Annotated in this window: 49 protein-coding genes and 1 pseudogene; 22 read left to right on the top strand and 28 right to left on the bottom strand. The window is 65.1% G+C overall.

Translation table 11 applies throughout. From position 1 onward, the window contains the following. The first annotated feature begins 254 nt into the window (after positions 1 to 254). From FG93_RS05280 to FG93_RS05260, 5 genes are all read left to right on the top strand, one after another. Positions 255 to 1,136 carry an S-methyl-5'-thioadenosine phosphorylase gene (locus FG93_RS05280; protein ID WP_043232674.1) on the top strand — a complete coding sequence of 294 codons (882 nt, stop codon included), beginning with the start codon at positions 255 to 257 and terminating at the stop codon, positions 1,134 to 1,136. A 44-nt stretch (positions 1,137 to 1,180) separates the two neighbouring features. Then, positions 1,181 to 1,441: a hypothetical protein gene (locus tag FG93_RS05275; protein WP_043232672.1), complete on the top strand. Its 261-nt coding sequence runs from the start codon at positions 1,181 to 1,183 to the stop codon at positions 1,439 to 1,441. A gap of 65 nt (positions 1,442 to 1,506) precedes the next feature. Then, positions 1,507 to 2,052, top strand: coding sequence for an adenine phosphoribosyltransferase (locus tag FG93_RS05270; protein WP_043232670.1), 546 nt, complete (start codon positions 1,507 to 1,509; stop codon positions 2,050 to 2,052). A gap of 4 nt (positions 2,053 to 2,056) precedes the next feature. Further along, positions 2,057 to 3,166 (top strand): S-methyl-5-thioribose-1-phosphate isomerase, encoded by a 1,110-nt coding sequence (mtnA, locus tag FG93_RS05265; protein ID WP_043232668.1) that lies wholly within the window; start codon positions 2,057 to 2,059, stop codon positions 3,164 to 3,166. Continuing rightward, a complete protein-coding gene (locus FG93_RS05260) occupies positions 3,163 to 3,807 on the top strand; it encodes a class II aldolase/adducin family protein (protein ID WP_043232666.1) in 645 nt (214 codons plus the stop codon). The genes mtnA and FG93_RS05260 overlap by 4 nt, the downstream gene beginning before the upstream one ends. A gap of 86 nt (positions 3,808 to 3,893) precedes the next feature. Here the strand turns inward: FG93_RS05260 and FG93_RS05255 are convergent, their stop codons facing one another. After that, a complete protein-coding gene (locus FG93_RS05255; protein ID WP_043232664.1) occupies positions 3,894 to 4,904 on the bottom strand; it encodes a MaoC family dehydratase in 1,011 nt (336 codons plus the stop codon). A 19-nt stretch (positions 4,905 to 4,923) separates the two neighbouring features. Next, positions 4,924 to 6,021, bottom strand: coding sequence for a redox-regulated ATPase YchF (gene ychF / locus FG93_RS05250; RefSeq protein ID WP_043232661.1), 1,098 nt, complete (start codon positions 6,019 to 6,021; stop codon positions 4,924 to 4,926). Positions 6,022 to 6,235: 214 nt separating this feature from the next. Here ychF and FG93_RS05245 point away from each other — a divergent pair, with 214 nt between their 5' ends. Then, positions 6,236 to 6,841, top strand: coding sequence for a hypothetical protein (locus tag FG93_RS05245; RefSeq protein ID WP_043232659.1), 606 nt, complete (start codon positions 6,236 to 6,238; stop codon positions 6,839 to 6,841). Between the two features lie 83 nt (positions 6,842 to 6,924). Here the strand turns inward: FG93_RS05245 and FG93_RS05240 are convergent, their stop codons facing one another. The 8 genes from FG93_RS05240 to FG93_RS05205 form a co-directional block, all read right to left on the bottom strand. Further along, a complete protein-coding gene (locus FG93_RS05240; protein WP_043232696.1) occupies positions 6,925 to 8,685 on the bottom strand; it encodes an adenylate/guanylate cyclase domain-containing protein in 1,761 nt (586 codons plus the stop codon). A gap of 92 nt (positions 8,686 to 8,777) precedes the next feature. Next, the gene (gene pth / locus FG93_RS05235) at positions 8,778 to 9,392 is read right to left on the bottom strand and encodes an aminoacyl-tRNA hydrolase (protein WP_043232657.1); all 615 of its coding nucleotides are present in this window, start codon (positions 9,390 to 9,392) and stop codon (positions 8,778 to 8,780) included. 119 nt (positions 9,393 to 9,511) lie between these two features. Further along, positions 9,512 to 10,132 carry a 50S ribosomal protein L25/general stress protein Ctc gene (locus FG93_RS05230; protein WP_043232654.1) on the bottom strand — a complete coding sequence of 207 codons (621 nt, stop codon included), beginning with the start codon at positions 10,130 to 10,132 and terminating at the stop codon, positions 9,512 to 9,514. Positions 10,133 to 10,285: 153 nt separating this feature from the next. Next, a complete protein-coding gene (locus FG93_RS05225) occupies positions 10,286 to 10,849 on the bottom strand; it encodes a VUT family protein (protein ID WP_043232652.1) in 564 nt (187 codons plus the stop codon). After that, positions 10,839 to 11,582 carry a 7-cyano-7-deazaguanine synthase QueC gene (gene queC / locus FG93_RS05220; protein WP_043232651.1) on the bottom strand — a complete coding sequence of 248 codons (744 nt, stop codon included), beginning with the start codon at positions 11,580 to 11,582 and terminating at the stop codon, positions 10,839 to 10,841. The genes FG93_RS05225 and queC overlap by 11 nt, the downstream gene beginning before the upstream one ends. A gap of 13 nt (positions 11,583 to 11,595) precedes the next feature. Then, complete coding sequence (locus FG93_RS05215) at positions 11,596 to 12,540, bottom strand: ribose-phosphate pyrophosphokinase (RefSeq protein ID WP_043232695.1); 945 nt, start codon at positions 12,538 to 12,540, stop codon at positions 11,596 to 11,598. A gap of 156 nt (positions 12,541 to 12,696) precedes the next feature. Further along, positions 12,697 to 13,257, bottom strand: a complete 561-nt coding sequence (locus FG93_RS05210; protein WP_043232649.1) for a hypothetical protein — start codon at positions 13,255 to 13,257, stop codon at positions 12,697 to 12,699. Between the two features lie 60 nt (positions 13,258 to 13,317). Further along, on the bottom strand, positions 13,318 to 14,469 hold the full coding sequence (locus tag FG93_RS05205) for a Xaa-Pro peptidase family protein (RefSeq protein WP_043232646.1): 1,152 nt from the start codon (positions 14,467 to 14,469) through the stop codon (positions 13,318 to 13,320). Positions 14,470 to 14,629: 160 nt separating this feature from the next. On the opposite strand from FG93_RS05205, the gene FG93_RS05200 reads away from it, so the two are divergent. The 6 genes from FG93_RS05200 to FG93_RS05175 all read left to right on the top strand — a co-directional run bounded on the left by FG93_RS05200 (position 14,630) and on the right by FG93_RS05175 (position 19,866). After that, positions 14,630 to 14,884: an accessory factor UbiK family protein gene (locus FG93_RS05200; protein WP_043232693.1), complete on the top strand. Its 255-nt coding sequence runs from the start codon at positions 14,630 to 14,632 to the stop codon at positions 14,882 to 14,884. Positions 14,885 to 15,167: 283 nt separating this feature from the next. After that, entirely contained in the window at positions 15,168 to 15,674 is a 507-nt protein-coding gene (locus FG93_RS05195) for a YbjN domain-containing protein (protein WP_043232643.1), read from the top strand. A 115-nt stretch (positions 15,675 to 15,789) separates the two neighbouring features. Beyond that, entirely contained in the window at positions 15,790 to 16,611 is an 822-nt protein-coding gene (proC, locus tag FG93_RS05190) for a pyrroline-5-carboxylate reductase (protein WP_043232641.1), read from the top strand. Between the two features lie 144 nt (positions 16,612 to 16,755). Further along, positions 16,756 to 17,427, top strand: a complete 672-nt coding sequence (locus FG93_RS05185; protein WP_244448500.1) for a TetR/AcrR family transcriptional regulator — start codon at positions 16,756 to 16,758, stop codon at positions 17,425 to 17,427. Between the two features lie 103 nt (positions 17,428 to 17,530). Next, the gene (locus FG93_RS05180; RefSeq protein ID WP_043232637.1) at positions 17,531 to 19,510 is read left to right on the top strand and encodes a methyl-accepting chemotaxis protein; all 1,980 of its coding nucleotides are present in this window, start codon (positions 17,531 to 17,533) and stop codon (positions 19,508 to 19,510) included. Continuing rightward, positions 19,507 to 19,866: a tRNA-binding protein gene (locus tag FG93_RS05175; RefSeq protein WP_043232634.1), complete on the top strand. Its 360-nt coding sequence runs from the start codon at positions 19,507 to 19,509 to the stop codon at positions 19,864 to 19,866. The genes FG93_RS05180 and FG93_RS05175 overlap by 4 nt, the downstream gene beginning before the upstream one ends. Positions 19,867 to 19,873: 7 nt before the next feature. On the opposite strand, the gene FG93_RS05170 is transcribed toward FG93_RS05175, so the two are convergent. Continuing rightward, positions 19,874 to 20,821, bottom strand: coding sequence for a pyridoxamine 5'-phosphate oxidase family protein (locus FG93_RS05170; protein WP_043232632.1), 948 nt, complete (start codon positions 20,819 to 20,821; stop codon positions 19,874 to 19,876). Positions 20,822 to 20,827: 6 nt separating this feature from the next. Continuing rightward, positions 20,828 to 21,451 (bottom strand): glutathione S-transferase, encoded by a 624-nt coding sequence (locus tag FG93_RS05165; RefSeq protein WP_043232630.1) that lies wholly within the window; start codon positions 21,449 to 21,451, stop codon positions 20,828 to 20,830. Between the two features lie 99 nt (positions 21,452 to 21,550). Here FG93_RS05165 and FG93_RS05160 point away from each other — a divergent pair, with 99 nt between their 5' ends. Then, positions 21,551 to 22,450, top strand: a complete 900-nt coding sequence (locus FG93_RS05160) for a LysR family transcriptional regulator (RefSeq protein ID WP_043232628.1) — start codon at positions 21,551 to 21,553, stop codon at positions 22,448 to 22,450. A gap of 31 nt (positions 22,451 to 22,481) precedes the next feature. On the opposite strand, the gene FG93_RS05155 is transcribed toward FG93_RS05160, so the two are convergent. The 3 genes from FG93_RS05155 to FG93_RS05145 all read right to left on the bottom strand — a co-directional run bounded on the left by FG93_RS05155 (position 22,482) and on the right by FG93_RS05145 (position 25,271). Next, the gene (locus FG93_RS05155; RefSeq protein ID WP_081881320.1) at positions 22,482 to 23,828 is read right to left on the bottom strand and encodes an ATP-binding protein; all 1,347 of its coding nucleotides are present in this window, start codon (positions 23,826 to 23,828) and stop codon (positions 22,482 to 22,484) included. 106 nt (positions 23,829 to 23,934) lie between these two features. Continuing rightward, positions 23,935 to 24,663: a response regulator gene (locus FG93_RS05150; protein ID WP_043232625.1), complete on the bottom strand. Its 729-nt coding sequence runs from the start codon at positions 24,661 to 24,663 to the stop codon at positions 23,935 to 23,937. 110 nt (positions 24,664 to 24,773) lie between these two features. Then, the gene (locus tag FG93_RS05145; RefSeq protein ID WP_043232688.1) at positions 24,774 to 25,271 is read right to left on the bottom strand and encodes a MarR family winged helix-turn-helix transcriptional regulator; all 498 of its coding nucleotides are present in this window, start codon (positions 25,269 to 25,271) and stop codon (positions 24,774 to 24,776) included. A 193-nt stretch (positions 25,272 to 25,464) separates the two neighbouring features. On the opposite strand from FG93_RS05145, the gene FG93_RS05140 reads away from it, so the two are divergent. Continuing rightward, complete coding sequence (locus FG93_RS05140) at positions 25,465 to 26,352, top strand: branched-chain amino acid aminotransferase (RefSeq protein WP_043232623.1); 888 nt, start codon at positions 25,465 to 25,467, stop codon at positions 26,350 to 26,352. A 40-nt stretch (positions 26,353 to 26,392) separates the two neighbouring features. Here FG93_RS05140 and FG93_RS05135 read toward each other — a convergent pair whose 3' ends face one another. The 5 genes from FG93_RS05135 to uvrC all read right to left on the bottom strand — a co-directional run bounded on the left by FG93_RS05135 (position 26,393) and on the right by uvrC (position 30,953). After that, a complete protein-coding gene (locus FG93_RS05135) occupies positions 26,393 to 27,481 on the bottom strand; it encodes a DUF1176 domain-containing protein (RefSeq protein WP_052513402.1) in 1,089 nt (362 codons plus the stop codon). Between the two features lie 4 nt (positions 27,482 to 27,485). Then, positions 27,486 to 27,941 (bottom strand): molybdenum cofactor biosynthesis protein MoaE, encoded by a 456-nt coding sequence (locus FG93_RS05130; RefSeq protein ID WP_043232621.1) that lies wholly within the window; start codon positions 27,939 to 27,941, stop codon positions 27,486 to 27,488. Positions 27,942 to 27,960: 19 nt separating this feature from the next. Then, a complete protein-coding gene (moaD, locus tag FG93_RS05125) occupies positions 27,961 to 28,212 on the bottom strand; it encodes a molybdopterin converting factor subunit 1 (RefSeq protein WP_043232686.1) in 252 nt (83 codons plus the stop codon). Positions 28,213 to 28,238: 26 nt separating this feature from the next. After that, positions 28,239 to 28,850 (bottom strand): CDP-diacylglycerol--glycerol-3-phosphate 3-phosphatidyltransferase, encoded by a 612-nt coding sequence (gene pgsA / locus FG93_RS05120; protein ID WP_043232683.1) that lies wholly within the window; start codon positions 28,848 to 28,850, stop codon positions 28,239 to 28,241. A gap of 66 nt (positions 28,851 to 28,916) precedes the next feature. Then, complete coding sequence (uvrC, locus tag FG93_RS05115) at positions 28,917 to 30,953, bottom strand: excinuclease ABC subunit UvrC (protein ID WP_043232620.1); 2,037 nt, start codon at positions 30,951 to 30,953, stop codon at positions 28,917 to 28,919. A 154-nt stretch (positions 30,954 to 31,107) separates the two neighbouring features. Here uvrC and FG93_RS05110 point away from each other — a divergent pair, with 154 nt between their 5' ends. The 5 genes from FG93_RS05110 (at position 31,108) to FG93_RS05090 (ending at position 35,414) form a co-directional block, all read left to right on the top strand. Further along, a complete protein-coding gene (locus FG93_RS05110) occupies positions 31,108 to 32,124 on the top strand; it encodes an NADP-dependent oxidoreductase (protein ID WP_043232618.1) in 1,017 nt (338 codons plus the stop codon). A 182-nt stretch (positions 32,125 to 32,306) separates the two neighbouring features. Further along, positions 32,307 to 33,152 carry a prolipoprotein diacylglyceryl transferase gene (gene lgt, locus FG93_RS05105; RefSeq protein ID WP_052513401.1) on the top strand — a complete coding sequence of 282 codons (846 nt, stop codon included), beginning with the start codon at positions 32,307 to 32,309 and terminating at the stop codon, positions 33,150 to 33,152. After that, positions 33,149 to 34,243, top strand: coding sequence for a class I SAM-dependent methyltransferase (locus FG93_RS05100; protein ID WP_043232615.1), 1,095 nt, complete (start codon positions 33,149 to 33,151; stop codon positions 34,241 to 34,243). The genes lgt and FG93_RS05100 overlap by 4 nt, the downstream gene beginning before the upstream one ends. 20 nt (positions 34,244 to 34,263) lie before the next feature. Then, positions 34,264 to 35,037 carry a peptidoglycan editing factor PgeF gene (gene pgeF, locus FG93_RS05095; RefSeq protein WP_043232613.1) on the top strand — a complete coding sequence of 258 codons (774 nt, stop codon included), beginning with the start codon at positions 34,264 to 34,266 and terminating at the stop codon, positions 35,035 to 35,037. A gap of 89 nt (positions 35,038 to 35,126) precedes the next feature. Then, a complete protein-coding gene (locus FG93_RS05090) occupies positions 35,127 to 35,414 on the top strand; it encodes a hypothetical protein (RefSeq protein ID WP_043232680.1) in 288 nt (95 codons plus the stop codon). Positions 35,415 to 35,524: 110 nt separating this feature from the next. Here the strand turns inward: FG93_RS05090 and FG93_RS05085 are convergent, their stop codons facing one another. After that, positions 35,525 to 36,271, bottom strand: coding sequence for an SDR family oxidoreductase (locus FG93_RS05085; RefSeq protein WP_081881316.1), 747 nt, complete (start codon positions 36,269 to 36,271; stop codon positions 35,525 to 35,527). Continuing rightward, complete coding sequence (locus FG93_RS05080; RefSeq protein WP_043232612.1) at positions 36,264 to 37,052, bottom strand: glycosyltransferase family 2 protein; 789 nt, start codon at positions 37,050 to 37,052, stop codon at positions 36,264 to 36,266. The genes FG93_RS05085 and FG93_RS05080 overlap by 8 nt, the downstream gene beginning before the upstream one ends. Before the next feature lie 375 nt (positions 37,053 to 37,427). On the opposite strand from FG93_RS05080, the gene FG93_RS05075 reads away from it, so the two are divergent. Beyond that, entirely contained in the window at positions 37,428 to 38,123 is a 696-nt protein-coding gene (locus tag FG93_RS05075) for an outer membrane protein (RefSeq protein ID WP_043232676.1), read from the top strand. Positions 38,124 to 38,205: 82 nt separating this feature from the next. Here FG93_RS05075 and FG93_RS05070 read toward each other — a convergent pair. From FG93_RS05070 to FG93_RS05045, 6 genes and pseudogenes are all read right to left on the bottom strand, one after another. Beyond that, positions 38,206 to 38,807 (bottom strand): annotated as a pseudogene (locus FG93_RS05070) (glutathione S-transferase). Positions 38,808 to 38,837: 30 nt separating this feature from the next. Continuing rightward, positions 38,838 to 39,689, bottom strand: coding sequence for a 23S rRNA (adenine(2030)-N(6))-methyltransferase RlmJ (locus tag FG93_RS05065; protein WP_043232610.1), 852 nt, complete (start codon positions 39,687 to 39,689; stop codon positions 38,838 to 38,840). Between the two features lie 31 nt (positions 39,690 to 39,720). Then, positions 39,721 to 40,344, bottom strand: coding sequence for a ribonuclease T2 (locus tag FG93_RS05060; RefSeq protein WP_244448501.1), 624 nt, complete (start codon positions 40,342 to 40,344; stop codon positions 39,721 to 39,723). Between the two features lie 57 nt (positions 40,345 to 40,401). After that, positions 40,402 to 40,875, bottom strand: coding sequence for a hypothetical protein (locus FG93_RS05055; protein ID WP_043232606.1), 474 nt, complete (start codon positions 40,873 to 40,875; stop codon positions 40,402 to 40,404). A gap of 146 nt (positions 40,876 to 41,021) precedes the next feature. After that, entirely contained in the window at positions 41,022 to 42,152 is a 1,131-nt protein-coding gene (locus tag FG93_RS05050; protein WP_043232603.1) for an iron-containing alcohol dehydrogenase, read from the bottom strand. A gap of 172 nt (positions 42,153 to 42,324) precedes the next feature. Further along, entirely contained in the window at positions 42,325 to 43,212 is an 888-nt protein-coding gene (locus tag FG93_RS05045) for a DMT family transporter (protein ID WP_052513399.1), read from the bottom strand. A 154-nt stretch (positions 43,213 to 43,366) separates the two neighbouring features. Here FG93_RS05045 and FG93_RS05040 point away from each other — a divergent pair, with 154 nt between their 5' ends. Both FG93_RS05040 and FG93_RS05035 read left to right on the top strand, forming a co-directional pair. Beyond that, the gene (locus FG93_RS05040) at positions 43,367 to 43,693 is read left to right on the top strand and encodes a helix-turn-helix transcriptional regulator (protein ID WP_043232599.1); all 327 of its coding nucleotides are present in this window, start codon (positions 43,367 to 43,369) and stop codon (positions 43,691 to 43,693) included. After that, positions 43,686 to 44,228, top strand: a complete 543-nt coding sequence (locus tag FG93_RS05035; RefSeq protein WP_043232596.1) for an SRPBCC family protein — start codon at positions 43,686 to 43,688, stop codon at positions 44,226 to 44,228. Before FG93_RS05040 ends, FG93_RS05035 begins: the two co-directional genes overlap by 8 nt. The last annotated feature ends 181 nt before the right edge of the window (positions 44,229 to 44,409 follow it).

The following is a 44,409-nucleotide window of genomic DNA, read 5'->3' as shown; positions in this document are numbered from 1 at the left end:
TCACGCAGACGCTGGTGGTGCGAACAGACACATCAAGACCGACGAACAGCTCCATGGCAGGCCTCCTCCCGACCGATTCAACCGATGGAGCCTGCCCGGAAAGCCTCCCTCCCGTCACTCTCCGACCGGGAGGAGGCCGGAGCCCCACAACCCGATCTTTTTCGTTTGGCCTTGCGCTGCTTCGGCTGCACTGCGCCTTTGTACGGACGTCACAGAAGGCTGCTCCTGTCCGGCCAATCTGAAAGGAAACGATCATGAGCGAAGCTGTGCTCGGAATCATCGGGGGGTCGGGCATCTACGACCTGCCGGGCCTGACCGATCTGCGCGAAGAGCGTGTCACGAGCCCCTGGGGCGAACCCTCGGACATCCTGCGCATCGGCCGGATCGGCCAGACCAAGATCGTCTTCCTACCGCGCCATGGTCGTGGTCACGTGTTGCCGCCCTCCGAGATCAACTACCGCGCCAATATCGACGTGATGAAGCGCGCCGGTGTGACCGATCTGGTCTCGCTCTCGGCCTGCGGCTCCTACAAATCCGAGCTCTATCCCGGCCTGTTCGTGCTGGTCGACCAGTTCATCGACCGCACCGTTCGCCGCGCCAGCTCCTTCTTCGGCAAGGGCTGCGTCGCGCATGTCCCGATGGCGCGCCCGGTCGGCCCGGTGCTGCAGGCACGGCTTGCCGATGCCGCAACGGCCGAGGACCTGCCTTTCGTGCGCGGCGGCACCCTGGTCACGATGGAAGGCCCGCAATTCTCGACCTATGCGGAGTCGCTGACCTATAAGTCGCTCGGCTACGACCTGATCGGCATGACCGCAATGCCTGAGGCCAAGCTCGCCCGCGAGGCCGAGATCACCTATGCGACCGTCGCGATGGTGACGGATTTCGACTGCTGGCACCCTGAGCAGTCCTCGGTGGATGTCGCCTCGGTCGTCGCCGTGCTGAAGGACAATGCCGAAAAGGCGCGCCGGCTGGTTGCGCGCCTGGCCGCGGACTTCCCTGCCGAGCGCGAGCCTTGCCCTGCCGGTTCCCATCACGCGCTGGACAGCGCCATCATCACGGCGCGCGAGTTCCGCGCCCCGAGCCTGGTGGCAAAGCTCGACGCGGTTGCGGGCAGGGTGCTCAAGGCGACCGCCTGACAAGCGGAACAGCTTCGCTCATCGTTCAGAAGGGGAGGACTCCATTGCAAGAGCTCCAACCGATCCGAAGGGGTCATTCCATCAAGATCGCAACCGCTTCCTTGCTGCTCGCTGTGCTCGCCGCGACGCCCGTCCTTGCAGGAAACACGTCGTCGAACTCGAGTTCCAATTCGTCGAACGGCGTGCATACCCGGGTCGACACGATCGTAACCGATGATGATCGCGGGCGGCGCGGCGTGTTCGAGCGACGCGTCTATCGCGACGAGCGGGGCTATCGCGAGTACCGTCGCTACCGCCGCTGGTAGCGACGGTTCCCTTCGCGTGGCGGCGGCGCTAAGGAGAGCGCGTCGCCACAGCGAGCTGTTTCCGCATGGACCGTGATACCCTCCTCGACCTGAAGAACGCGATCCGCTCGATTCCGGATCACCCGAAACCGGGCATTATCTTCCGGGACATCACCACACTGCTCGGCGACGCCCGGGCCTTCCGACGCGCGGTCGACGAACTCGTCCAGCCCTTCGCCGGGCTGAAGATTGCCAAGATCGCCGGCATCGAGGCGCGTGGCTTCATCCTCGGCGGGGCGGTGGCCCATCAGCTCTCGGCCGGCTTCGTCCCGGTGCGCAAGAAGGGCAAGCTGCCGCACGAGACGGTCAGCATCAGCTATTCCTTGGAATACGGTACGGACGAGATCGAGATCCACAGGGACGCGGTCTCGCGGGGCGAACGCGTCCTGCTGGTCGACGACCTGATCGCGACCGGCGGCACCGCGGAAGGGGCGGTGAACTTGCTGTCCTCGCTTGGCGCAGAGGTGGTCGCGGCCTGCTTCATCGTCGATCTGCCGGATCTCGGTGGTGCGGATCGGGTGCGCCGCCTCGGCGTTCCCGTGCGCACGCTCGTCTCTTTCAGCGGACACTGAGCCCATGAAGATCGGCGGCAAGGCCTACCGGACGATCTGGCTTGCACAGGATGGCTGGCGCGTCAGCGTCATCGACCAGACCAAGCTGCCTTTCCGTTTCGAGACCGTCGCGCTTGGCAGCGCCGAGCAGGCCGCCGAAGCGATCCGCAGCATGCTGGTACGCGGGGCACCGCTGATCGGCGCGACGGCCGCCTATGGTGTGGCCCTGGCCATGCGCGCAGACCCGTCCGACCAGGCGTTGGAGGCCGCTGTCGCCTTGCTTGGCCCGACTCGTCCAACAGCGGTGAACCTGCACTGGGCGCTGGAGCGGATGAAGGCGAGGCTGGCAGGCCTGGATCCGGCGTCGCGCATGGCCGCGGCCTATGACGAGGCCGCCACCATCTGCGACGAGGATGTCGCGCTCTGCCGCGCGATCGGCGAGCACGGACTTGGCGTGATCCGTGACCTTTCGGCGGGCAAGGCTCCGGGCGAGCGCCTCAATATCCTGACCCATTGCAATGCCGGCTGGCTTGCCACGGTTGACTGGGGCACGGCGCTGGCGCCGATCTATCTGGCGCATGATGCCGGCTTGCCCGTCCATGTCTGGGTCGACGAGACGCGGCCGCGCAACCAGGGCGCAGCGCTGACGGCCTATGAACTCGGCGCCCATGGCGTGCCGCATACCGTGGTCAGCGACAATGCCGGCGGGCATCTGATGCAGCGCGGGCAGGTCGACATGGTCATCGTCGGCACCGACCGGACCACTGCGACCGGCGATGTCGCCAACAAGATCGGCACCTATCTTAAGGCGCTGGCGGCGCATGACAACGGCGTGCCCTTCTATGTCGCCTTGCCTTCGCCGACGATCGACTGGCGACTGTCGGACGGGCTCGGCGAGATCCCGATCGAGGAGCGTTCGGCACGCGAGGTCACCCATCTCGCAGGCCTGGGGGAGGATGGCGAGGTCGGCCAGTTCCGGGTGGTGGCGCCCGGCAGCCCTGCCGCCAATCCCGCCTTCGACGTCACCCCGGCGCGCCTTGTCACTGGCCTCATCACGGAGCGTGGCGTGGCCCCGGCGAGCTCCGAGGGGCTTGCTCGTCTCTTTCCTGATTTGGCGCGAGGAGCTGCGACATGAGTGAAATGGCGCTTCGCGCAGAGATCGTCGCGGTTGCCCAGGCGATCGACAAGGCCGGGTTTTGCCCGTCGAAGTCCGGCAACGTCTCTGCCCGCTTCGAGGGCGGATTGCTGATCACCCCGTCCGGGTTGCCCTATGCTCAGACGAAGCCGGAGGATCTGATCCATCTCTCGCAGGACGGCACCATCCTGAGTGGCGCGCGCAAACCCTCGTCCGAATGGCCGTTCCATGTCGAGATCTACAAGGCGCGGCCGGACGCCCAGGCGATCGTGCACACGCATTCGCCGCGCGCCACCGCTCTGTCGTCGGCAAGACGCGGCATTCCGGCCTTCCATTACATGATTGCGCTGTGCGGTGGGGCCGATGTGCGTTGCGCGGAATATGCGACCTTCGGCACGCCTGAGCTCGCCTTGAACGCTGTTAAGGCGCTTGAAGGTCGCAAGGCGGTGCTGCTCGCCAATCACGGTGTCATCGCACTCGGACAGACTCTCGCGGGCGCGCACACGATCGTCGCCGAGGTCGAGAATCTTGCGGGGCAATATCTAGATCTGCTCGCCTCTGGGCTGGAGCCGGCGATTCTCGACGAGGCCGAAATGGCGCGCGTTTCCGCGAAGTTCGCGGGCTACGGCAAGGTCGGCTGAGCGTCGGATGCGCCTTGAAGCGCACCATGTCATGGTCGGGCTTGTCCCGGCCACGGCTCCTGAGACTTTTCAGACTGCGTGGCGGATCAGGCCGGTTTGCGCTCGACGAAGACGCAGCCCTCGAAGCTGAAGACCTCCTCGCCATGCTGGTTCACACCGGCATTGCGATGGAAGAACAGGCCCCATTGCGGGCGGCTGGCGCTGGTGCGGGTTTGAATGACGGTCGAGCTATAGGTGATCCTGTCGCCGACAAAGACCGGTCTGGACCAGCGCAGATTCTTGAAGCCGGGGGAGGGGCCAAGGCGTGGCGCCTTTCCGGGCGCGGCGGCAATCTGGCGTTTGCGGTGAGCAACCATCGTCGCCATCCAGACCGATGCCGTATGCCAGCCTGAAGCGGCGAGACGTCCGAAGGAGCTGCTGCGCGCCGCAGCATCGTCCATGTGGAAGGGCTGCGGATCGAAGGCGCGGGCGAAGGCGATGATTTCCTCGGTGGTGAAGACGAAGCTGCCGAGCTCATGGCTTTCGCCGATCTCGATCTCCTCGAAGAAGCGCGCCGGCTGCGTCTCGCCAGGCGGGATACCGAGCGGGCTCAGCGCGACGGGCTGCACATAGCGGGGCGGATGTGCCAGCCAATCGCCCTTGGGCAGGGCGAAGCCGGATCCCTTGCGGCCGAACATGATCCAATTGGTCTGCTCGAGAACCGGCTCGTCATGCTGGTTCAGGAGTTCGAAACGGAATTTCACCAGGCCCATTTCGGGGCGTGAGCGCGATTCCCTGGTTTCAAGCACGCTGCGGCGTGCACTGAGGACATCACCCGGCAGCACCGGCCGGAGCCATTTGACCTCCTCGATGCCGGGAGCGCCCATCGAGGCGGCATCCAGGATGAAGTCCTCGGCGAGCAGCCGCATCAGCAGCGAGCAGCTATGCCAGCCGGATGCGATGAGCTGGCCGACAAAGCTCTGCCTCGCGGCCTCCGGATCGGTGTGGAAATCCTGCGCGTCGTAGCGCGAGGCATAGGCGATGATGTCGTCCTGCGAGACGGCGACCCGGCCGCTCTGCTTGACCTCTCCGACGACGAAGTCCTCGAAATAGCGCATGGGTCGCTCGTAGCCCGGCTCAGTTGGCGAAGCGGAAATGCAGCACGTCGCCATCGGCGACGACATATTCCTTGCCTTCGAGCCGGAACTTGCCGGCCTCGCGGGCGCCGCTCTCGCCCTTGTTGGCGACGTAGTCGTCATAGGCGATGGTTTCGGCGCGGATATAGCCCTTTTCGAAATCGGTATGGATCACGCCGGCGGCGGCGGGGCCCTTGGTGCCGTTCTCGATCGTCCAGGCGCGGGCCTCCTTCGGGCCGACGGTGAAATAGGTGACGAGGTTCAGGAGCGCATAACCGGCGCGAATGACGCGGTTGAGGCCAGGTTCGGCGAGGCCGACGGCGTCGAGATAGTCCTTCTGGTCTTCGGCCGGCAGGACGGCGATCTCGCTCTCGATCTTGGCCGAGACGACAACCGCGACTGCGCCTTCCTCGGCGGCGCGGGCCTTCACCTTCTCGGAGAAGCCATTGCCCTTGTCGGCGCTGGCTTCCTCGACATTGCAGACGTAGAGCACCGGCTTGGACGAGAGCAGGCCGAGCATCTCGAAGGCCTTGCGTTCCTCGGTCGCGACCTGGACGAGGCGCGCCGGCTTGCCGTCGCGAAGCAGGACGAGACAGCGGTTCATCAGGTCGGCCAACTCCTTGGCTTCCTTGTCGCCCGACTTCGCCTTCTTCTCCAGCGGCTGCACGCGCTTCTCGAGGCTCTCGAGATCGGCGAGCATCAGCTCGGTCTCGATGATCTCGATATCGTCGATCGGCGAGATCTTGCCCTCGACATGGGTGATGTCGCCATCCTCGAAGCAGCGCACGACATGGGCGATGGCGTCGCATTCGCGAATATTGGCGAGGAACTGGTTGCCGAGGCCTTCGCCCTTGGAGGCGCCGCGCACGAGCCCGGCGATGTCGACGAAGGTCAGGCGCGTCGGGATGATCTCTTTCGAACCGGCAATGGCGGCAAGCTTCTCCAGCCGGTCATCGGGCACCGCGACGTCGCCGACATTCGGCTCGATCGTGCAGAAGGGATAGTTCGCCGCCTGTGCCGCAGCGGTCTGCGTCAGTGCGTTGAACAGGGTCGACTTGCCGACATTCGGCAGGCCGACGATACCGCATTTGAAACCCATGATGGCTGGTCCGTTGCGTCGCCGCCGCAAAGGGGCGGTCGCGAGATGATGATTGGAATGTCCAGGGCCTTATTGGGGTCCGGGCGGCAAAAGACAAGATGGCAGGGGCCAGGGACGGCTCACGCGAACGTGCATGGCGAGGCGCTACGCTGGAGCGCAAGGACTTCGCGAGACGGCCATCCATCTGCGTCGGTCCATTCGATGGAGCTCTTCCATGCGCGTTCTCTCTGCCAGTGTCTTCGCGGCAGCTCTCGTCCTGACCAGCAGTATCGTTCAGGCCCAGGCGCCGGCGACACGGGTGCGTGGCACGGTCGAGAAGCTCGAAGGTGCGGCGCTGACCGTGAGGACGCCGAGCGGAGAGGCCGTGGCGGTCGCCCTGGCTCCCGGCTACTCGGTTGGCGGGGTGGTCAGGGCCAGCGTAGGCGAAATCAAGAAGGGCAGCTTCGTCGGCGTCGGTGCGCGACCGCAAGCGGACGGCACGCTGCTCGCCGTCCAGGTCCTGATCTTTCCCGAGGCGATGCGCGGCACGGGAGAGGGACATAGGGCCTGGGGGGTCTTGCCCGACAGCACCATGACCAATGCCACGGTGGCCGATACGGTCTCGCGCGTCGATGGCGCCAATCTCGTCCTGACCTATCCCGGCGGCGAGCAGAAGGTGATGATCACGCCTGATGCCAACATTATCATGGCCGCACCCGCTGAAGTGTCCGAGCTATCGCCGGGGGCACAGGTCGCGTTCACGGCGACCCGCCAGTCTGGCGGCGGACTTCTTGCCAACCGCGTCACGATCGCGAAACAGGGCGCCCAGCTGCCGCTCTAGGTGGGGAGGGCTTTCGTGTGGTTAGATCGGCTTTCCCGAAAACCGCAATCCACCTTTCGGGCCGATGCTCTAGCATCCACGCGTCACTCCGGCACGCCGGCCTTTTTCAACCCCTCCACGAAGACGTCGCAATGAGCGAATTTTCCGAGATTTTCTCGGAGAACGGACAGGTGTAGCGGCGGGCCAACCCGGGCCCGTGCGGCAATGAATTCCTGCGCCTCGTCAACGAGACCGAGGTGACCGCAGCAACTGATCAGCGTGTTGTAGTGGCCTGAATACTCGGCAAAGGCGGCGACCGATCGCCTGAGATGGGGAAGCGCCTCCTCGAATCGCCTGGCTCCCAGCAGAGCCAATCCATGGATCGCCGTGTAGATCCCGGCAAAGCTGTCCAGCGGACTCATACGGATGGCCTTGCCCGTCTCCGCGACGGCGTCATCGTACAAACCTGCCCGCAGCAAGGCCCAGCCATAGGCGGTCCGGCCCAAGGCAAAGCTGGGATTGAGGTCGAGGGCTGCCCGCAACTCCGTCAGAGCGCGCTGGTGCTGGCCCGCCGTGCTCAGACACAGGCCAAATGTCATCCGCGCCCAGGGATCGCCCGGGTCGCAGGTGAGACCCTCCTCGGCATGCCGAGCAGCCTGCCGGTAGCCCTCCTTGGTCTCCGGCACCCAGTAGCAGAGCGAGGCCCACCAGATCGCCCAGCTCAGCAGGGCATGCGCCCGCGCGTAGCCGGGGTCCACGGAGATGGCCTGTCGCAGGAGCGCCTGCGCCTCATCATTCTGCCGTCGCCCGACCTTGTTGATCAGGCCCATCGCGCGAACGACCAGCCCCCACGCGTCAATGCTGCCTGGAGGCTTGCCCGCCGCCCGCGCGCCCTCCTCGGCGTAGAGATGAGGCTCGATCGTGGCGACGACCACATTGGTAATCTCGTCCTGAACCTCGAAGACATCGGTCAGGTCCCGGTCGTACTTTTCTGCCCAGAGGTGTTTGCCTGTCAGGGCATCGATCAACTGGCCGACAATCCGAATGCGCGGCCCGGCGGCCCGCACGCTGCCCTCCAGGATATAGCGGACCCCGAGTTCATGGGCGACCTGGCGAACGTCCACTCCTCGCCCCTTGTAAGAGAAGCTGGAGTTGCGCGCGATCACGAACAGCCACCGCAGACGGGAGAGAGCGGTGATGATGTCCTCGGTAATCCCGTCGGCGAAATAGTCCTGCTCGGGGGCGCCGCTCAAATTCGCAAAAGGCAGGACCGCAATGGAGGGCGTGTCCGGCAGCGCCGGCGGACCTGCCACTGCCCGGGCCGCCGGCCCCTCCGCTGTCTCGCGGGCGCGATAGCACCGGATCGGCCGATCAAGGTTCTTGACGGTCTGGTCGCCGAGATCGTCGAACGTGATGTCGAGCGTGTTGCCAAGATGCTCATGGACGTTGCCGGAGATGCAGATGCCGCCGGGCGCGGCCAGGGTTTGCATGCGTGCCGCGATGTTGACGCCGTTTCCGTAGAGGTCGTCACCTTCGACGATGACGTCGCCGAGGCTGATCCCGATGCGCAGCGCGAGCCGCTGTCCCTCGGCGATACCCGCATTATGCGCGGGAAGGGCACGCTGGATCTCGAGAGCGCTCCTCACCGCATCGATCGCACTGGTGAACTCGACCAGGACGCCGTCCCCAATCGTCTTGAAGATGCGGCCGCCATGCTGCCTGGCCTTGGGCTCGAGCACGTCACGACGCAAAGACTTGAGCCGTGCCAGTGTCCCTTGCTCGTCGGCCTCCATCAGGCGCGTGTAGCCGACAACGTCGGCAGCGAGGATCGCGGCGAGACGGCGTGGCACACGTTCTTCGCCCATCGGCCAGGTCATTTCTAGGATGGTAGCGCGAGGCCCGATCATACGCTTCGGCGGTTCGGGCGTCTATTGAGGGGGCTCCATGCCGTCGTGATCTAGTCTTCGGCCTTCTCGCCGAGGCGCTTCACGGCGCTGTGGCCACGCGCATCCATGTAGAGATGGACCTTGTTCTGGAAGCCGGCGTCATCGCCCGCGGCGAGAAGTGTGGCGTAATCGGCGCAAGCCGTGCAGAGGTCCGCGACCCAGGGCTGCTCGGCCTTGCCGAAATCGTTCAGCACATAGGCATGGACCAGCGCTTTGTCGCCGGGATGACCGATGCCCATGCGGACGCGGCGGTAGTCGTTGCCGATCGCGGCGGTCATCGAGCGCAGCCCGTTATGGCCGGCATTGCCGCCTCCAAGCTTCACGCGCAGCTTGGCCGGGGCGAGGTCGAGTTCGTCATGAAAGGCGATCACGTCGGCGGGCGCGATCTTGAAGAAGTGAGCCGCCTCGCCGACCGCGCGCCCGGATACGTTCATGTAAGTCTGCGGCTTGAGCAGGATGACCTTCTCGGCGCCGATCATCGCCTCGCAGACCTCACCCTGGAAGCGGGAGCGCCAGGGGGAGGCGCGGTGCGCGCGGGCAATGGCCTCGACCGCCATGAAGCCGATATTGTGGCGGTTGCGGGCGTAGCGCGCGCCGGGATTGCCGAGACCGGCGAAGATCAGCATGGCAAGTCACTCCGGCAGTCAGGAGGGCTGGCGGTCCTCCGCCTTCCTCCAAAGCAAGACGGCCGGGAAACCCGGCCGTCCAAGTGGTCTCGCGGAGGCAGCGCCGAAGCGCGGCATCCTCAGGCCTTGGCGGCCTCGGTGTCTTCGGCGGCACCCTCGGCAGCGGGCTCCTCGATCACCGACGGCGCCACGATTGTGACCAGCGTCAGGTTCTCGCGGGTGGTCAGGCTGACGCCTGCCGGCAGCTTGATGTCGTTGACATGGACGGACGTGCCAACGCCCAAGCCAGCGACGGAGACGTCGAGGGCCTCGGGGATGTTCTCAGGCGCGACGTCGATTTCGACGTTGTGCTCGACGATCTGCAGGGTGCCTCCGGACTTCAGGCCGGGGCAGGCATCCTGATCGACGACGTGGACCGGAACCATGACCTTGATGGTCTGGCCGGCGGCGACGCGCAGGAAGTCGACGTGAATCGGGAAATCCTTGACCGGGTCGAGCTGGTAGTCGCGCGGAATGACGCGCGTCTTCTTGCCGCCGACATTGATCTCGAAGATCGTGGTCAGGAAGTGGCCGCCATAGATCATCAGGCGGGTCTGGTTGGCGTTGAGCGCGATCGCCTGCGGGGCTTCGCCCGCACCATAGATCACGGCAGGAGTCTGGCCTTGACGACGAACTGCCCGGGCGGCCCCCTTGCCGACCTGGGTGCGCGCCGAAGCCTCGATTTGCTTCACGGCGGTCATGATGATGGTCCTCGTTTTCTTGATAAAGACACGGCCGCCCGATGGCGGCCGTCTTGGTCTCGCGCCCGTGCCTCCAAGGGTGTCAGTCGAGCGCGAGGAGGCTCATAGGCGAAAATGCGGAAAAGCTCAACCCGGGGAAGGGGCAGGTTCCGCTCAGGCGGCGACCAGTCCCAGCCGCTCGTCACGCCGGCGCAGCAGGTGCATCAGCGGCAGAGCCAGCAGCACCATCCAGGCCTTGCCGATGATCTGGCCCGACAGGAAGTCGAGGCTGCCGAAGGCGAGCCAGAGGAAGACGATGCTGTCGATGACGAGGCCGACAAGGCTGGATGCGATCACGGCCGTGACGAAGCGGCGGCGCTGCAGCGGCGTGTAGACGGTGAAGTCTGCGAGCTCCGAGAGAAGGAAGGCCGCGACGGAGGCGACGACGATCGCCGGCGGTGCAAGGAAGCCGGAGATCGCGGCGCCGACGAAGATCGCGCCCAGCCCGACCTTGGCACCGAGGCGACGCTGGACGATGTCGCGCAGGACGAGCGCGAGGCCGATCATCAGCACGCCGCTCGGCGCCTTGATGCCCGGCGCGACCGGCACGAGGCAGGGACCGTTCGGCACGCAGACCGTGCCGACATTGCCGAGCATCCAGTTCGCGGCGGGGATGGTGAGCGTGAAAAGGGCGAGGGCGATCAGCCCTTCGGTCCGGCGCTGCTGGTCAGGAGTCATAGGATGGTCCAGTGTCGTCCGGTGAACAGAGAAAGCCAGCATGGCCTTTCGCCCGCAGCTCGCAGGCGGGGCAGGTTCCGCAGCCATAGCCCCACGCATGGCGCGTCGTCCGGTTGCCGAGATAGCAGCTATGGCTGTCCTCGACCACCAGATCGAGCAGCGCCTCGCCGCCAAGCTCGCGGGCCAGTGCGAAGGTCTGCGCCTTGTCGCGCCACATCAGCGGCGTGTGCAGCACCAGTCGGCGATCGAGCCCGAGATTGAGGGCGACCTGCATCGCCTTGATGGTGTCGTCGCGGCAATCGGGATAGCCGGAATAATCGGTCTCGCAGACACCGAGCACGACGTGCTTGCAGTTCCGGCGGTAAGCCAGCGCCGCGGCGAAGGTCAGGAATATCAGGTTCCGCCCAGGCACGAAGGTCGTCGGCAGGCCGGTATCGGCGAAGGCGATCTCGCTCTCGCGCGTCAGTGCGGTCTCGGAAATCGTGCCGAGCGCGGCGAGATCGATGATGTGGTCGGGGCCCAGCCGTTCGGCACGGGCTGATGACAGGGCGGGCAGCTTCTGGCGGATGGCGAGCCGGCATTCCAGCTCGACGCGGTGGCGCTGGCCATAATCGAAGCCGACGGTCTCGACCGAGCCGAAGCGGGCAAGCGCCCAGGCGAGCGCGACGGTCGAGTCCTGCCCACCCGAGAACAGGACGAGGGCGCGGCTTCCGCCGGTCGTGGCAGCCGTCATCGTGCCATCCCGTTCAGTCGAACAGGCTGGAGACGCTCGATTCGCTCGCGGTGCGCTCGATCGCCTCGCCCATCAGGTTGGCAATGGAAATGACGCGGATATTGCGCGCCACCTTCACGGCCTCGGTCGGCATGATCGAATCGGTGATCACCAGCTCCTTGAGCTTGGAGTTGGCGATGCGCGCGACCGCGCCGCCCGACAGCACGCCATGGGTGATGTAGGCGTAGACTTCCCTGGCACCTTCCGCGAGTAGTGCTTCGGCGGCGTTGCAGAGGGTTCCGCCGGAATCGACGATATCGTCGAGCAGGATGCAGGAACGGCCCTCGACCGAGCCGATGATGTTCATCACCTCGGATTCGCCGGGCCGGTCGCGGCGCTTGTCGACGATGGCGAGCGGAGCGTCGATGCGCTTGGCCAGCGCACGGGCACGGACCACGCCGCCGACATCCGGCGAAACGACCATGGCGTTCTTGTAGTCGAGCCGTTCCTTGATATCGCGGGCCATCAATGGCGCACCGAACAGGTTGTCGGTCGGGATGTCGAAGAAGCCCTGGATCTGCCCGGCATGGAGATCGAGCGTCAGAACGCGGTCGACGCCGGCATGGGTGATGAGATTGGCGACGAGCTTCGCCGAGATTGGCGTACGGCCCGAGGCACGGCGATCCTGCCGGGCATAGCCGAAATAGGGGATCACCGCGGTAATGCGCCGTGCCGAGGAACGGCGCAGCGCATCCGTGATGATCAACAGTTCCATCAGGTGGTCATTGGTGGGGAAGGAGGTCGACTGGATGACGAAGACGTCCTGCCCGCGAACATTCTCCTGGATCTCGACGAAGACCTCCATGTCGGCGAAACGCCGGACCTGCGCCTTGGCAAGGGGGATGTCGAGGGAGGCACAGATCGCTTCGGCGAGCGGCCGGTTGGAGTTTCCGGCGACGACTTTGAACGAAGAGGGCATGCCGTGGCGCACCGTGAGGACTGGCTGGGCGGGAGCCGTGAGACCGGCTGAATTCGCAGCGCTCATAACAGCGCCATGACAATGAGTCGACCGCTGCACTGCAAAAACAGTGCGCGAATCACGCCTCGCCCCACTGCGTTCAGCGGGATGCTTCGCTCAGGAGCGCTTGCCGTTGGGCGCTGCCGCCGTCTTGGTTTTGGCCTTGTCCTTATCCTTGGCGCCGTCGGCGGCAGGCTTGTCCGGCACCGGAGCAGTAATGAGGAAACCTGCGATGGCGTCCATCGAATCCGATGCTGCCTTGGCGACGATGGTCTGGTCGATGCTCGACCAGGGGTCGCCGCCGCCGCCGCGCCTGCCGAGGCTCTCGCCCTGCACCCGCTGGGCGCGCTTCTTGCTCTCGTCATAGACGTCCCAGACGAAGGCAAGCGCGGTCTGGCCGTCCTCTGTCGGCTGGGCGGTCAGATAGCCGCGAACCCGGAATCGCGCAGGCGCATTGCCGGCGACGATCTCCATCTTGCGTTCCGCCGCCGCCTCACCGAGCAGGCTTGCAAAATTCGTGGTGACCTGGTCGGGCGCACCGGAGATGCTCTGAACCGAGACCGGGACGCCGGGCGCATCGACGCGTGGACGCGCGGCGGTGCTGGTGGTTTCCTGGCAGCCTGCGAGAGCAAGCGCGAAAGCTGGCCCCAGAACGAGGCCACTTGAACGACTAAACATGACGCCTCCCGCTTTTTGCGTACGGGTTTGCTGAGGATTCCCTGCATGACCCTTGTAGGGTCAACGGATCGCGAGGTCCAGATCGGGCAAGTTCAGGGTTTCTGCGCCTGTTTCGCCGACGAGATAAGTGCGGCCGAGGCACATCGCGGTCTCGCTCGCCGAATCCATCAGGATCATGTGAGCGAACATCACCATGCCCGGAACGATCGGCCAGTCGTTGCTCTCGTAGAACATCGGCCAGTCCATCCAGCTCGGCGTGAACTTTGCGCCAAGCGAGTAGCCGCAGGCATTGAGTCGGTGGCGGGAAAGACCGTGCTCGTCGAAGACGCGGGCATGGGCGGCGAAGACATCGCCTGCGGTCCGCCCCGGCTTCAGTTCAGCCTCGCAGGCGAGGAGCGCCGCCTTGGCGGCTTCATGATAACTCAGATGCAGCGGGCGGGGCTCTCCGACCACGACGGTTCGCATGATCGCAGCATGGTAGTGCCTGTCGACGCCCGCGAATTCGAGCGTGATCTGATCCTGCGTGTCGAGTTTCCGGCGCCCCGCCTTGTAGCGGCAAAGCAGCGCGTCGCGGCCGGAGCCGATGATGAACTCGTTGGCCGGATAGTCGCCGCCGCCCGCGAAGATCGCATTGTGCTGCGCGGCCAGGATCTCACCCTCGTCGGCGCCGGCCCGGATCAGGTCGAGCGCCGCCCTGTCGGCGATGTCGGAGAGAGCGGCGGCGCGCCGGACATAGGTAATCTCCTCGGCCGATTTCACGGCGCGCAGCCGTGTCACGATCGTCGAGCTATCGACGAGATCGCCGACATCTGCGAAGGCCGCTTCCAGCTTGCGGCCGTTTGCGGCGACGAGACCGTAGGATTCGAACTCCACGCCGATGCGCTTGCCGGCCAGGCCGAGATCCCGTGCCAGCATGAGCAAGTCACGCGCAGGGTTCGCGTCGCGGCCATCCTTCCAGATGCGGATATCGGCCAGGTTCGAGGTGTGCTGGGCCTGGCGCAAATCGGCAGAGCGGGTCAGCAACGCCATGCTGCCATCGGCCTTCACCACAAGGCATTGGAAGAAGCAGAAGCCGAAGCTGTCGTAACCCGTCAGCCAGAACATCGATTCCTGCTGGAACAGGAAGAGCGCATCGAGCCGCTCGGCTTGCATGGCTGCCAGCAGGGCATCATGCCGGCGGGCGAATTCGGTGGGTGTGAAATGCAGGGCCATGGCTCGCGAATCCCCTGTGCTGACGTGGTCCTTATGCTTAGGCCGACCTCGCTCGGGCTCAAAGGACGTGGACGATGTGCCGCTGCGATTGCGGGCGAGGCCTTCGTCGCCCATATCAGGCGTGCTATGGAGCGCCGGCATCCGGCCCTGGAGATTGATGATGGCCACGACCTCGAACCGCATACTCGACGATCTCGCTCGTCTGGTGACCGACGCCGCCGGGGCCGCCCAGGGTGTGCGCCGCGAGGTCGAGACGGTTGCCCGCACGCAGATCGACCGACTCCTGCGCGAGATCGATGTCGTGACGCGCGAGGAATTCGAAGCCGTGCGCGAGATGGCGGTTCTGGCGCGTGAAGAGAATGACAAGCTCGCCGCACGGCTGGCTGCGCTCGAGGCTGCGCGCGACAAGGGCTGAGCCAACCCGTTTTCCGGCTGTGGACAGCAGTCGGCAGGGATTGAGCCCAGCCCCCGAATCCGCCGAGCCTGCATCAGGTGTTGGGAGCGTCGTCGCGCCTGCGCTATCGTCGAAGGAGAGGTGATTCGCCGGCCGCATCCGCTTGGGGTGCGTTTGGCGGTCAGGAGGCCATGTAGCGGCTTCCGCAGTCTTGTTGCGTCCCGCGCTTCCCCGTCGCCGTGTTCCCGTTCTCGAACGAGCTGGACCCGCATCCCCGCGGGGAGCTGGCAGTTGGACCCTGGGCATGATGGACCTTGACCTGGACGCAGAAGCCGAACGGCCTGCCAATCCTCTCGACCTGATCGAACGCCTCGCCGCACTCAACAACTGGACGTTCGACCGCGACAGCGATGACGAACTCTCGGTCTCCGTCACCGGAGGCTGGTCGGATTATCACGTCGCGATCACCTGGCTTTCCGAGGTCGAGGCGCTCCATATCGCCTGTGCCTTCGATCTCAAGGTGCCGGAGCGGCGGCGCGGCGAGGTTCTGCAGCTTGTCAGCCTCGTCAACGAGCAGCTCTGGCTCGGTCATTTCGACCTCTGGAGTTCGGAGAACGTGGTGATGTATCGCCACGCGCTTCTGCTTTCAGGCGGTGCGGAACCGACCGACGAGCAGGCCGCTGCACTGATCAAATCGGCGATCGACGCCTGCGAGCGCTATTTCCAGGCCTTCCACTTCGTCGTCTGGGCCGGCAAGAGCGCGCGCGAGGGGCTCGAGGGCGCGATGCTCGAAACTGTCGGTGAGGCCTGAGCCTCTGGTTTCATCATGCCCGGGCTTGACCCGGGCATGCCTTGCCGCTTCTGGTCATGCGATGCCCGGCTCCGGGTCCAGCATGACAATACGTACCGTTTCTCGTGAGGCCTCCATGTCCCGTTCCCTGCCGCAAACCCTTGTTCTCATTGGCGCGGGCAAGATGGGAGGCGCCATGCTCGAGGGCTGGCTGCGCATCGGCATGGATCCGACCGGGATCACGCTGATCGACCCGAAGCCCTCGGACGAGATCGCGACGCTGGCGGCCGAGAAGGGCATGGCGCTCAACCCCGAGTCGCGCTCGGTGCCGCCAACCGAGGTTCTCGTGCTCGCGACCAAGCCGCAGATGCTTGATACGGCGGCGCCCTCGGTCCAGGCGTTCATCCAGCCGCAGACCCTGCTGATTTCCATTCTGGCCGGCAAGACACTCGGCGATCTCTCGGCGCGCCTGCCCAATGCCACGGCGATCATTCGCGCGATGCCGAATCTGCCGGCCTCCGTTCAGCGCGGCGTGACCGCGGCCGCTGCCGGAAGGGGGGTCAGTGCTGATCAACGGGCGATGGCGAATGCGCTGCTCGGCAGCATCGGAAAGGTCGAATGGCTCGCGACCGAGGATCTGATCGACGCGGTTACGGCCGTTTCAGGCTCCGGTCCCGCTTATGTCTTCCATCTCGTCGAGTGCCTGGCCGCGGCTGGCGTCGCAGCTGGACTCCCGGCCGAGACGGCCGAGCGCCTGGCGCGGGGCACCATCGAAGGAGCAGGGGAGATGCTCTATCAATCGCCGCTGTCGCCGGCGACCTTGCGCCAGAACGTGACCTCGCCCGCCGGAACGACGGCGGCAGCACTCGAAGTGCTGATGGCCGATAACGGACTTGCGCCGCTGATGCGCCGCGCAGTCGCTGCCGCCAAACGTCGCGCCGAAGAGCTTTCCGGCTGAACGGCCTTTTCTCGGCGGTGATCCAGACCTACCTTTCCGTCATCGCTTTGCGAATGGAGAGGTCCGATGGCCCGTAAACCCGCTTCCCCCAAAGCTGAAAGGCCTGCTGCCAGCGCGCCGCCCGCCGACCCGCGGAAGGCGGTGGTGGATGCCCTTTTCAATCTCGCGGCCTCGCGGCGGTGGGATGAGATCGAGCTCGGCGATATTGCCGCTGAGGCTGGCGTCTCGCTCGCGACATTGCGCAACCTGTTCCCGTCCAAGCTTGCCATTCTCGGCGGGTTGACCCGTATCGTCGACGATGCGGTGCTCGCTGGCCAGTCCGACGATCTCGCTGACGAATCCTATCGTGAGCGGATGTTCGACCTGGTCATGCGCCGCCTCGACGCGCTCGCCCCCTACAAGGCTGGCCTGCGGCGTGTAATACCGGCCGTGCGGCGCGACCCCCTGGCACTCGCGGGTCTCAATCGCGGCGCGGTCAATTCCTGGCGCTACATGCTCGCTTCGGCGGGGATTCCGACGGAGGACCCGCTGGGAGGAGTGCGCGTGCAGGGCGCGGCGCTGCTGATGGCGCGTGTTGTCGATGTCTGGCTCGACGATGACGAACCGGAACTCTCCCGGACAATGGCTCAGCTCGACCGCGAACTGAAGACGGCGAGCTGGGTGATGTCGCGGGCCGAGGACATCTATCGGCTCACCGCTCCCTTCCGGGGCCTCGCCCGTGCTTTCTGCGGAGCCCGCCCTCGGGTTCGCCGCCGGGAACGCGGTGAGGACCGCCGCCGCGATGAGGATGACGAGGATTTCGCCCCGGCCATCTAGCGGCGCCGCGCCCCGAGAAAATAAGGCGAAAGCGGGGCAGAATTAACAGGGCCTTAGCTGTTGCCCGCGAAGTGTGAAGAATCACACCTCGCGAGGCTCACCTATGCCGTTTCTGAAGAAGCTTGCTGCCTTGTCTATCGGCCGTTCGTTCGGTCTCATCGCCATTCTTGCCGCCGTCCTCGCCATTGGCGGTGTGAGCTTCACGCTCATGCAGGCCCGCAGCGAGATGATCGCTCTCAAGCGCGCCGAGATGAAGAATGCGGTCGAAGCGGCTGCCTCGACGGTCAACAGCTTCCTGGCCCGGGCTGAAAAGGGTGAGCTGAAGGAGGCCGACGCGAAGAAGATGGCGCTCGACGCCATCTCCGCAGCGCGCTTCGACAACGGAAACTACTATTTCGTCGTTAGCTTCGACGGCATCAGCGTTCTGCATGCCAACAAGAAGATCGAGACGACGGACATGATGCCGTTGAAGGACGCGACCGGAAAGTTCTTCGTCAAGGAGATGGTCGAACTCGCCAAGGCAAAGGGCACCGGATTTCTCGACTATTTCTGGCTGAGGACGAGCGACAAGGAGCCTTCTCTCAAGATTTCCTATGTCGTCTCCGTGCCGAAATGGAACTGGGTCGTCGGCTCCGGGCTGCATGTCGATGATGTCGACGCCGCTTTCCGTGGCATGATGCTCGACGTGGCCAAGGTCCTGGTTCCGCTTGGCCTGCTCATGCTTGGCCTGGTCGTGTTCCTGAGCCGCCGCTCTTCGAGCATGCTGACCTCGCTCGCGGACAGGATGAACGAACTCGCGACCGGCAATCTGCAAAGCTCGATCGCGCATCAGGAGCGTGGAGACGAGATCGGCAGCATGGCCCGTGCGCTGGTCGTCTTCCGCGACGCCGCGCTTGCCAAGGAAGAGGTCGAGGCCGACAAGCAGCGCGTCGAGGCACAGGCCAGCGCCCATCGCGACGCTGCAGACCAGGATCGTCGTCGTAACGAATCCGAGCGGGCCCAGAGCTCGGCCCAGCAGGAAACGGTTGTCCGAGCGCTCGGGGCGGGCCTTGAACATCTCGCCGAAGGGGATCTGACCTACCGGATCGCGGATGTCTTTGCCGCCGAGTACGTCAAGCTCAAGGACGACTTCAATGGCGCGATTGCCAGACTCCAGGAGACGATGCGCCAGATTGCCACCAACACGGACAGCATGAAGGCAGGCTCGGGCGAGATCAGCCAGGCGGCCGATGACCTGGCCAGCCGGACCGAGCAGCAGGCCTCCTCCGTGGAGGAGACCGCCACGGCGCTCGACGAACTCACCGCTACCGTCCGGCAGACGGCCGAAAGCGCGCGCCTCGCGAGCCAGGCGACCACTCAGGTCAAGACCGAAGCCGAGCAGTCGACCCAGATCGTGCGCGACGCCGTGTCGGCCATGGGCGGCATCGAGAAGTCCGCGGACGAGATCTCGCAGATCGTGGGTGTCATCGACGAAATCGCCTTCCAGACCAATCTGCTGGCATTGAATGCCAGCGTCGAGGCGGCGCGCGCGGGGGATGCCGGGAAGGGGTTCGCCGTCGTCGCTTCGGAGGTTCGTGCGCTGGCGCAGCGCTCTGCCGAAGCGGCCAAGGAGATCAAGGGCCTGATCACCGCTTCGACCGTCCAGGTCGACAAGGGTGTCGCGCTGGTCGGCCAGACCGGCCATGCCCTGCAGCGGATGGCTGGCGAGATCACCCGCGTCACTGCCCTGGTTGCCGAGATTGCGTCGGCAGCGCAGGAGCAGGCGGCCGGACTCCAGGAGGTCAACAGCGCCGTCAACGAAATGGACCAGGCGACGCAGCAGAATGCTGCCATGGCGGAAGAGTCGACGGCAGCGGCACACGCGCTGTCGCAGGAGGCTGATCGCCTGGCAGCCCAGGTCGCGCGCTTCAGGCTTGGCGGAGACGTTGCCGGATTGCAGGATATGGCACGCAAGATGGCGAGCGTCGTCCCGCCCGCCCCTCGTGCTGCCGCCCCGAGCCGCAAGCCTGCCCCTCACCGCGCGGCGGCGGCTGCCCGCAAACTAGAGCCGAGCGCACATGATCGCGCCTGGGAGGAATTTTGAGTACGACGTCCCAACCGTCAGAGACGATCAGCTTCGACGATTTCCTCAAGGTCGACATTCGCGTCGGCACCATCGTCGAGGCACTGCCCTATCCCGAGGCGCGCAAGCCGGCCTTCAAGCTGGTGATCGATTTCGGTGGTGAGATTGGCCTTAAGAAATCATCGGCGCAGATCACCACGCACTATCGCTGCGAGGATCTTCCGGGCCGGCAGGTCCTTGCGGTGGTCAATTTTCCACCGCGCCAGATCGGCAAGTTCATGTCCGAGGTCCTGACGCTCGGCATGCCGGACGCCAATGGCGAGGTGGTGCTGATCGGGCCCAGCCTCGCTGTCCCGGACGGCGGCAGGCTCTATTGACAAGGGCTCAGGCAGCAGGGCGTTCCCGCTGCCATGTCCCGGTTTCCATCGTGGTCGGCGCCGGTTCGGCTGCCGACCAGCTGAAGGGCAGCGCGCCCTTGCGCCGCCAGCCGCGCACGACGCGAAAGCGCCAGAGCCGCTGCGAGCCACTTAAGAAACCGAGTTCCGGGCCGCTCCAGACAATCTCGGTTTCGCCCTGAAGCTGAATGACGTCGCCCGTCGCGAAGTCGGGGAAAAGCAGGGCGGCGCGCGGCTCCAGCAGCAGGTTGCCGAGCGTGTTGAAGTAGTTGTTGCCGGCGAAATCCGGGATGGTCAGGACGTCGCCGTCGATCCGGACAAAGCCCGGCTGGCCGCCGCGATGCGAGATGTCGACGCCCGAGGCCCGGCCGTCCCGGGGGCCAGACGAACTGGCGATGAACAAGGTGTCCGCCGCGCCGATCACGGCCCGCGCGGCCGCGTCCAATCTGGTCAGCGACTCCCTGGTCAGCGACTCCGCCACCTCTGGCGAGCGGGCAATGGATGTCGGGATGCGAGCCTGGATGTATTTCGCACAGTTTCCAAAGCTCTGCGAGACCTCGACCGAGAGACCGCCTGCGTCGTGGGCGGCAATAATGCCGTTGGCCCGGTTGCGCCGCCTCGTCGTGAAGTCGAGGCCAAGCAGGCCGACGGGACGGTCCGTCTCCAGCGCTGCGGCTGCCGGATCGCCCGCTGCGGGCAGCGCGGCGATGCGCAAGCGGGTTGGCGAGGGGCTTTGCGCGAAGCCGGCTTCTCCGCACAGCACGGTTGCGATCGGCCAGCCATCGCGATCGAGCCCGCCGACGAAGAGATAGGGCAGGAGCGCGAAGAAGGTTCTGTGCTGGTCCGGCATGAGGTTGCGAATGCCGGCTCCGCGCGGGAATTGGCCCGCGCGGGCCTGTGCATCGCGCTCACCCAGATGGAAAGGGGACTCGTCCATGGCACATCAGCCCTTGGCCGGGAGCGGTGAGGGCGGGATCGGCTTGAAGAAGGGCAGAGCCTCGATGCGCGCGGTCCAGGCTCTCACTGCTGGGTAGGGCTCGAGCGAGATGCCGCCTTCCGGCGCGTGCGCCACATAGGAATAGCAGGCGAGGTCGGCCAGCGTCGGGTGCTCCGCCGCGAGGAAGGTGCGACCCGTCAGGTGACTTTCCATGAAGGTGAGCAGCCGCGAGGAGATCCGTTCGGCGCGGGCGGGATCGTCCTTCAGTCCAAACTGGGTGATCAACCGCGCGGTCGAGGGACCATGCATGACCTCTCCGGCGGCGATCGAGAGCCAGCGCTGGACCTGGGCCGCTGCGAGCGGCTCGCTCGGCAACCAGGCGCTGTCCGGAGCGTAGCGCTTCACCAGATAGACCATGATCGCGTTGCTGTCGGCCAGCATCAGCGCCCCGTCCTGGAGCACCGGGATCTGGCCAAGCGGATTGAGCGCGAGGAAGGCTTCGCTCCTGCGCACATCGGCCGGCGCCGACACGAAACGATACTCGAGCCCGAGTGCCCGCAGCAGCAGCTCGACGCGATGGCCGTGTCCGGAGAGCGGCGTGCTGTGAAGGGTGATGCCGGCTTGTGACATGGGACGACCTCCAGAGGTGAGGTCACAGTCTCGTTGTTTCAGCTGTTGCGCGAAATTTGCTATCTTTGAAAGTCAGAATTCCATTTGTAGGAACATTGATTGGACCGTCTCGACGAACTGGCGATCTTCGTCGCCATCCTTGATACCGGTAGCCTCGCCGGAGCGGGCAGGCAGCTGCGGCGTTCGCGCCCGGCGGTGACGCGGGCTCTTGCCGGGCTGGAGGAGCGCGTTGGCGCGCGGCTGATCGCTCGCACCACGCGCCAACTCACGCCGACGGATGCCGGGCGTGAGCTCGCGACCTCTGCCAGAAGGATGCTGGCTGATTACGAGGCGTCGATGTCGGGCGTGGCCGCGGCGCCAGTTCGTGGTCTGCTACGCATCACGGCGCCGCTGGCCTTCGGGCGGCGCCATGTCACGCCGCTGGTGACGGAGTTCCTGGACCTGCATCCGGAGGTGCAGGTCGAGCTGGTCCTGGCCGACCGCAATCTCGACATGATCGATGAAGGGCTGGATGTCGCAATCCGGATCGGTCCGTTGCCGGATTCGCGGCTGGTCGTGCGAAAGGTCGGAGAGGTCAGGCGCCTGTTGGTCGCCGCTCCATCCTATCTCGAACGCCGTGGCGTACCGGTGCGGCCCTCCGACCTGCTGCAGCATGACACCATTGCCAGCGTGGCAGCAGGGCAAGGCATGCTCTGGCGCTTCGGCGGATCGGCGCGCGGTTCGAGCGTTGCGGTCGCGCCCCGGTTCATCGTCAACGAGATTGAATCGGCCCTGCTCGCGGCCCGTGCTGGTCGCGGGCTGGCGCGGCCGCTTTCCTACCAGGCAGCAGACGACATTGCCGCCGGGACGCTGGTGCGGCTCCTGCGCGAGTTCGAGCCGGCGTCGCTGCCTGTGCAACTCGTGGTTCAGAGCGGGCAGCACCTGGCATCGAAAGTGCGAGCCTTCCTTGATCAGGCGGCCGAATATTTTCAACGCCTGGGTGTGATCCGGCCCGAGTAGCGGTGCCCACGGGCGGCGTGATGCGGTGCGATCAGACCGGCAGTCGCACCGTGGCGCGCAAGCCGCCTAGCGGCGAGTCGCCCAAGATGATGTCGCCGCCATGGGCACGGGCGATGTCGCGGGCAATGGCGAGACCGAGGCCAGTGCCGCCACTGTCGACATTGCGGGCCTCATCCAGCCGGAAGAACGGACGAAACACGTCCTCCCGCAATCCAGCGGGGATGCCTGGGCCGTCATCGTCGATCATCACGATCAAGTAACGGGCGTCGTGCGTAGCGCGAATGGCGATGCGATCGCCGAACCGCGCCGCGTTGGAGACGAGATTCGTCAGAAGGCGGCGGATGGCGTCCGGCCGAATCACGACCAGCGGATCGCCAACGACTTCGAGCTCGGTCTGATGGCCTTGGCGTTCGGCGTTGGCCTTCAGGTTTTCCAGAAGGGCGCGGATATCGGTCTCGACCGCAGCCTCGCCGGCGTCGCCACGGGCGAAGGCGAGATAGTCCTCGAGCATACGGCTCATCTCGTCGACATCCTTCTCCAGCGCGTCGATCTCGGATGAACGTTCGAGCAGTGCCAGTGAAAGCTTGAAGCGGGTGAGGATGGTACGCAGGTCGTGGCTGACGCCGTTGAGCATGGTCGTGCGCTCGCCGACCGAGCGTTCGACGCGGCGCTTCATTTCTATGAAGGCGTTGCCGGCACGCCGGACCTCGCGCGCGCCGCGCGGACGGAAATCGGAGTCGCGTCCCTTGCCAAAGGCCTCTGCCGCGTCGGCCAAGCGTAGGATAGGCCTGATCTGATTGCGCAGAAACAGCACGGCGATGGTCAGCAGGATCAGCGATGTGCCGATCATCCAGATCAGGAAGATATGGCTGTTCGAGGCATAGGCCTGGCTCCGCCGCGTCAGCACGCGCATCACGTTCGGCCCGAGCTTGACCCTGATCTCGATCAGGCTGGAGCGGCCGACCGTGTCGAGCCAGAAGGGACGTGCGACTTGCTGGCTGAGCTCCGTTGAGAGTGCACTGTCGAGCAGCGAGAAGAAGGGGCGGGGCCCCGGTGGCGGCAGATCGGCGTCCGGGATGATGTCGACATCCAGGCCCAGGCGCTCCAGCGCGATGCGACTGAGCACGCTCGCCTGTGCATCCTGCGGATAGCTTTCATAGACGTCGATCAGCGCCGCGATGTCGGCTGAGACGGCCGAGGACAGGCGTTGCGTCACGGTCTGCCAGTGCCGCTCCATGAAGACATAGGCGATGACCGACTGCAGCAGCACGACCGGCGCAATGACGATGACGAGGGCTCGCGGATAGAGGCCCTTCGGCATATAGCGGCCAATCATCCGCAGCGGCCGTCCGCCGAGCTTGAATACGGGCCTGAGCATGCGCGCGAGCCTGGCTCGCAAGTGTCCCATCGCGGCCCCGACCCGTCGAAGACCGAGGCCGACGGCCTGAGCCCAGCGCATGCCACGCGCACCGCCTTGCATCGATTCAGCCCCGATCCGTGACCAGCCGGTAGCCTACACCCCGAACGGTCTGGAGATAGAGCGGGTCGGCCGGATCGCGCTCGATCTTGCGGCGCAGCCGATTGATTTGCACGTCGATGGTGCGGTCATTGGCGGCGGAGCCCTGCGCCGCGAGCTGTTCGCGCGGGACATGCTCGCCCGCGCGCTCAGCCAGGGCCGTCAGGATCTCGCGCTCGCGCTCGGTGAGGCGGATGGTTTCCTCGCCATGGCGCAATTCGCCACGGGCGAGACCGTAGATGAAGGGGCCGAAGCGGACGAAGTCAGGATGGCTGCCCGATTGCGGAGCATCCAAGACGATGGTCCGCTTGAGGATGTTGGCAAGCCTCAGGATGAGTTCGCGCGGCTCGAAGGGCTTGGTGAGATAGTCATCGACGCCGATTTCCAGCCCGTTGATGCGGTCGGCGCTATCGGCGCGCGCAGTCAGCATCAGGATCGGGGCGTTGGAACCTCCGCGGAAGCGGCGGGCAAAGTCGAAGCCGTTCTCGCCGGGCATCATGATGTCGAGCACGATGGCATCGAAGACCAGATGGGCGAGGCGGGAATCGGCTTCCGCCGCATTGGCTGCGGTGGTGACGCGGTAGCCGTGATCCCCGAGAAAACGCGCCAGCAGGTCGCGCAGGCGGCGGTCGTCGTCGACCACGAGGATATGCGGGGCCTCATCGGGGACCGGCTTCAGGGCCTTGGCTGCGGTCATCGGGCTTGGTCCTCTTCATAGCCGGAGCGCGATCCCCGCCGCTGCGAGACAAGGATCCCACAGTTGGGCGACGGCACAATGTCCGGCTTGGATGCTCTTTGTCGCGCAGCTCACACCGGCGTGGCGAGAAAGCCCAGTACCTTCTTGCGTTCGGCCGGATCGATCAACCCCGCGAGATAGCGCGCCACTTGCTCGCCTGCCTCGGCGCCGACGGCGCTGAGCGCCGCATTGATCCGCTTGCCCTGGAGACGCGCCAGCCTCACGGCTAGCTCCTTGCCAGTCTCCGTCGGATAGAGGTTGCGCTGGCGCTTGTCCTGCGTGCCCATGCGGGACTCGACGAAACCGGTCTCGACAAGCTCCTTCAGCACGCGGTTGAGGCTCTGCTTGGTGATCTGCAGGATATCGAGCAATTCGGCTATCGTGAGGCCCGGGCGCCTTTGCACGAAATGCAGCACGCGGTGATGTGCCCGGCCGAAGCCGTAATCCGCCAGGATGCGGTCGGGGTCGCTGACGAAATCGCGATAAGCGAAGAAGAAGAGCTCGATCAGGTCGTAGGGTACGTCCTCGGCGGGCGCGGGCCGGGGCGCATCGGTCGATCGGACTTGCATGTCAGTCACGAGGCGCTCCATATTTTATGTCAGCCATGTTGACATATCTCAGACGGAAGATTACCGGTCAAGCATCCGGAGCGACTGATTATGTCGCTTTCGGTTGCTGCAGCGCAGTAATTGTTCAGTGCTTGCGCGCCCTTCGCCCTTGTGGCCCAGTTCGGCGCATGAAGACTCGCAGAGGAGTTGCCCCATGTCTGTCATTCCCTTCGACCAGCGCGACGGCGTGATCTGGTTCGATGGCAAGCTCGTGCCGTGGAAGGACGCCAAGGTGCACGTACTGACCCACGGGCTGCATTACGGCTCTTGCGTCTTCGAGGGCGAACGTTCCTATGACGGCGTCATCTACAAGTGCACCGAGCATTCGCAGCGCTTCCACAAGTCGGCCGAGATCATGGATTTCACGATCCCTTATTCGGTCGCCGAGATCGACGCGGCCAAATACCTCTGCCTTCAGGAGAACGGCCTCAAGGATGCCTATCTCCGCCCGGTCGCCTGGCGCGGCTCGGAGATGATGGCGGTGTCCGGTATGAACAACCGCATCCATACCGCGATCGCGGTCTGGGAGTGGCCGAGCATGTTCGACATGGCCCAGAAGCTGAAGGGCGTGCGCCTCGACATCGCCGATTATCGCCGTCCCGACCCGGCCTGCGCGCCGGTCCACGCCAAGGCGGCGGGACTCTACATGATCTGCTCGCTCTCCAAGCACAAAGCGGAGCGGGCCGGCTATGCCGACGCGATGATGCTCGACTGGGAAGGCAATGTCGCCGAATGCACCGGCGCCAACATCTTCTTCATCAGGGATGGCGTGGTTCACACCCCGACCGCCGACCGGTTCCTGAACGGCCTCACCCGCCAGTCGGTGATCGATCTGTGCCGGGCACGCGGTTTCGAGGTGGTCGAGCGGCGCATCCGCCCGGAGGAACTCGAGGGCTTCTCGGAATGCTTCATCACCGGCTCGGCCGCCGAGGTGACGCTGGTCTCCGAAATCGGGCCCTACAAGTTCATCACCGGCAATATGGGCAGGGTGATCATGGAGGATTACTCCGCTGCGGTGAGGCCAACCTCCAAGGCAGCGTGAGCGAAAGAACAAAGGCCCGGTCGAGAGACCGGGCCTTTTGCTATTTGGCGAGTTTCACGTCGCTTCGATAGAGCGTCGGCCAGTCCTCCGGACTCACGCCACGGCATTCCGGCATCTCGCTGAAGGTGGTCAGAATGAAGCCTGAGCCGGTCCAGGCATAATTGCCGGCGCTGCCGCAATCCCCGATGCCGCGCGCCTTGCCGAAGAAGCCGACTTGTCCGGTCGTGGGGTCGAAGCTGGCATTGATCAGGAGGTTGTCGCTGTTGCCGCCCGGCTGTGGAAACGCAACCTTCCTGGCCTTCGCGACATCAGTGCCGGTCACGCTCCAGAACCCGGTCGTGACATTGTAGGCGCCGCGCGAGCAGAGCAGGCCAACCAGCTTCGTGGATGCGTCAAGCGACCAGACATTGTCGGAACTCGTATCCGCGTCGCCGCTGTCGTCGCACAGATCGGGGTCGAGCTGTTTGAGGTGCTTGCGTAGCGCAACGGCGATCGCCTTCGTCGTCTTGGCGTCCGGCGCAGGAAAACCGGCAGTCGCCCGCGCGGTGATCACGGGCAGGGCCGGCGCCGCAGGCACGGTCGTGGCCGGGCCCTTCCGGATCAGGGCACTCGTGCCGCCCAGTCTGCCCTGTTGCTCGTCGATCCAGAGCATGGCAGCGACGGAGCCGGCGAGCGAAATATCATAAGTCTTGCCGGCAAGCTTGGCGGTCAGCCGGGTTGCCTTTCGGGCTGCGGCGATGAGGGCCTCGGTATCGGCGCCGGACAGCAGGACTGTTGCGGTTTCGCCATCGTCGCGACGGGCGGGCAGGCTCTTGCCTTTGGCGGAAAAGGGGGCGCCATCCAGAAGCAACTGTACGTCGAGCGGCGCCTTGAGCTGTTCGCCTCTGAGCCGCAGGGAAAGCTCGACTGCGCCGGCCGGTTCGGCCGAGCGCTCGAGCTTCAGGAAGCCGATATTGCTCGCCGTTTCCGCGGGCAGCGACAGGGCCGTGCAGCCTCTGAGGTTGTCGCATCCGGCGATCCAGTCACGGAAGGTCCTCGTGCCGGCTTCGGCGGCCTGGGCATGGCCCAGGCCGAGCAGAGTGACTGCAGCGATTGGGGAGATCAGCGGGCGCACCGGTCGGCCAGGCATTCGTTCAGTTCCAGCGTGCTGCGGCGGTATCGTCATCGGCCTTAGCCTCGACCCATCCGCCAATGGTGCCGTCGCTCAGATGCTCGCGCTTCCAGAAGGGGGCCCGGGTCTTGAGATAGTCCATCAGGAATTCGGCGGCCTCGAAAGCGGCACGGCGATGGCGCGATGTGGCGACCACCAGCACGATCTGCTCGCCGGGTCTGATGAGCCCGTAACGATGGATGGCGACCAGACCAGTGAGCGGCCAGCGTTCGACTGCCTCCGCTGCCACACGGCCAATCTCGGCCTCGGCCATGCCGGGGTAATGCTCGAGCTCGAGCGCCGCCAGTTTGCCACCTTCATCGCGGCAAAGCCCGGCGAAGGTGACGACCGCGCCGATGTCGACCCGATCGCGGGACAGCGCCTTGACCTCGGCGTTGAGGTCGAAATCCTCGCGCTGGATGCGGACAACCGGGAACATGGCGTGGATCCGGCTCGCGTCAGCCGCCCGTCATCGGTGGGAAGAAGGCGATCTCCCGGGCGCCCGCGAGAGAGGCCTCCGGCTTGACATGGACATGGTCGATGGCGGCGCGCACGATCGCGGCATTCTCGAAGGCCATCTCGTAGCCCTCGTCGCGCCCTCTCAGCCAATTCACGAGATCTGCCACGGTCCGTGCCTCGTGTGGCACTTCCACCGTCTCTTCCGCAACGCCGATGCGCTCGCGGACCCAGGCGAAATAGACGAGCTTCAAGGGGCGGGTCTCGGTCAGGCTGTCGATCATGATGCGCGTTCATCCTCGTCCACCAGATGGCGGATTCCGGAGTTAAGATAGTCCCAACCCGTATAGATGGTCAGGATTGCCGCCAGCCACAGCATGACGATGCCTATCTGCGTATTATAGGGCAGAACCTTGTCGCCGGCGGGGCCAGCGACCAGGAAGCCGAGCGCCAGGAGTTGAGCCGTGGTCTTCCATTTCGCCACCTTGCTGACGGGAACGCTGACCTGCAGCTCGGCCAGGAACTCACGCAGGCCCGACACCAGGATCTCGCGACAGAGGATGACGATGGCAGCCCAGAGCGACCAGCCATAGATCGTGCCGTCCGCGACCAGCATCAGCAGCAGCGCACAGACCAGAAGCTTGTCGGCGATGGGGTCGAGCATGCGGCCGATTGCCGAATGCTGGCTCCAGGCCCGGGCGATCCAGCCATCGAGATAGTCCGTCACGGCCGCTGCGACATAGATTGCCAGGGCGATCCAGCGCATCCAGTCGTCGCGCGGCCAGAAAAGCAGCGCCACCAGCGCCGGAATCGCTGCGATCCGGCCGTAGGTCAGCAAATTTGGCAGGGACCAAGGGCCCCGCCGTCTGATGGCGTCTGGAAGAATCGTCACGGGAAACACCAAAGCAGCGCCGTTGTGACAGCGTCAACACGCAATCCCGCGAGGCGTGCACGAGCCTTACGCATCGTGAAAGAAATCATGCACCGCCTTGGCGGTGGCGGCATTGACGCCGGGCGTGCGCATCAGGTCGTCGAGCTTGGCCCGCTGGATCGCCTTGACCGTGCCAAAATGCAGCAGGAGCGCCCGCTTTCGCGAGGGGCCGATGCCCGGAATCTCGTCGAGCGGGTTCTTGGTGATGTCGCGCTTGCGCCGGGCACGATGCGTGCCGATGGCGAACCGATGCGCCTCGTCGCGCAGGCGCTGGATGAAATAGAGGCCGGGATCGCGCGGCGGCAGCTTGAACGGCTCCTTGCCGGCCATGAAGAAAGTCTCGCGCATGGCGTTGCGGTCGGCGCCCTTGGCGATGGCAACGAGCGGAATATCGGTGGCGCCGCATTCGGCCATGATCAGGCGCGCGGCCTCGAACTGACCCTTGCCGCCATCGACGATGACGAGATCGGGGCGCGAGGGAAAAACGGCGTCGTCCTGAGCCTCAGGGGGCGGAACTGGGTCTTCGACTGCAGCGAGATCAGCAGCGTCGCGTCCCTCGGCAATGGTGCTCTCCGCAATGGCGCTCTCCTTCGACAACCGCGAGAACCGCCGCTTCAGCACCTCCCGCATCATGCCGAAATCGTCGCCCGCGATGGTGTCGGAGGAGATGTTGAAGGTGCGGTAATGGCTCTTCATGAAGCCGTCCGGGCCGGCGACGATCATGCCGCCGACGGCATTCGTCCCCATGATGTGGGAGTTGTCATAGACTTCGACGCGACGCGGCGGCTTTGGCAGTCCGAAGGTTTCGCCGAGTGCAGCGAGCAGACTCTGCTGCCCGGCATTGTCGGCGAGCTTGCGGGAGAGTGCCTCATGCGCGTTCTTCCGGGCGTGGGCGACGAGATCGAACTTCTCGCCGCGCTTGGGCGCCGCGATCTCGACCTTGCGGCCGGCGCGGGCCGAGAGCGCTTCGCCGATCAGTTCGATTTCCTCGACCTCATGCGAGAGCAGGACGAGGCGCGGCGGCGGCTTGTCGTCATAGAACTGGGTGACGACGGAGGCCAGCACCTCGGCGGGCGTGAGGCTCTTGTCGGCGCGGGGAAAGAGCGCGCGATTGCCCCAGTTCTGGTGGTTGCGGAAGAAGAAGATCTCGACGCAGAAATGCCCGGCCTGTTCATCGATGGCGAAGACATCCGCCTCCTCGACGCCCTGGGTGTTGATGTCCTGGCCGGCCTGGACGGCCGAGAGCGCCGCCAGGCGGTCGCGGTAGCGCGCCGCCTGCTCGAATTCGAGGGCCTCCGCCGCCGCCTGCATGCGCTCCGACAGCGTCCTCTTCACAGTCGAGGAGCGGCCTGACAGAAAATCGCGCGCCTGATCAGCCAGTGCCTGGTAGTCGGTATGCGAGATTTCGCCGGTGCAAGGGGCGGCACAACGTTTGATCTGGAAGAGCAGGCAGGGCCGCGTGCGGTTCTCGTAATAGCTGTCGGAGCAGGAGCGCAGCAGGAACGCCTTCTGCAGTGCGTCTATGGTGCGCTTCACCGCCTGGGCCGATGCAAACGGCCCAAAATAATCGCCTTTGCGCTGGCGTGAGCCGCGATGTTTGGCGATCTGTGGGGCAGGGTGGTCGCCGGTCAACAGGATATAGGGAAAGGACTTGTCGTCGCGAAGCAGGACATTGTAGCGCGGCCTGAGCTGCTTGATCAGATTGGATTCGAGCAGCAGCGCCTCGGTTTCCGTCCCCGTGGTGACGAATTCCATATTCGTCGTCTCGGAGATCATCCGGGCAACGGCGTTGGTGTGGGCAAGCCCGCGCGCATAGGCGGTAACGCGGTTCTTCAGGCTATTGGCCTTGCCGACATAGAGCACTTCGCCGGCCCGATCGAACATGCGGTAGACGCCGGGCTTGTTCGGCAGGTGCTTGGCGAAGCCGGCGATAACCTCGATGCCGTGCTTCAGTTCGGAGGGCGCGGTCACGCCGGCATCAATGGTTGCGTCGGGGAGCGGGAGGCCATCCTCCTCGTCCTCGATCTCGTCGTCCGGCAGGTCGTCGGTGCGCTGGCGATTCATGAGCCCGATGTAAGATGCCCGAGGCGTTTCGTCATGTCAGGAGCGTGCTCCGCCATGTGGCAAAATGCACGGATGAGGTGGTGCTCTCGGAGTAGCGTTGCTCCCATATGAACCGACCAATCCAAACGACACGCTGCACGAAGGACGAAACCCCATGCCCCAGTTGGACAATCTCCGGATCGTTCTGGCCGATCGCCCGGTAGGCCGGCCACGCCCCAGCGATTTCAGGTTCGAGCATGCAGCCGTTCCGGAGGCATCCGATGGACAGGTGGTTCTGCGCATCCTCTACCTTTCGCTCGACCCCTATATGCGGGGGCGCATGAGCGATGCGAAATCCTATGCCGCTCCGGTGGCGATCGGTCAGGTGATGGAAGGCGGCACCGTTGCGGAGGTTCTGGAGAGCCGCCACCCCACCTTCAAACCGGGGGATATCGTGCTTTCGCATTCCGGCTGGCAGTCCTACGCGGTGGCCGACGGGGCTCATCTGCGCAAACTCGATCCGGCCGCCGCGCCAATCACGACGGCACTGGGCGTGCTCGGAATGCCGGGTTTCACCGCTTATGCAGGCCTGTTGACGATCGGCCAGCCCAAGGCGGGAGAGACCGTCGTTGTGGCAGCGGCCAGCGGGCCTGTGGGATCGGCCGTGGGGCAGATCGCGCGGATCAAGGGCGCCCGCGCCGTCGGGATCGCCGGCGGCGAGACGAAATGCGCCTTCATCCGCGAGACCTTCGGATTCGATGCCGTGGTTGATCATCGCTCTCCCGATTTCGCCGACCAACTGGCGGCCGCCTGCCCGGATGGCATCGACGTTTATTTCGAGAATGTCGGCGGCAAAGTCTGGGACGCCGTGTTTCCGCTGCTGAACGGCTTTGCCCGGATTCCGGTCTGTGGCCTGATTGCGCAGTATAATAGCACGGGTGATTTCGAGGGGCCCGACCGGCTGCCCATCGTCTTGCGCCAGGTCCTGTCCAAGAGCCTGACGATCCGTGGCTTCATCCAGCGTGAATTCGCTGCGCAGCGCCCGACCTTTGAGCGGGAGGCGTCCGGCTGGATCGCCGGAGGCGCTCTGAAATACAAGGAGGACATCGTGGATGGCCTCGCCCAGGCGCCAGAGGCGTTCATCGGCCTGCTGGACGGGAAGAATTTCGGCAAGCTCATCATCAAGGTCTGAGCAGGGTGGGCGGGGTGCGTGCCAGCGCCCTTTTTGCTTGACCACTCTGCCTCCTCCCGGCCATGTCGCGGCAGGTTTCTCTTCGTCCGATCATCCCGAGTGTCCATTGGGACGCTTGGGATGACGCGTGATGGGCGGCGTGCAACCGCCCGAACGAGACTGCGACCGCCGCCACCGGACCCTTGCCCATGCCCGTTTTCGCCATCCCATTCCCGGTGATCGACCCGGTCGCGCTGCAACTCGGGCCGCTTTCAGTCAAATGGTATGGCCTCGCCTATGTCGTGGGGCTGATCGGTGGCTGGTGGTATGCGCGCCGGCTGGTCTCGTCCCCTGCGCTGTGGGGGAGCTCGAAGCACCCCGCCGCAGATGAGCTCGATGACATGCTGCTCTGGGTCGCGCTCGGCGTGGTGCTCGGCGGGCGCCTCGGCTTCGTTCTGTTCTACGATCTTGAGCGCTATCTCGCCCGACCGCAGGACATCATCGCGATCTGGCAAGGCGGCATGTCCTTCCATGGTGGGTTGCTCGGGGCGGCGACAGCGCTGTTTCTGTTTGCGCGCCGGCGCGGGCACCCGGCGCTGAGCGTCTTCGATCTCGCCGCCGCCGTCGTTCCGATCGGGCTCTTCCTTGGGCGCATCGCCAATTTCATCAATGCCGAGCTCTGGGGCCGGCCGGCGCCGGGACTGCCCTTCGCCATGGTCTTCCCCAATGCCGGGCCGCTGCCGCGTCATCCGAGCCAGCTCTATGAGGCCCTGGGTGAGGGCATCCTGCTCTTCATCCTGCTCGCGCTCGTCGTCCGGGCCGGCGGTTTCAAGCGACCGGGCCTCGTCGCGGGCGTCTTCGGCATGGGCTATGCGGTCGCGCGCATCGTCTGCGAGTTCTTCCGCGAGCCCGATCCGCAACTCGGCTTCCTGTTCGGTGGAAGCGTCGATGCGCTGAGTGGCGGCATCACCATGGGTATGCTGCTATCCGTGCCGCTATTCCTCGCCGGGCTCTATCTGGCTCTGCGCGCCAAGAGGGCGGTCGCGTGAATGCGCTCAAGGCGGAGCTCATCCGCCTGATCCAGGACGAGGGCCCCCTCAGCCTATCGCACTACATGGCGCTTTGCCTCGGCCATCCCCGCCACGGCTACTACATGACCCGCGACCCTTTCGGTGCAGAGGGTGACTTCACGACGGCGCCCGAGATCAGCCAGATGTTCGGTGAACTGATCGGGCTGTGGGCCGGCGCGGTCTGGCGGATGATGGGCGAGCCCGGGAGCCTGCGCCTCGTCGAGCTTGGACCGGGTCGTGGCACGCTGATGGCCGATGTGCTGCGGGCCGCCCGGATCGTTCCGGGGTTTCGCGAGGCGCTCTCCGTGCATCTCGTCGAGATGAGCCCCGTGCTGCGGCAGGCCCAGGCTCGGACCTTGGCCTCGGCGACCGAACCGGTCTGGCACGACAGCATCGGGACTGCGCTGGACGGGCCCGCGATCGTCCTCGCCAACGAGTTCCTCGACGCGCTGCCGCTCGATCAATTCGTGCGGGCCGGAGACGGCTGGCGTGAGCGGCTGGTCGGGCTCGATGCGGCAGGCGAGCTGGGATTCGGGCTCGCACGTGCGACGGAGCCTGCACTTGGCATCGTCGCCCCGGAGGGAAGCATCTTCGAACAGCCGACCGCCGCGCTGGATGTCGTGGCGACGGTCGGCCGCCATCTCGCCGGGAATGGCGGCGCTGCACTGTTCATCGACTACGGTTCTGCACGTTCAGGCTTCGGAGATACGCTTCAGGCGGTCCATCGGCATCGGATGGTTGATCCGCTCGCCGATACCGGTGAGGCCGATCTCACGGTTCATGTCGATTTCGAACGGATGGCGCAGGCCGCGCGCCGGGCCGGGGCTGCGACGCATGGACCGGCGAGGCAGCGCGATTTCCTGTTGGCGCTCGGCTTGGCTGAGCGCGCACAGGCGCTCTCCGGCAGGGCGCGGCCGGAGCAGGCGGAGGCGATCCAGGCCGCCTTCGCACGACTCACCGCACTTGGCGCGACCGAGATGGGTGAATTATTCAAGGTTCTGGCGCTATCGGATTCAAGATTGCCGCCGCTGCCCGGATTTGACCTTCATCAGATGCCAGAGCAGGGCTGACGCCTGAGCCGGAACCCGCCATGTTCATCACTTCGCCCGATCTCTCCGCCGAGCACGGCATCGCGCATGCCTTCTTCACCCGCGAAGGCGGTGTATCCTCGGGCATCTACGCCTCGCTCAATGGCGGTCTCGGCTCGGACGACGACAAGGCGCTGGTCACCGAGAACCGGGCTCGCATGGCGGCTCACCTCGAGGTTGAGCCCACGCATCTCGTCAGTGTGCACCAGGTCCATTCCGCCGACGCCGCGCTCGTCACCGGCCCATGGCTTGGGGAGAGGCCGAAGGCCGATGCCATGGTGACCACTGCTCACGGCGTGGCGCTCGGCGTCTCCACCGCTGATTGTGGCCCCATCCTCTTCGCCGATAGCGAGGCGGGCGTGATCGGCGCCGCGCATTCCGGCTGGAAGGGGGCCTTTACGGGAATTGTCGGCGCGACTGTGACCGCGATGGAGAAGCTGGGCGCTCGTCGCGAGCGCATCCTGGCGGTGCTTGGACCGACGATCAGCGCCAGGGCTTATGAGGTCGGGCCGGAATTCATCGAGCGCTTCAAGTCGGAGAATGCGACCTATGCGCGCTTCTTCCACGCTTCGGAGCATCCTGCGCGCGCCATGTTCGATCTGCCTGCATTCATCACGTTCAAGGCACAGGAGGCTGGTATCGGTCGCTTCATCGATCTCGGCCTGTGTACATATGGTGATGAGCAGCGCTTCTTCAGCTATCGCCGCACGACGCATCGGCAGGATCCGGACTACGGCCGGCTGATCTCGGCGATCACGCTGAGGCCACCTGAATAGGCCGCTATCGGCCGGTTCAATCTCAGGTTGCTTCGAGAAACGGGCGGAGTCATCCTCCCAAAGCCATGCATCATGGCTTTGGGGGTCTCATGGAACAGCTTCTGATCAACCTCGTCGCAGGCGCACTGGGTGGCAATGCTGCCGGTAAAGCCTCATCCAGCTTCGATCTCGGAACTCTCGGAAACACCATCGCCGGTCTCGTCGGCGGCGGCGTTCTTGGCCAGTTGGTACCCATCGTGTTGCCGGCCATCACGGCGGCGGCCGCGGGCGGCAATCTCAGTGTCGGCGGCATCCTGACGAACCTGATCGCCGGCGGCGCTGGCGGAGCGGTTCTCACGGCCATCATCGGCGCGATCAAGAACAAGGCCGCGGCCTGAGCTTGACAGTGCCGACGTCGCGCACCGCGCGCGGCGTCGGCTTTTTTGCCGGTCAGGCGAACCAGGCCCGTTTTCGGCTCATGGTCTCGCAAATGACGTGTGGTGGCGCGTCAGGTGACGATATCAGGGGTTCGCCAGGCCAGGTGCTGGCCGTTGTCAACGGCGATCATTTGCCCCGTGACCGAGCGGGCGCGGGCGAGATAGAGCACTGCCCCGGCGATATCCGCAGCGTCGACCTTTCTTTGCAGCAGCGATCCTGCGGCTTCGCGCGCGAGCAAGACATCGCCGTCCTGCGGATTCGGAAAGGTCGGGCCTGGCCCGACGGCGTTCACGCGAATCCGCGGTGCGAGGGCCTGCGCCATGGTGATCGTCGCCGTGAGAAGCGCCGATTTGGTCAGGGTATAGGAGTAATACTGCGGAGTCGGCTTCCAGACCCGCTGGTCGATGATGTTGACGATGCAACCTTCGCGATCCCCGGGAAGATGGTTGGCCATTGCGCCCGAGAGCACTGAGGGCGCGCGCAGATTGGTCGAGAACTGTCGGTTCCAGGTGGGCACGTCGATATTGCGGATGTCATCGACCAGAAAACTGGAGGCGCTATTGACCAGCAGTGTCACCGGGCCGAGCTTTGCTTCGGCGGTCGGAATCATGGCGTCGACAGCTGCAGGATCGGCCAGGTCGGCCGCGATGGTGATGGCCCTGCCTCCCCGATTCCGCACTTCCGCAGCGAGCGACTCCGCCTCAGCCTGCGATGTGCGGTAGTGGATCGCAACCGCGTAGCCCGCATTCGCAAGGTGTTCGACGATGGCGCGCCCAATCCGGCGTGCTCCACCGGTGATGAGCGCGACCTCAGCCATTGCGTGCATCTCTATCGGAGTGGCGCTTGAGGCGCCGTTCCCAATGTTTGGCTGCACGCAGATAGCGGTAGAAGGCATAGTTCATCGCGGTCATGAAGCCATAGACGCCGCGCAGGGCGTGACGCCGGCCAATATAGGCCTTAATGAAATTGGCCGGGAACTCGGCGACCAGCCGGAATGCCGAAAGGGTTTCGCCGCGCTTGTCGAGATCGTCAGCCTGTGCGTCGCTGTAGTTGTTCAGTTTCGCCATCTGCTCGCCGAGCGAACGCACCGAGTAATGATGCACCGTGCCCTTCAGCCTGCCGATGCGGGCGTCGGGAGAGAGATCGACGCGGTCGTGAACCGGTGAAGGCGAGTAGCGCCCCTTATCCTTCCGGTAGAGCCGAACCGGAGACAGGGCATAGGCGAAGCGATGCGGCGCGCGCTCCCCCGGGAAGATCTCGGCGATGCGCGTCCTGTAGGCATCCGCTGGCGGGTCGCCATGGGCAAAAAGGCCCGCAATCTCGACGGCCATGTCCCTGGGCACGACCTCGTCGGCGTCCAGATTGAGGAGCCAAGTATAGCGGCACTGATCTTCGCCGAAGCGCTTTTGCTGGCCGTAGCCCGGCCACGGATTGAAGATCACACGGGCGCCGCATTGCTCTGCAATGGTCTGCGTACCATCGGTCGACCCTGAATCGATCACGATGATGTCATCGCTCAGCTCTCGCACTGCAGCGATGGTTCGGCCGATTCTGTCGGCTTCATCCCGAGCAATAATGAATATAGAAAGCGGTGGCACCGATCCTGGTCCATTCCGTGGCCTGTGCTGCAAGGCTTAAGCATGCAGGCCCGGAACGAGCAAGCGAAGCACCGCGTCAGATTGTGGCCGCATTTTGTCTGGAACCTTAGGATACGGCCTGCGTTCCCTGCTTGCTTCCACTATACGGTCAGGCGCCGTTAGTATTCGATTTACCATTCACAGTGACTTAATAATAATTAACGGGCGTTGAACAATTGGTCTTAGTCATCCCCATTCGTGCCGCATTTTTGCCGCGGTCTGCAATGTACCTGTGCTTTGGCCGCAACAGACATCGACGCCATTGCGGGCTATAAAGGCGTCATCGACATCACCGCCGGGCCACGCCGGCACCAGCGACGACTAAAGGAGTCAAAAATGAAGAAGTACCTGCTTACGAGCGTCGCGGCCCTCGGCCTCGTCGTTGCCGGCGCCGCCTCTGCCGCCGATCTGCCGTCCCGCAAGGGCCCGGTTGCCGCCCCGATCTATCTTCCGCCCGTGTTCACCTGGACCGGCTTCTATGTCGGTGCCAACGCTGGTTACGCCTGGGGTCAGATCGACTCGACCACGGTCGGCGTCGTCAACGGCCTCGGCGCCTTCAGCGATCCCGATGGTTTCACCGGTGGTGGCCAGATCGGCTACAACTACCAGATCGGCCAGTGGGTTCTCGGCGCTGAGGCCGATTTCCAGGGCGCTGACCTGAAGTCGTCGTCCATCAACCTCGCCAACAACATCACTGCTTCGAGCGAGATCAACTGGTTCGGTACGGTTCGTGCCCGCGTCGGTTACTCCTTCGACCGGTTCCTCCCGTATGTCACCGGCGGTTTCGCTTACGGCAGCGTGAAGAACAAGATCAACACTGGCGCGATCGCGTTCAGCGACGACAACACCCAGTACGGTTGGACGGTCGGTGCCGGCCTCGAGTACGCCTTCACCAACAACCTGACGGCGAAGCTCGAGTACATCTACGTCGACCTCGACAAGGAGTCGTTCAACGTTCCGGGCGGCACCTTCACCTCGAACGTCGAGACCAAGTTCTCGGTCGTCCGCGCTGGCCTGAACTACAAGTTCTAGTCCGATCCCCGCATGGGGCTCAGAGCGAACCCGGTGGCTTCGGCCACCGGGTTTTTTGTTGTGCGAGATGGCTCGGGACCGTTCAGCCCTTGACGCGGGTGGATTCGAAAGACGGCACCTTAGCCGCGAAATCGTCGAGCCAGGCGACCAGCTTGGGGTGAGTAGCCCGCCACGTCCCGTCGAAGCGCAGATCGAGATAACCCAGCGCGCAGGCCAGTGCGATTTCACCGATGCGGGGTTTGCCTGACCAAGCCGGAGGAGCCGCCTCGAGCGCGGCAAGCGCCCGCGTGACCTTTCCTGCCTGATTCTCGACCCAGGCCGCATTGCGCATCTCGGGCGTCCTGAACCGGCCTTCATAGACCTGAAGCAGCGCCGCATCGCAGATGCCGTCTGCGAGCGCCTGCAGTCGCAGCTGCGCAAAGCGCCCTTCGCCTGGCGGGATCAGGCCGCCGCCGGCGAGATGATCGAGATACTCGGCGATGACGCGGGAATCGAAGAGTGTCGAACCGTCCTCGAGCACCAGCGCCGGAATCTTGCCGAGCGGTTCTGGGCGCGCAACGTGTCCTTGGGATCGGTGGTATCCGCCGCAACGATCTCGATGCGGCCCAAAAGCTCGTGCTCATGAGCCGCGATTTTGACCTTGCGGCCGAAGGGAGAGGCTGGGGAGGTGCGCAAGGTCAGCATCGGTCAAATTCCGGTCAAGTTCTGGAGATGTCAGCCGTCCGGGCGGATCGGCTCGCAAAGGTAGCGCGGCCGCGGTCCTTGCGCGAGACGTTCGCACAGTGCCGGCAACAGGAGGAGAGCTTCCTCCGCCAGTTTCCAGGGCGGATTGACCACAAGCAGACCAGTGGCCCCGAGGCCACCCGCGGCGTCGGGGCGATCGACGTCGATCTCGAGCCTGAGCAGGCGGCCGATACCGGCATCCTCGATCGAATTCACGAGGCCGTCTGCGGCGCGGCGCTCCTTGAGCGGATACCAGAGCGCGTAGATGCCCGTCGGCCATTTGCGGTGGGCGGCGATGAATTCGGCGGCCATCGTCGCGAACTCGTCCTTCTCCTCGAAGGGCGGGTCGATCAGCACAAGCCCGCGCCGTTCCTTCGGCGGGACATTGGCGCGCAGCGCCGTCCAGCCATCGATCGCGAGCGCCTTGCAGCGCGAATCGCGACCGAGCGCGGCGGCGAGCTTCTTGTAAGTGGTTTGATGCAGCTCGGCGGCGATAAGCCGGTCTTCCGCCCGCATGGCGTGTCGGCAAAGCCAGGGGGAGCCGGGGTAGCTGCCGGCGCCATGGCGTTCCCGCGCGACCGCGACGGCTTCGCGCCACGGTGCCAGCAAGCCCTCCACGGTGGAGGCGAGCGGCGACTGGTCGAGGCGGGCCACCCCGTCCTTCCATTCATGCGTGCGCAACGCTTCCTCGGAGCCGAGATCGTAGCGGCCCGCGCCGGCGTGGGTGTCGATGACGCGATAGGGCGCATCCTTGACGCCGAGATGGGTCAGGATGCGCATCAGCACGACATGCTTGAGGATGTCGGCGAAATTTCCGGCGTGGAAGCTGTGATGGTAATTCATGAAGCGGTCTTAGCCGCCCCGCAGCACTCTGTCAGCGCTGAGCCTTCACAGTGATCTCGCGCGTGCGGCAGCCGGAACGGTCGACCTCCTGGCAGGTGCGGAAATTGCGCAGGTCCTTGCTGAAGCAGATCCTGACCTCCTGCAGCACGCCGCGTTTGCAGGCGATCGACATCATGTCGCTGCGCAGGCCTGGATTGGCCGCCGCGAAGGCGCGCTCGAGGTCGATCGCGGTCCAGTTCTGATCGCGATCCGCCTTCTGCAGCGGTGGAGGAATCGTCACTTTCTGGCGGGCGCGCCGGACATCCGAAAAATAGTCGCTGGGGCTCGAACCCGAACACGTGCCATGCTTGCGCCATTCGTGGCGGGCGAGCCCTTCGGACGGGAACAGGCCGTCGGCCTGGTCCAGGGCGATGCGAGATGGCGTGCGGCCGGCAGGTCCGCAATCGGTGGGGTAGCCACGTTCGTTCTGCGGCCAGAGGCCATGCACGACGAAGCCGAGATTGGCGCCGCTCTCGCATTGCTCGCGGGCGCGACCGCGCCCGCCGTCCAACTCGCAGAAGCCTGGCGACCATGACAGGGCGAGCACATAGAAGTCGAAATCACCGGGAACGCCGCCGCGGCCATATTGCCCTTGGGCTTGTGCGCCTGGGGCCATGACACCAAGCAGCGCCAGCATCGACAGCCAGGCGCACAGGAGTCTCACGGCGTAATGTTACCGCTCGGGGCCTGGGCGGGCCATCTGACAGTTCGGCGCGTAGGAGCGGTGTCGGTCGAGGCCGTCGACGCACCAGTTGACGTTCCAGGTCACGCCGAAGAGGCCGAGGTTCTCGCGCACGGAGTAGTCGATGCGGTGCAGCGAGCCGTCGTTCAATGCGATTCGCCCGGTGCAGAAACGGCGCGGGATGAAGTCGGCACCCCAGGGCCGGAAGCCGATGGGACGAATGCGATCATAGGCGACAGCCTGCAGCGGACCCCAGAACTTGGCCTCGCGTGAGTTGAACCAGCTCGTGATCTCGCTGAGGACCGCGGGATCCTCGCAGGCCGGCAGGTTGCCGTACATCGGAATGATGCGCTCCTCCGCCCGTTCCGCCGGGTCGACATAGCGGCGGCTCGTGGCCTCGACGCTGATGGTCGCAGCAACGCAAGTCGCTGCGACGAGGGTGGTTTTCAGCAGGGCGCGGCGCATCGGGGCAAGCCTCTTGCAGGCTGGTTGAATCTGATCCCGCACGATGACGTTCGGACGGGGGAGGGTCAAGGTGATTGGCGTCAGTGAAGGGCAACCAGACCGCAACTGTGTCATTTTCGATCCGGCTGCGAAAAGAGTGCCGCTCCTCAGAAGGACGCTTCCAGCATTGCGGCATAATCGGCTGCTGCCGCCGCGCGCGGGTTGCTCGCGGTGGAGTGATCCTTGACCGCAGCTTCGGCGATTGCGGGGACGACACTACGCGGTACGCCCATTTGCGAGAGCGAGGCCGGCATGCCGAGCCGTTGGCTCAGGTCGGCGATCCAGCTGGCCAGGTCAGTGTCGGGGGCGAGTCCGAGGGCGCGGCGGATCTCAGCGTATTTCAGGCTGCATTCCGGCTCGTTGAAGCGCAGCACTGCCGGCAGCAGCACGGCGTTCAGCGTGCCGTGGTGAAGCGAAACCTCCTTGAGGCCGCCAAGCGGGTGGGAGAGCGCATGCACCGCGCCGAGGCCCTTCTGGAAGGTCAGGCCGCCCTGAAGCGCCGCCATCATCATTTGCTTGCGGGCCTCCCGATCGGATCCATCCGTCACGGCGCGCTCGATATGCGCGACCGCGCGTTTCAGCCCGTCGAGCGCGATCGCCTCCGCGGGGGGGTTCTCGCGCGGGCTGAGATAGGTCTCGATGCAATGGGTGATCGCATCCATGCCGGTTGCGGCGGTGAGCCAGGCAGGCAGGGCGAGCGTGAGTTCGGGGTCGCAGATCGCGAGCCTGGGGATCAGGTGCGGCGAGATGAAGCCGAGCTTGCGCCCGTCCTTCAGGGTGATCAGCGCCGCGCGGCCGACTTCGCTGCCGGTGCCCGAAGTGGTCGGGATCGCGATCACAGGCGCGACGGCTGCGGTCACCTTCGGAATGCCGCCGAGGATCGCCGCATAGGTTTCGAGCGGCCCGTCATGGCCGGCGAGCAGAGCCACGCCCTTGGCGAGATCGATCGGCGAACCGCCGCCAATGGCAACAAGCCCGTCGCATCCGTTCTCGCGATAGAGCGTCAGTGCCGCGAGCACAGCCTCCTCGGTCGGATTGGTCGGCGTGGCATCGAAGACCGGGGCGGCGTGCAAGGCTGGGGAATGCGCCTGAACCGTGCCGACCAGACCGACGGCGACGACCCCCTTGTCCGCAATGATCAATGGCTTGTGCATGCCCAGCGCGGAGAGATCGGCATCGATGCCGGCGACCTCGCCGAAGCCGAACCGGGTCGTGGTGAGATAGGTTATCAGGGCCATGGGCGTCCTCGTGGGGTGGCCTCGTCTCGTCTAGCGGCTCGGCCTTATTGCGATGAGCCCTTGGTGTGGCATGGCCACCGGCAGGCGTCGACTGCCGCGCCTGCGCAGGGAGCGCGAATTGGGTGCATGAGGGTTTCCGGGGCCTGCCTCTTCGGCAGGAACGCGACGAGCTTCAGGGCGGGTCGAGCATTTCGGTGGTTTTTCCCGCCCGCCGTTCAAGCACGAGCAAGGCGAGGCCGGCAGCGACGATGAGGCCTGAGCCGATCAGCATCGAGAGCGACGGCCAGTCGCCAAAAATGAACCAGCCGAAGATCAGGGCCCAGACGATCAGCGTATATTGGTAGGGCACGACGACGGAGGCCTCCGCCAGCTTGAGCGAGCGGGTGACGCAGAGATGCGCGGCCATGGCGACGATGCCGAGCAGGCCGAGCAGGCCGATATGGGCGAGGCTCGGCGTCGTCCAGCCGAAGGGCAGCAGGACCAGCCCCATGACAAAGGCGCCCAGCGTCTGCCAGGCGACCAGCGTCACATCCGGCGTGCCGCGCAATTGGCGGGCCGTGATCATCATGGCAGCGAAGGAGACGCTGCCGACGAGCGCGATGATGGCCGGCAGGGTCAGGCTCTGGCCGGACGGGTTCAGCGCGACGGCGACACCGACGAAGCCGACGACGACCGCGAGCCAGCGCCCCACATCGACGCGCTCTCCGAGCAGCAGCGCAGCCAGGATCACCGCCCAGACCGGCGCGGCGAGCCAGAGTGTCATGGTGTCGGCCAAAGGCAGGTAGGATACCGCCCAGTAGAACAGCGCGACTTCACAGGAGCCAAGCGTCACGCGCAGCATCTGCAGCCAGGGCCGCTCCGGGCGCAATGTGCGGCCAATACCCTGCTTCACCACGAACGGGGCGATCACGATCAGCGCCGCGACGCTGCGCAGCAGCACCACCTGGCCGACGGTATAGGTTGCGACCAGCCATTTCCCCAGCACGTCATTCACGGAGAACAGGAGGATACCGAGCAGCATCATGGTGATGCCGGTCAGAATGGCGCTTTTTGTGGGCATGGTGGTCTGCAAGGATGCCTGTCGAGTAGGCGCTCCCTGTCGCCTTTCGCACTCTGCGAGGCAAGTCGCGTCACGCGCAGGGGTGGTGCGCCAAGGGCAGGGGGATCTTAATTTAATTGTTTATTTAATTAAGTGATTAATTAATAAATAACCCATGGACCGCTTCATCGCTCTCGCCGACCCGACGCGCCGCCGCATCATCGAGATGCTCGGTGAAGGTGCCCTGGCAGCCGGAGAGATCACCGCGCGGTTCAGCATCAGCGCGCCGGCGATCTCGCAGCATCTGAAGGTGCTGAGGGAGGCCGGCCTCGTCAGGGTCGAGGTCAGCGGCCAACGCCGCATCTACCGGCTCGATCCTGAGGGCCTCGATGCATTCGATCTCTGGGTGAAGAAGGTCCGCGGCTTCTGGGGCTCGCGGCTCGACATACTGGGGCAGGAACTGGCGCAAGCCGACAGTCATGAGGGAGAGAAGGATGAGTGAGTACGGCACTGTTCTCGAAAGCGGCACGGTGCGGTTCGAACGGCTCCTGCCGGGGCCGGTCGAACGCGTCTGGGCCTATCTGACGGAATCCGGCAAGCGCGGCACCTGGTTGGCTTCCGGCGATTTCGACCTGCGTGTCGGCGGTGAGACGAAGCTTCTGTTCAAGCATTCGGAGATCACCGACGAGCCGCCGCCCGAGCGCTACCGCGAGATGAACGACAAGGGATTTCTCGCGACCGGGACGATCACCCGCTGCGAGCCGCCACATGCGCTTGCCTTCACCTGGGAGGGGGACGGCAATCCCGCCTCGGAGGTGACCTTCGAGCTCAGTCCAAGGGATGGCAAGGTGCTGCTGGTGCTGACCCACCGCAAGCTCGCCGACAAGGCTGCGATGACGAATGTCTCCGGCGGCTGGCACATGCATCTCGGCCTGCTCGAGGACCAGCTTGCGGGGCAGAAGCCGCGCGGCTTCTGGTCCAGGCAGGCGGCGATCGAGAGTGAGTACGCTGCACGTTTTGCGAGCCTGCCGGAGTAGGGCGGGTCCGCATGCCGTCCTCGTGCCGGGCACAAGCCGTAGCAGGCTGCCGGTTGCCGGTTATACCAAGTCTCGTTGATCAGAACCGATAGGCCCAGTCACGGATGCCGATGGACATAATGCGCCATGGCTGGTCGATGAGCTTGTTCCAGGCGTAGCAGCAGTGATCGACGATATCCTC

The sequence above is a fragment of the Allobosea sp. LC85 genome, from assembly GCF_000735605.1.
Lineage (GTDB): Bacteria > Pseudomonadota > Alphaproteobacteria > Rhizobiales > Beijerinckiaceae > Allobosea.
Note: the sequence above shows the minus strand (reverse complement) of the source record. Positions and strands in the feature narration are given on the sequence as shown.

Coding starts and splice junctions, on each gene's coding strand:
- FG93_RS05280 (WP_043232674.1), top strand. CDS start 255: ATGAGCGAAGCTGTGCTCGGAATCATCGGGGGGTCGGGCATCTACGAC.
- FG93_RS05270 (WP_043232670.1), top strand. CDS start 1,507: ATGGACCGTGATACCCTCCTCGACCTGAAGAACGCGATCCGCTCGATT.
- mtnA (WP_043232668.1), top strand. CDS start 2,057: ATGAAGATCGGCGGCAAGGCCTACCGGACGATCTGGCTTGCACAGGAT.
- FG93_RS05260 (WP_043232666.1), top strand. CDS start 3,163: ATGAGTGAAATGGCGCTTCGCGCAGAGATCGTCGCGGTTGCCCAGGCG.
- FG93_RS05255 (WP_043232664.1), bottom strand. CDS start 4,904: ATGCGCTATTTCGAGGACTTCGTCGTCGGAGAGGTCAAGCAGAGCGGC.
- ychF (WP_043232661.1), bottom strand. CDS start 6,021: ATGGGTTTCAAATGCGGTATCGTCGGCCTGCCGAATGTCGGCAAGTCG.
- FG93_RS05245 (WP_043232659.1), top strand. CDS start 6,236: ATGCGCGTTCTCTCTGCCAGTGTCTTCGCGGCAGCTCTCGTCCTGACC.
- FG93_RS05240 (WP_043232696.1), bottom strand. CDS start 8,685: ATGGGCGAAGAACGTGTGCCACGCCGTCTCGCCGCGATCCTCGCTGCC.
- pth (WP_043232657.1), bottom strand. CDS start 9,392: ATGCTGATCTTCGCCGGTCTCGGCAATCCCGGCGCGCGCTACGCCCGC.
- FG93_RS05230 (WP_043232654.1), bottom strand. CDS start 10,132: ATGACCGCCGTGAAGCAAATCGAGGCTTCGGCGCGCACCCAGGTCGGC.
- FG93_RS05225 (WP_043232652.1), bottom strand. CDS start 10,849: ATGACTCCTGACCAGCAGCGCCGGACCGAAGGGCTGATCGCCCTCGCC.
- queC (WP_043232651.1), bottom strand. CDS start 11,582: ATGACGGCTGCCACGACCGGCGGAAGCCGCGCCCTCGTCCTGTTCTCG.
- FG93_RS05215 (WP_043232695.1), bottom strand. CDS start 12,540: ATGCCCTCTTCGTTCAAAGTCGTCGCCGGAAACTCCAACCGGCCGCTC.
- FG93_RS05210 (WP_043232649.1), bottom strand. CDS start 13,257: ATGTTTAGTCGTTCAAGTGGCCTCGTTCTGGGGCCAGCTTTCGCGCTT.
- FG93_RS05205 (WP_043232646.1), bottom strand. CDS start 14,469: ATGGCCCTGCATTTCACACCCACCGAATTCGCCCGCCGGCATGATGCC.
- FG93_RS05200 (WP_043232693.1), top strand. CDS start 14,630: ATGGCCACGACCTCGAACCGCATACTCGACGATCTCGCTCGTCTGGTG.
- FG93_RS05195 (WP_043232643.1), top strand. CDS start 15,168: ATGATGGACCTTGACCTGGACGCAGAAGCCGAACGGCCTGCCAATCCT.
- proC (WP_043232641.1), top strand. CDS start 15,790: ATGTCCCGTTCCCTGCCGCAAACCCTTGTTCTCATTGGCGCGGGCAAG.
- FG93_RS05180 (WP_043232637.1), top strand. CDS start 17,531: ATGCCGTTTCTGAAGAAGCTTGCTGCCTTGTCTATCGGCCGTTCGTTC.
- FG93_RS05170 (WP_043232632.1), bottom strand. CDS start 20,821: ATGGACGAGTCCCCTTTCCATCTGGGTGAGCGCGATGCACAGGCCCGC.
- FG93_RS05165 (WP_043232630.1), bottom strand. CDS start 21,451: ATGTCACAAGCCGGCATCACCCTTCACAGCACGCCGCTCTCCGGACAC.
- FG93_RS05155 (WP_081881320.1), bottom strand. CDS start 23,828: ATGCTCAGGCCCGTATTCAAGCTCGGCGGACGGCCGCTGCGGATGATT.
- FG93_RS05150 (WP_043232625.1), bottom strand. CDS start 24,663: ATGACCGCAGCCAAGGCCCTGAAGCCGGTCCCCGATGAGGCCCCGCAT.
- FG93_RS05145 (WP_043232688.1), bottom strand. CDS start 25,271: ATGCAAGTCCGATCGACCGATGCGCCCCGGCCCGCGCCCGCCGAGGAC.
- FG93_RS05140 (WP_043232623.1), top strand. CDS start 25,465: ATGTCTGTCATTCCCTTCGACCAGCGCGACGGCGTGATCTGGTTCGAT.
- FG93_RS05135 (WP_052513402.1), bottom strand. CDS start 27,481: ATGCCTGGCCGACCGGTGCGCCCGCTGATCTCCCCAATCGCTGCAGTC.
- FG93_RS05130 (WP_043232621.1), bottom strand. CDS start 27,941: ATGTTCCCGGTTGTCCGCATCCAGCGCGAGGATTTCGACCTCAACGCC.
- uvrC (WP_043232620.1), bottom strand. CDS start 30,953: ATGAATCGCCAGCGCACCGACGACCTGCCGGACGACGAGATCGAGGAC.
- FG93_RS05110 (WP_043232618.1), top strand. CDS start 31,108: ATGCCCCAGTTGGACAATCTCCGGATCGTTCTGGCCGATCGCCCGGTA.
- pgeF (WP_043232613.1), top strand. CDS start 34,264: ATGTTCATCACTTCGCCCGATCTCTCCGCCGAGCACGGCATCGCGCAT.
- FG93_RS05090 (WP_043232680.1), top strand. CDS start 35,127: ATGGAACAGCTTCTGATCAACCTCGTCGCAGGCGCACTGGGTGGCAAT.
- FG93_RS05085 (WP_081881316.1), bottom strand. CDS start 36,271: ATGGCTGAGGTCGCGCTCATCACCGGTGGAGCACGCCGGATTGGGCGC.
- FG93_RS05075 (WP_043232676.1), top strand. CDS start 37,428: ATGAAGAAGTACCTGCTTACGAGCGTCGCGGCCCTCGGCCTCGTCGTT.
- FG93_RS05065 (WP_043232610.1), bottom strand. CDS start 39,689: ATGAATTACCATCACAGCTTCCACGCCGGAAATTTCGCCGACATCCTC.
- FG93_RS05060 (WP_244448501.1), bottom strand. CDS start 40,344: ATGGCCCCAGGCGCACAAGCCCAAGGGCAATATGGCCGCGGCGGCGTT.
- FG93_RS05055 (WP_043232606.1), bottom strand. CDS start 40,875: ATGCGCCGCGCCCTGCTGAAAACCACCCTCGTCGCAGCGACTTGCGTT.
- FG93_RS05050 (WP_043232603.1), bottom strand. CDS start 42,152: ATGGCCCTGATAACCTATCTCACCACGACCCGGTTCGGCTTCGGCGAG.
- FG93_RS05045 (WP_052513399.1), bottom strand. CDS start 43,212: ATGCCCACAAAAAGCGCCATTCTGACCGGCATCACCATGATGCTGCTC.
- FG93_RS05040 (WP_043232599.1), top strand. CDS start 43,367: ATGGACCGCTTCATCGCTCTCGCCGACCCGACGCGCCGCCGCATCATC.
- FG93_RS05035 (WP_043232596.1), top strand. CDS start 43,686: ATGAGTGAGTACGGCACTGTTCTCGAAAGCGGCACGGTGCGGTTCGAA.